The 54,320-nt window shown below is 73.7% G+C and carries 63 protein-coding genes (1 of these 63 running past the window's edge); 24 read left to right on the top strand and 39 right to left on the bottom strand.

Going from position 1 to position 54,320, the window contains the following annotated elements; all coding sequences use genetic code 11:
- Positions 1-96: 96 nt before the first annotated feature.
- The 12 genes from ACFPK1_RS29120 to ACFPK1_RS29175 all read right to left on the bottom strand — a co-directional run bounded on the left by ACFPK1_RS29120 (position 97) and on the right by ACFPK1_RS29175 (position 10,664).
- Positions 97-720 carry a hypothetical protein gene (locus tag ACFPK1_RS29120; protein WP_378024446.1) on the bottom strand — a complete coding sequence of 208 codons (624 nt, stop codon included), beginning with the start codon at positions 718-720 and terminating at the stop codon, positions 97-99.
- Between the two features lie 71 nt (positions 721-791).
- Positions 792-1,835, bottom strand: a complete 1,044-nt coding sequence (locus ACFPK1_RS29125) for a lysophospholipid acyltransferase family protein (RefSeq protein WP_378024447.1) — start codon at positions 1,833-1,835, stop codon at positions 792-794.
- Positions 1,836-1,891: 56 nt separating this feature from the next.
- Positions 1,892-2,944 (bottom strand): NAD-dependent epimerase/dehydratase family protein, encoded by a 1,053-nt coding sequence (locus tag ACFPK1_RS29130; protein ID WP_378024448.1) that lies wholly within the window; start codon positions 2,942-2,944, stop codon positions 1,892-1,894.
- A gap of 66 nt (positions 2,945-3,010) precedes the next feature.
- Positions 3,011-3,112, bottom strand: a complete 102-nt coding sequence (locus ACFPK1_RS29135; protein WP_010241351.1) for a 30S ribosomal protein bS22 — start codon at positions 3,110-3,112, stop codon at positions 3,011-3,013.
- A 124-nt stretch (positions 3,113-3,236) separates the two neighbouring features.
- Entirely contained in the window at positions 3,237-3,410 is a 174-nt protein-coding gene (locus ACFPK1_RS29140; RefSeq protein ID WP_274234950.1) for a helix-turn-helix domain-containing protein, read from the bottom strand.
- A gap of 286 nt (positions 3,411-3,696) precedes the next feature.
- On the bottom strand, positions 3,697-4,560 hold the full coding sequence (gene proC / locus ACFPK1_RS29145) for a pyrroline-5-carboxylate reductase (protein WP_378024449.1): 864 nt from the start codon (positions 4,558-4,560) through the stop codon (positions 3,697-3,699).
- Between the two features lie 25 nt (positions 4,561-4,585).
- Positions 4,586-5,338 (bottom strand): sugar phosphate isomerase/epimerase family protein, encoded by a 753-nt coding sequence (locus tag ACFPK1_RS29150; RefSeq protein ID WP_378024450.1) that lies wholly within the window; start codon positions 5,336-5,338, stop codon positions 4,586-4,588.
- A gap of 75 nt (positions 5,339-5,413) precedes the next feature.
- On the bottom strand, positions 5,414-6,766 hold the full coding sequence (locus ACFPK1_RS29155) for a hypothetical protein (RefSeq protein WP_378024451.1): 1,353 nt from the start codon (positions 6,764-6,766) through the stop codon (positions 5,414-5,416).
- A gap of 5 nt (positions 6,767-6,771) precedes the next feature.
- Positions 6,772-7,764 (bottom strand): Ppx/GppA phosphatase family protein, encoded by a 993-nt coding sequence (locus ACFPK1_RS29160; protein ID WP_378024452.1) that lies wholly within the window; start codon positions 7,762-7,764, stop codon positions 6,772-6,774.
- 22 nt (positions 7,765-7,786) lie between these two features.
- Positions 7,787-8,512 carry a response regulator gene (locus ACFPK1_RS29165; protein WP_378024453.1) on the bottom strand — a complete coding sequence of 242 codons (726 nt, stop codon included), beginning with the start codon at positions 8,510-8,512 and terminating at the stop codon, positions 7,787-7,789.
- Positions 8,509-9,780: a sensor histidine kinase gene (locus tag ACFPK1_RS29170; protein ID WP_378024454.1), complete on the bottom strand. Its 1,272-nt coding sequence runs from the start codon at positions 9,778-9,780 to the stop codon at positions 8,509-8,511. The genes ACFPK1_RS29165 and ACFPK1_RS29170 overlap by 4 nt, the downstream gene beginning before the upstream one ends.
- A 113-nt stretch (positions 9,781-9,893) precedes the next feature.
- Complete coding sequence (locus ACFPK1_RS29175) at positions 9,894-10,664, bottom strand: phosphoglyceromutase (protein ID WP_378024455.1); 771 nt, start codon at positions 10,662-10,664, stop codon at positions 9,894-9,896.
- Between the two features lie 185 nt (positions 10,665-10,849).
- Here ACFPK1_RS29175 and ACFPK1_RS29180 point away from each other — a divergent pair, with 185 nt between their 5' ends.
- From ACFPK1_RS29180 to ACFPK1_RS29205, 6 genes are all read left to right on the top strand, one after another.
- Positions 10,850-11,194, top strand: a complete 345-nt coding sequence (locus ACFPK1_RS29180; protein ID WP_378024456.1) for a hypothetical protein — start codon at positions 10,850-10,852, stop codon at positions 11,192-11,194.
- A gap of 6 nt (positions 11,195-11,200) precedes the next feature.
- Positions 11,201-12,490: a cupin domain-containing protein gene (locus tag ACFPK1_RS29185; RefSeq protein ID WP_378024457.1), complete on the top strand. Its 1,290-nt coding sequence runs from the start codon at positions 11,201-11,203 to the stop codon at positions 12,488-12,490.
- Between the two features lie 66 nt (positions 12,491-12,556).
- The gene (locus ACFPK1_RS29190; RefSeq protein ID WP_378024458.1) at positions 12,557-13,525 is read left to right on the top strand and encodes a sucrase ferredoxin; all 969 of its coding nucleotides are present in this window, start codon (positions 12,557-12,559) and stop codon (positions 13,523-13,525) included.
- A 106-nt stretch (positions 13,526-13,631) separates the two neighbouring features.
- Positions 13,632-13,901 carry a GlsB/YeaQ/YmgE family stress response membrane protein gene (locus ACFPK1_RS29195; protein WP_378024459.1) on the top strand — a complete coding sequence of 90 codons (270 nt, stop codon included), beginning with the start codon at positions 13,632-13,634 and terminating at the stop codon, positions 13,899-13,901.
- A 37-nt stretch (positions 13,902-13,938) separates the two neighbouring features.
- On the top strand, positions 13,939-14,418 hold the full coding sequence (locus tag ACFPK1_RS29200) for a MarR family winged helix-turn-helix transcriptional regulator (protein ID WP_378024460.1): 480 nt from the start codon (positions 13,939-13,941) through the stop codon (positions 14,416-14,418).
- A gap of 25 nt (positions 14,419-14,443) precedes the next feature.
- On the top strand, positions 14,444-14,881 hold the full coding sequence (locus tag ACFPK1_RS29205) for an OsmC family peroxiredoxin (RefSeq protein ID WP_378024461.1): 438 nt from the start codon (positions 14,444-14,446) through the stop codon (positions 14,879-14,881).
- Between the two features lie 39 nt (positions 14,882-14,920).
- Here ACFPK1_RS29205 and ACFPK1_RS29210 read toward each other — a convergent pair whose 3' ends face one another.
- The 6 genes from ACFPK1_RS29210 to ACFPK1_RS29235 all read right to left on the bottom strand — a co-directional run bounded on the left by ACFPK1_RS29210 (position 14,921) and on the right by ACFPK1_RS29235 (position 19,731).
- On the bottom strand, positions 14,921-15,325 hold the full coding sequence (locus tag ACFPK1_RS29210) for a hypothetical protein (protein ID WP_378024462.1): 405 nt from the start codon (positions 15,323-15,325) through the stop codon (positions 14,921-14,923).
- Positions 15,326-15,793: 468 nt separating this feature from the next.
- A complete protein-coding gene (locus ACFPK1_RS29215) occupies positions 15,794-16,774 on the bottom strand; it encodes a helix-turn-helix transcriptional regulator (protein WP_378024463.1) in 981 nt (326 codons plus the stop codon).
- A gap of 128 nt (positions 16,775-16,902) precedes the next feature.
- A complete protein-coding gene (locus ACFPK1_RS29220; RefSeq protein WP_378024464.1) occupies positions 16,903-17,637 on the bottom strand; it encodes a GAF and ANTAR domain-containing protein in 735 nt (244 codons plus the stop codon).
- A 139-nt stretch (positions 17,638-17,776) separates the two neighbouring features.
- Positions 17,777-17,962 (bottom strand): hypothetical protein, encoded by a 186-nt coding sequence (locus ACFPK1_RS29225; protein WP_378024465.1) that lies wholly within the window; start codon positions 17,960-17,962, stop codon positions 17,777-17,779.
- Positions 17,963-18,099: 137 nt separating this feature from the next.
- The gene (locus tag ACFPK1_RS29230; RefSeq protein ID WP_378024466.1) at positions 18,100-18,624 is read right to left on the bottom strand and encodes an ester cyclase; all 525 of its coding nucleotides are present in this window, start codon (positions 18,622-18,624) and stop codon (positions 18,100-18,102) included.
- A 168-nt stretch (positions 18,625-18,792) separates the two neighbouring features.
- A complete protein-coding gene (locus tag ACFPK1_RS29235) occupies positions 18,793-19,731 on the bottom strand; it encodes a GAF and ANTAR domain-containing protein (protein ID WP_378024467.1) in 939 nt (312 codons plus the stop codon).
- 195 nt (positions 19,732-19,926) lie between these two features.
- On the opposite strand from ACFPK1_RS29235, the gene ACFPK1_RS29240 reads away from it, so the two are divergent.
- Together ACFPK1_RS29240 and ACFPK1_RS29245 are read left to right on the top strand one after the other, a co-directional pair.
- Complete coding sequence (locus ACFPK1_RS29240) at positions 19,927-20,331, top strand: hypothetical protein (RefSeq protein WP_378024468.1); 405 nt, start codon at positions 19,927-19,929, stop codon at positions 20,329-20,331.
- A 221-nt stretch (positions 20,332-20,552) separates the two neighbouring features.
- Positions 20,553-20,921, top strand: a complete 369-nt coding sequence (locus ACFPK1_RS29245) for a hypothetical protein (protein WP_378024469.1) — start codon at positions 20,553-20,555, stop codon at positions 20,919-20,921.
- A 94-nt stretch (positions 20,922-21,015) separates the two neighbouring features.
- Here ACFPK1_RS29245 and ACFPK1_RS29250 read toward each other — a convergent pair whose 3' ends face one another.
- Positions 21,016-21,315: a hypothetical protein gene (locus ACFPK1_RS29250; RefSeq protein WP_378024470.1), complete on the bottom strand. Its 300-nt coding sequence runs from the start codon at positions 21,313-21,315 to the stop codon at positions 21,016-21,018.
- A gap of 60 nt (positions 21,316-21,375) precedes the next feature.
- Positions 21,376-22,002 carry a helix-turn-helix transcriptional regulator gene (locus tag ACFPK1_RS29255; protein ID WP_378024471.1) on the bottom strand — a complete coding sequence of 209 codons (627 nt, stop codon included), beginning with the start codon at positions 22,000-22,002 and terminating at the stop codon, positions 21,376-21,378.
- Between the two features lie 683 nt (positions 22,003-22,685).
- On the opposite strand from ACFPK1_RS29255, the gene ACFPK1_RS29260 reads away from it, so the two are divergent.
- Positions 22,686-23,963: a hypothetical protein gene (locus tag ACFPK1_RS29260; protein WP_378024472.1), complete on the top strand. Its 1,278-nt coding sequence runs from the start codon at positions 22,686-22,688 to the stop codon at positions 23,961-23,963.
- 2 nt (positions 23,964-23,965) lie between these two features.
- Here the strand turns inward: ACFPK1_RS29260 and ACFPK1_RS29265 are convergent, their stop codons facing one another.
- From ACFPK1_RS29265 to ACFPK1_RS29285, 5 genes are all read right to left on the bottom strand, one after another.
- Positions 23,966-24,532 (bottom strand): hypothetical protein, encoded by a 567-nt coding sequence (locus ACFPK1_RS29265; RefSeq protein WP_378024473.1) that lies wholly within the window; start codon positions 24,530-24,532, stop codon positions 23,966-23,968.
- Positions 24,533-24,767: 235 nt separating this feature from the next.
- Complete coding sequence (locus tag ACFPK1_RS29270; RefSeq protein WP_378024474.1) at positions 24,768-25,445, bottom strand: hypothetical protein; 678 nt, start codon at positions 25,443-25,445, stop codon at positions 24,768-24,770.
- 74 nt (positions 25,446-25,519) lie between these two features.
- Positions 25,520-25,999, bottom strand: coding sequence for an NUDIX domain-containing protein (locus ACFPK1_RS29275; protein WP_378024475.1), 480 nt, complete (start codon positions 25,997-25,999; stop codon positions 25,520-25,522).
- A 33-nt stretch (positions 26,000-26,032) separates the two neighbouring features.
- A complete protein-coding gene (locus ACFPK1_RS29280) occupies positions 26,033-26,806 on the bottom strand; it encodes a hypothetical protein (protein WP_378024476.1) in 774 nt (257 codons plus the stop codon).
- Complete coding sequence (locus ACFPK1_RS29285; protein WP_378024477.1) at positions 26,725-27,249, bottom strand: helix-turn-helix domain-containing protein; 525 nt, start codon at positions 27,247-27,249, stop codon at positions 26,725-26,727. Before ACFPK1_RS29285 ends, ACFPK1_RS29280 begins: the two co-directional genes overlap by 82 nt.
- 134 nt (positions 27,250-27,383) lie before the next feature.
- On the opposite strand from ACFPK1_RS29285, the gene ACFPK1_RS29290 reads away from it, so the two are divergent.
- The 7 genes from ACFPK1_RS29290 to ACFPK1_RS29320 are packed head-to-tail and all read left to right on the top strand — an operon-like array spanning position 27,384 to position 31,494.
- The gene (locus tag ACFPK1_RS29290; RefSeq protein WP_378024478.1) at positions 27,384-27,794 is read left to right on the top strand and encodes a hypothetical protein; all 411 of its coding nucleotides are present in this window, start codon (positions 27,384-27,386) and stop codon (positions 27,792-27,794) included.
- Positions 27,794-28,069, top strand: a complete 276-nt coding sequence (locus ACFPK1_RS29295) for a hypothetical protein (protein ID WP_378024479.1) — start codon at positions 27,794-27,796, stop codon at positions 28,067-28,069. The genes ACFPK1_RS29290 and ACFPK1_RS29295 overlap by 1 nt, the downstream gene beginning before the upstream one ends.
- Positions 28,066-29,316: a hypothetical protein gene (locus ACFPK1_RS29300; RefSeq protein WP_378024480.1), complete on the top strand. Its 1,251-nt coding sequence runs from the start codon at positions 28,066-28,068 to the stop codon at positions 29,314-29,316. Before ACFPK1_RS29295 ends, ACFPK1_RS29300 begins: the two co-directional genes overlap by 4 nt.
- Positions 29,313-29,543 (top strand): hypothetical protein, encoded by a 231-nt coding sequence (locus tag ACFPK1_RS29305; protein WP_378024481.1) that lies wholly within the window; start codon positions 29,313-29,315, stop codon positions 29,541-29,543. The genes ACFPK1_RS29300 and ACFPK1_RS29305 overlap by 4 nt, the downstream gene beginning before the upstream one ends.
- Positions 29,540-29,887, top strand: coding sequence for a hypothetical protein (locus ACFPK1_RS29310; protein WP_378024482.1), 348 nt, complete (start codon positions 29,540-29,542; stop codon positions 29,885-29,887). Before ACFPK1_RS29305 ends, ACFPK1_RS29310 begins: the two co-directional genes overlap by 4 nt.
- Before the next feature lie 3 nt (positions 29,888-29,890).
- Entirely contained in the window at positions 29,891-30,106 is a 216-nt protein-coding gene (locus ACFPK1_RS29315; protein ID WP_378024483.1) for a helix-turn-helix transcriptional regulator, read from the top strand.
- Positions 30,103-31,494, top strand: a complete 1,392-nt coding sequence (locus tag ACFPK1_RS29320) for a tyrosine-type recombinase/integrase (protein WP_378024484.1) — start codon at positions 30,103-30,105, stop codon at positions 31,492-31,494. The genes ACFPK1_RS29315 and ACFPK1_RS29320 overlap by 4 nt, the downstream gene beginning before the upstream one ends.
- Positions 31,495-31,635: 141 nt before the next feature.
- Here the strand turns inward: ACFPK1_RS29320 and ACFPK1_RS29325 are convergent, their stop codons facing one another.
- The 3 genes from ACFPK1_RS29325 to mshA all read right to left on the bottom strand — a co-directional run bounded on the left by ACFPK1_RS29325 (position 31,636) and on the right by mshA (position 35,327).
- Positions 31,636-33,225, bottom strand: a complete 1,590-nt coding sequence (locus tag ACFPK1_RS29325) for an AMP-binding protein (protein ID WP_378024485.1) — start codon at positions 33,223-33,225, stop codon at positions 31,636-31,638.
- A 300-nt stretch (positions 33,226-33,525) separates the two neighbouring features.
- Entirely contained in the window at positions 33,526-34,038 is a 513-nt protein-coding gene (locus ACFPK1_RS29330; protein WP_378024486.1) for a type III secretion system chaperone family protein, read from the bottom strand.
- Complete coding sequence (gene mshA / locus ACFPK1_RS29335) at positions 34,035-35,327, bottom strand: D-inositol-3-phosphate glycosyltransferase (protein ID WP_378024487.1); 1,293 nt, start codon at positions 35,325-35,327, stop codon at positions 34,035-34,037. Before mshA ends, ACFPK1_RS29330 begins: the two co-directional genes overlap by 4 nt.
- A 138-nt stretch (positions 35,328-35,465) precedes the next feature.
- Here mshA and ACFPK1_RS29340 point away from each other — a divergent pair, with 138 nt between their 5' ends.
- Positions 35,466-36,260, top strand: coding sequence for an SDR family NAD(P)-dependent oxidoreductase (locus ACFPK1_RS29340; protein ID WP_378024488.1), 795 nt, complete (start codon positions 35,466-35,468; stop codon positions 36,258-36,260).
- Here the strand turns inward: ACFPK1_RS29340 and ACFPK1_RS29345 are convergent.
- From ACFPK1_RS29345 to ACFPK1_RS29355, 3 genes are all read right to left on the bottom strand, one after another.
- Positions 36,249-37,394, bottom strand: coding sequence for a L,D-transpeptidase (locus ACFPK1_RS29345; protein ID WP_378024489.1), 1,146 nt, complete (start codon positions 37,392-37,394; stop codon positions 36,249-36,251). The genes ACFPK1_RS29340 and ACFPK1_RS29345 overlap by 12 nt on opposite strands.
- Positions 37,395-37,462: 68 nt before the next feature.
- A complete protein-coding gene (locus tag ACFPK1_RS29350; RefSeq protein WP_378024490.1) occupies positions 37,463-38,629 on the bottom strand; it encodes a L,D-transpeptidase in 1,167 nt (388 codons plus the stop codon).
- Positions 38,630-38,778: 149 nt separating this feature from the next.
- The gene (locus ACFPK1_RS29355) at positions 38,779-39,885 is read right to left on the bottom strand and encodes a UDP-N-acetylmuramate dehydrogenase (protein WP_378024491.1); all 1,107 of its coding nucleotides are present in this window, start codon (positions 39,883-39,885) and stop codon (positions 38,779-38,781) included.
- A 25-nt stretch (positions 39,886-39,910) separates the two neighbouring features.
- On the opposite strand from ACFPK1_RS29355, the gene ACFPK1_RS29360 reads away from it, so the two are divergent.
- The 3 genes from ACFPK1_RS29360 to ACFPK1_RS29370 all read left to right on the top strand — a co-directional run bounded on the left by ACFPK1_RS29360 (position 39,911) and on the right by ACFPK1_RS29370 (position 43,011).
- Entirely contained in the window at positions 39,911-40,411 is a 501-nt protein-coding gene (locus ACFPK1_RS29360) for a DUF2505 domain-containing protein (protein WP_378024492.1), read from the top strand.
- A 3-nt stretch (positions 40,412-40,414) separates the two neighbouring features.
- A complete protein-coding gene (gene purU, locus ACFPK1_RS29365) occupies positions 40,415-41,308 on the top strand; it encodes a formyltetrahydrofolate deformylase (RefSeq protein ID WP_378024493.1) in 894 nt (297 codons plus the stop codon).
- 107 nt (positions 41,309-41,415) lie between these two features.
- Positions 41,416-43,011: a hypothetical protein gene (locus ACFPK1_RS29370; protein WP_378024494.1), complete on the top strand. Its 1,596-nt coding sequence runs from the start codon at positions 41,416-41,418 to the stop codon at positions 43,009-43,011.
- Position 43,012: 1 nt separating this feature from the next.
- On the opposite strand, the gene ACFPK1_RS29375 is transcribed toward ACFPK1_RS29370, so the two are convergent.
- From ACFPK1_RS29375 to ACFPK1_RS29390, 4 genes are all read right to left on the bottom strand, one after another.
- Complete coding sequence (locus ACFPK1_RS29375; protein WP_378024495.1) at positions 43,013-43,579, bottom strand: YbaK/EbsC family protein; 567 nt, start codon at positions 43,577-43,579, stop codon at positions 43,013-43,015.
- Positions 43,576-43,875 carry a DUF2516 family protein gene (locus ACFPK1_RS29380; protein WP_378024496.1) on the bottom strand — a complete coding sequence of 100 codons (300 nt, stop codon included), beginning with the start codon at positions 43,873-43,875 and terminating at the stop codon, positions 43,576-43,578. The genes ACFPK1_RS29375 and ACFPK1_RS29380 overlap by 4 nt, the downstream gene beginning before the upstream one ends.
- A gap of 142 nt (positions 43,876-44,017) precedes the next feature.
- Entirely contained in the window at positions 44,018-44,743 is a 726-nt protein-coding gene (locus ACFPK1_RS29385) for a hypothetical protein (protein WP_378024497.1), read from the bottom strand.
- Positions 44,706-45,215: a helix-turn-helix domain-containing protein gene (locus ACFPK1_RS29390; protein ID WP_378024498.1), complete on the bottom strand. Its 510-nt coding sequence runs from the start codon at positions 45,213-45,215 to the stop codon at positions 44,706-44,708. The genes ACFPK1_RS29385 and ACFPK1_RS29390 overlap by 38 nt, the downstream gene beginning before the upstream one ends.
- A 131-nt stretch (positions 45,216-45,346) precedes the next feature.
- Here ACFPK1_RS29390 and ACFPK1_RS29395 point away from each other — a divergent pair, with 131 nt between their 5' ends.
- Entirely contained in the window at positions 45,347-45,760 is a 414-nt protein-coding gene (locus ACFPK1_RS29395; RefSeq protein ID WP_378024499.1) for a fluoride efflux transporter FluC, read from the top strand.
- Positions 45,757-46,119: a fluoride efflux transporter FluC gene (locus tag ACFPK1_RS29400; RefSeq protein ID WP_378024500.1), complete on the top strand. Its 363-nt coding sequence runs from the start codon at positions 45,757-45,759 to the stop codon at positions 46,117-46,119. The genes ACFPK1_RS29395 and ACFPK1_RS29400 overlap by 4 nt, the downstream gene beginning before the upstream one ends.
- Here the strand turns inward: ACFPK1_RS29400 and ACFPK1_RS29405 are convergent.
- A complete protein-coding gene (locus ACFPK1_RS29405; RefSeq protein WP_378024501.1) occupies positions 46,116-47,507 on the bottom strand; it encodes a DUF445 domain-containing protein in 1,392 nt (463 codons plus the stop codon). The genes ACFPK1_RS29400 and ACFPK1_RS29405 overlap by 4 nt on opposite strands.
- Before the next feature lie 455 nt (positions 47,508-47,962).
- Between ACFPK1_RS29405 and ACFPK1_RS29410 the strand changes: the two genes are divergently transcribed.
- Together ACFPK1_RS29410 and ACFPK1_RS29415 are read left to right on the top strand one after the other, a co-directional pair.
- Positions 47,963-48,541 (top strand): TetR/AcrR family transcriptional regulator, encoded by a 579-nt coding sequence (locus ACFPK1_RS29410; protein WP_378024502.1) that lies wholly within the window; start codon positions 47,963-47,965, stop codon positions 48,539-48,541.
- A complete protein-coding gene (locus ACFPK1_RS29415) occupies positions 48,529-49,683 on the top strand; it encodes an FAD-dependent monooxygenase (RefSeq protein WP_378024503.1) in 1,155 nt (384 codons plus the stop codon). The genes ACFPK1_RS29410 and ACFPK1_RS29415 overlap by 13 nt, the downstream gene beginning before the upstream one ends.
- Positions 49,684-49,691: 8 nt before the next feature.
- Here the strand turns inward: ACFPK1_RS29415 and asnB are convergent, their stop codons facing one another.
- The 3 genes from asnB to ACFPK1_RS29430 form a co-directional block, all read right to left on the bottom strand.
- Positions 49,692-51,548: an asparagine synthase (glutamine-hydrolyzing) gene (gene asnB, locus ACFPK1_RS29420; RefSeq protein ID WP_378024504.1), complete on the bottom strand. Its 1,857-nt coding sequence runs from the start codon at positions 51,546-51,548 to the stop codon at positions 49,692-49,694.
- A 61-nt stretch (positions 51,549-51,609) separates the two neighbouring features.
- Complete coding sequence (locus ACFPK1_RS29425; RefSeq protein ID WP_378024554.1) at positions 51,610-53,052, bottom strand: ATP-binding protein; 1,443 nt, start codon at positions 53,050-53,052, stop codon at positions 51,610-51,612.
- A 65-nt stretch (positions 53,053-53,117) separates the two neighbouring features.
- Positions 53,118-54,320 carry the 3' portion of an NAD(P)/FAD-dependent oxidoreductase gene (locus tag ACFPK1_RS29430; protein WP_378024505.1) on the bottom strand. 462 nt of this gene lie beyond the right edge of the window, so the window shows 1,203 of its 1,665 coding nt (coding positions 463-1,665); the start codon falls outside the window, past its right edge; its stop codon occupies positions 53,118-53,120.

Raw genomic sequence — 54,320 nt, forward strand, 5'->3', positions numbered from 1 at the left:
GGCAGCACCGTGCTCGGCTGGAAACAAGCCCTCGGCGCTCTCGCCCTGGCCTACCCCGACCGCATCGGCCCCTACCTCAGCTGACCGACCCATAGATCAACTTACACAGACAACTTGACAGGCCCACTCGGTGCGCCGCGCCCGCACCCGCCGCTGACGCCGGGCGTTGTCGTAGAGCCGCGCCGCCCACTGCGGGTCGATCGCGGTGGCGAGCTGCTGGATCCGCTCGATCAACCCCGACAGCGTGAGCCGCGGCGCCTCGGGCAGCACCCGCACGATGACCCGGCGGGCGTGCCCGGCCGACAGCGACGCCGTCCAGGTGACACAGATCCGGACCCGGTCGGTGTCGATCTGCCCGGCGTCCCACGCCGCCCACAACTCCGGGATCGCCGCGATCGCGGTCTCGGCCTGCCCCAACAGCTTCGACACCCGGGTGCGGGACTCGGCGAGCACCACCCGCAGCTCATCGGTGCAGAACTCGCCGTAGCCCTCGCGGCGCCCACCCGGGCGGTCCGGGTCGGCCAGCGCCGCCTCCCGCGCCACCAGCGCGAACCGCGCCTCGTGGTGCGAGAGCTGACGGCGCCACGCCGCCGTGAGCACCACCGTGTCGTGCGGGGACACCGCCCGTGGGTCGACCTGCTCCAACAGCGCGCCCAGCGCCGCGCCGGGAGGGGCCGCGGCCAGCCCCTCCGGCAACGATGCGAACAGCTGTTCGAACACGACACCAGGCTAGCGCCGACCCCCGACAACGAGGGCCCGAACGACAGCCTGAGGGCCGGAACAACGCCCGGCTACCCCAGGAATGCGTTCCGCCGGCCCGCGAGCAGGCGGTACAGCGTCTGCTGGATGTTCTCGCGCACCTGGTCGGTCAGGTTGAACACCAGCATCGGGTCGTCGGCGGCACCGGGCTCGTAGGCGTCGGTGTGGATGGGCTCGCCGAACTCGATGTACCACTTCGACGGCAGCGGCACGAGGCCCAGCGGCCCGAGCAGCGGCCAGGTGGGCGTGACCGGGAAGTACGGGACGCCGAGCAGGCGGGCCAGGGGCCCGATGTCGGCGATCTTCGGGTACGTCTCCTCCGCGCCCACGATGGAGCACGGGATGATCGGCACCCCGGAGCGCAGCGCGGCCGAGACGAACCCGCCGCGCCCGAAGCGCTGGAGCTTGTACCGGTCGGCGAAGTCCTTGCCGATGCCCTTGAACCCCTCGGGCCAGACACCGACGAGCTCCCCGGCGGACAGCAGCGCCTCCGCGTCGGCGTTGCAGGCCAGCGTGTGCCCGGCCTTGCGCGCCGCGGCGCCGACGCCGGGCAGGCCGAACACGAGGTCGGCCGCGAGCATGCGCAGGTAGCGGGGGACGGCGAGGTCGTCGTGCGCCGCCACCGTCGTCATGAGGGCGTCGAGGGGCAGCGTCCCGGAGTGGTTGGCCACCAGCAGCGCGCCGCCGGAGAGCGGCACGTTCTCGGTGCCGATCGTCTCCACGCGGAACCAGTGCTCGTAGAGCGGGCGCAGCAGCGGCATCACCACGTTCTCGGTGAGGTCGCGGTCGAAGCCGAACTCGTCGACGGTGTAGCGGCCGGTGAGGCGGCGCTGCAGGAAGTCGCCGACCTCGGCGACCCGCGCCTCGAGGTCGGTCGGGCCCTCGGGGGTCGGCAGGGCGGCGACCTCGCCGCCCTCGACGGCGTCCACGACCTCGGGATCCGGCCCGCGCACGGCCTCGGTGCGCTCCTGCAGGGATCCGACACCCGGACGGCTCGCCCGCCGCGGCGCGGGCCGCGTGCGGGGTCGGGGGCGTCCGCCGTCGGAGCGCAGCGGGATCACCCGGGCCTCGGGCATGACGTCACCTCTGGTGGAGCGAGGAGCGGACGGTCGGTCGGGGTCGAGCGGGCCGGTCACGTGCCGGAGGGCAGGGCCCGGGCCACGGCGAGCGCCGCGTCCTGGGCCCGGCCGAAGGTCGCCGGGTCGATCACCGGGCGCAGGTTGCGCCCGGCCACGAAGTCGTCGAACGCCTGGACCGTGGTCCACCGGGGCGTGAAGCCGAACTCGTTCTGCAGCTTCGTCGTGTCGACGACCCGGCCGAAGTTGAGCAGGCGCAGCTGCTCGGGCGAGAAGTCGACGAGCCGGGCTCGCCGTGTGAACCGCCCGATGAGCGGCACGGCCGGCTGCGGGACCGGCAGCGAGATGCGGCCCGCCCGCCGGATGGCCTGGGACAGCATCAGCACCCCGGCCGCGCCGACGTTGAACACCCCGGGCAGGTCCTCGGCGGCCGCCCGCTCGAGCACCGCGACGGCGTCCTCCTCGTGCAGCAGCTGCACGCGGGCGTCGTACCCCAGCACCACCGGGACGACCGGCAGCGAGAAGTACCGCACGAACGACGTGTCGATCCGCGGGCCGATCAGGTTGACGAAGCGCAGCGTCGTCACCGGGATGTCGGGCCGGCGCCGGGAGAAGCTCCGGACGTAGCCCTCGATCTCGACGGCGTCCTTGGCGTACCCGCCGGGCGGGATCGCCTTCGGCTCGGTGGTCTCGGTGAACGTCGCCGGGTCACGCTTGCTGGCGCCGTAGACCGCGCTGGTCGACTTCACCACCAGGCGGCGCACCGTGTCGGAGCGCTGGCAGGCCGCGAGCAGCTGCATCGTCCCGATGACGTTCATCTCCATCATCATCGAGCGGCCCCCGGACTGACCGGGGTTGCCCGAGAGCGACGCGTGGACGACGGTGTCGACCTTCGCCGTGGAGATGACCTTGCCGATCAGCGGGTTCCGGATGTCCACCCGCACGAACTCGGCGCGTCCCATCCGCCGCCGCATCTCGCGCGACGGCGGCGTCGTGTCGACCCCGAGGACGCGCTCGATCGACGGGTCCGCGGCGAGCCGCGCCGCCAGGTGGCCGCCCAGGAAGCGGCTGACCCCGGTGACGAGGACGACGGACGGCGCCTCCGACATGGGCTGGCATCTCCTGCGGTCTCGCGGACGGGCGGGCCCTCCCGGCTCGGGGCCGGGACCCCGGCCCTACTTGCCGAGCTTGCGACGCTGCACGCGGGTCTTGCGGAGCAGCTTACGGTGCTTCTTCTTCGACATCCGCTTGCGACGCTTCTTGATGACCGAACCCATAGGAAACCTCTCGTGAGCAGCAGGCGACCGACCGGTCGCAGACACACCACCGTACCGGCCGTCTCCACGACGACCGGTGGTGGAGGGGTGCGGCGATCGTCTCGCCGGACCCGTGGAGCGGGGGTCAGCCGGCGTCGAAGTACGAGCCGCGCAGGTACTCGTGGACCGCGTCCTCGGGCACCCGGAAACTGCGGCCCACCCGGACCGCGGGCAGCTCGCCGTTGTGCACCAGCCGGTACACGGTCATCTTCGACACCCGCATGGCGGCGGCGACCTCGGCGACGGTCAGGAACTGCACCCTCGCCAAGTTGTCCCCGTCCGCCCGTCGCGGGCCGGGGCCCGTCGTGTTGTTGGGCATGGGTCACGCCTTCCGAGCACAGGCCGTGCCGCCGGGCTTCCCCTCCCGGCGGTTCGACACGCCGTGCTGTGCGGGTGAGGGTAGCGGGACGCGTGTGACGTCTGGTTCGAGTACACCCGCTCGTGCGGCAGCCGCGCAGGCAGACGCGTCAAGCGTCCACGCCGGGACCGCCCGACACGATCTCGTCACGACGAACGGGACCTCCCGCCCGCCCGGCGCGATCAGCTCACCCGTACTGGCGCCCGAGCGCCACGGAGCGGTCGCGGGCGGCCGTGACGGCCCGCGCGAGGGCGGCGCGCACCCCGTCGGCCTCGAGCGAGCCCAGCGCGGCCGCCGTGGTGCCGCCGGGCGAGGTCACGGCCTCGCGCAGCAGGCCCGGGTGCGGCACGGTGCCGTCAGCGCCCTCGCGGCCGTCGCTGCCCGGGGTGGTCAGCAGCCCGCCCGCGCCCTCGACGGTGGTCGTGACGAGCTCGGTCGCGACCGGGCGCGGCAGGCCGAGCGCCACACCGGCGTCGATCATGGCCTCGGCCAGCAGGAACACGTAGGCGGGCCCGGAGCCCGAGAGCGCGGTCGCGAGGTCCTGCTGGCTCTCGGGCACGCGCACGGTGCGCCCGACCGCGGAGAGCAGCTCCTCCGCGGCCGCCAGCTCCGTCTCCCCCGCCGCGGCGCCGGGCGAGAGCACGCACATCGCGCGGCCGACGAGCATCGGCGTGTTCGGCATGACCCGCACGACCGCGGTGTCCGCGGGCAGGCGGGCCTCGATCGCCGCCGTGGGGATGCCCGCCGCCAGCGAGATCACCGCCGGGCGGTCCTGTCCCGGCGCGCGCCCGGCGAGGACGTCGCGGACCTCGTCGAGCGCGGCGGGCACGTCGCCGGGCTTGACCGCCACGACGAGCACGTCGGCGCGGCGCGCGGCCTCCGGCGCGCCGACCGCGACGATCCCGTGGCGGTCGGTGAGCTCCACGGCGCGCGCGGCGACCGCCTCGACGACGAGCAGTGACCCGGGCGCGCGGCCGGCGGCCACCAGCCCGCCCAGCAGGGCCTCGCCGATCTTCCCGCCGCCGAGGACGGCCACCGTGGGGGTGCTCATGGTGGCGATCCTCCCGCGGGGCGGCTCAGACCGGGGAGCGGGGCAGGTCGGTGCCCAGGTGCAGCCGTGCGAAGAGCAGGGACTCGGCGAGCATGTCGAGCCGCTCGTTGCGCGAGCGCGCCCGGCGGGTGCTGATCTCGACGACCACGGTGCCCTCGAACCCCGACGCCCCGAGGCGCCGGCACACCTCGGCGCACGGCTGCGTGCCGCGGCCGGGGACGAGGTGCTCGTCGCGCTCGAGCCCGGTGCCGTCGGCGAGGTGGAGGTGCACGAGACGGTCACCCATGCGGTCGAGCAGCGCGAGCGCGTCGTCGGCGGCGGTCGCGGTGTGGGAGAGGTCGAGCGTGTACCACCGCGCGCCGGGCTTCGTGGGGTCGTGGCCGGGCGTGTAGCTCGACCAGCGCAGGCGCCCGCGGCGCAGCGGGAACATGTTCTCCATCGCGATGCGCACGCCGTGGGCCCGCTCGAGCTCGTCGACCTGGCGCGCCAGCCCGAGGGCGTAGCGCCGCTGCCAGCGGAACGGCGGGTGCAGCACGACGGTGGGCGCACCGAGGCTCGCGGCGAGCACGGCGCTGCGGCGCAGCCGCTCGGCGGGGTCCGGCGTCCACACCCGCTGGGTGATGGCGAGGCACGGGGCGTGCACCGCGAGCACCGGCATCCCGGTGCGCTCCGAGGCGCGGGCGACCGTCGCGAGGCGCTGGCTGTCCGGCTCGGTCCACACCATGAGCTCGACGCCGTCGTAGCCCAGCTCGGCGGCGACCTCGAACGCGGAGTCCATGTCCTCGGGGAACACGGACGCGGTCGACAGCGCGACCGGCGGGCCCCCACGGGGCGACGAGCGGGAGACCACGGATCAGCGGCTCAGCAGCACGATCGCGGCCGGCGACACCGTGACGACCAGCCCGACGACCACCGCGAGCACCGTGGTCTGCAGGTCGTCGGAGCGGCGCAGCGCGCGCACCCCGAACACGAGGCCGGTCGTGGCCGCGGCGGCGAGCACCAGCGCGACGACCGGCTGCTCCTGCCACAGGTACGAGAAGACGGTCCACAGCACGGCACCGAGCAGCGCGCCGAGCACCAGCTGGACGATCATCACCGCCCAGTCGCGCGCCGAGCTGCGGGGGGCCTCCCGCTCGTCGTCCTCGAGGTCGTCGTACTCGTCCTCGTCGAGATCGTCGGAGAACCGCGTGCGCCCGGGCGCGCGACCGAGACCCGCGGGGGCGTCGTCGGGCTCGTCGTCGAAGCGGTCGTCGAAGCGGTCGTCCTCGTCCGGGAGGTCGTCGTGGAGGTCGTCGTCGAGGTCGGGGCGCGCCATCGCGGAGGCCGCGGTGGGCGGGCCGGCGCGGTCGTCGTCCGGGCCGCCGCCCCGCTGCGGCGGGGCACCGGGCACCACGGCAGGCGACATGGCGGGCGACACGGCGGTCGACGGGCCGCCGTCGCCCGCGCGCGCGGCGGGCACGCCGGGGCCGGACACCGGGCGCGGGCCCTGCGGAGCCTGGGGGCCCGGCGGACGCGGCGGGACGCCGAAGGCCTGCGTGCCCGTCGCCGGCGGGGCGGGCGGTGGCGCCGGCTGGGCCGGCGGCGGGCCGGGTGGCGGCATCGCGGGGCGGGACGGTGCCGGCGGGCCCGACGGGGCCGGCGGTGCCGACGGGGCGCCGGCCCACGGGTCCCGCGGCGCGTACTCGGTGCCGCCCCGCCCGTCGCCGCCGAAGCCCTGGCCGCCGAAGCCCGCGGCGCCGTAGCCCTGACCACCGCCGTAGCCCTGGCCGTCGTACGGGGAGTTGTTGTAGCCCTGACCGTCGTAGCCGCTGCCGTAGCCGGCGCCGTAGGGGTCGTGGCCGGTGTCCTGGCCGGTGTCGTAGCCGTAGCCGCCGGTCCGTGCGCCCCGGTCGTACCCGCCGGTGTCGTAGCCGCCGGTGTAGCCGTTGCCGTACCCGCCGGCGTCGTACCCACCGGACTCGTACCCACCGGTGTCGTAGCCGCCGGTGTCGTAGCCGCTGTCACGGGACGTGTCGTGGCCACCGGTCGCGGGCGGAGCGGGGTCGGGCGACCGGTACCAGCCGCCGGCGGGCTCCGGCGGCGCGCCGCCGCTCTCCTCGGGCTCGGGGCGGCGACGGCGGGGCTGCTGGGACTCCGCGCTGTAGGCCGCCAGCAGCTCGGCCACGCTGCGCTGGGTACCTGGTCGGGGCCCGTCGTCCCTGTTCACGACACCTACCGTGCCTCGTGCAGTGTCGGCCGTCCAGTCGCCAGGGGCCCGCCGACCGACAGCATCCCACCGCCCGGCTGTAGCTGGTCGAGACGACCGAGGATGATCCCCTCGCGCAGCGCCCAGGGGCACACCTCGACCTCTTCCAGGCCCAGGGCGGTCATGGCCTCGTGGGCGACGACCGCGCCGGCGACGAGCTGGTGGCTGCGGCTGGCGGACACGCCCTCGAGCTCCGCGAGGTCCGCCGAGCTCATCCGGGAGATGAACGCCACGACCTGGCGCAGCCCCGCGGCGCTCAGCCGGCGGCGCACCCGGGGGCCGGCGCTGCGCGGCGCGGCACCGGTGAGGCGGGCCAGCGAGCGGAACGTCTTCGAGGTCACCACCGCGCGGTCGGGCGGGCCCTCGCCGAGCAGCGTGTGCGCGGCCGGGGCGAGCACCTCGTGGGCGTACTCGGTGAGCGCCTTGAGCTCGTTGCGCTGCGGCGGGTCGGCGGTGAACCAGTCGCGGGTGAGCCGCCCCGCGCCCAGCGGCACCGAGATCGCGTGCACCGGCGCCTCGTCGCGTCCCACCGCCATCTCCAGGGAGCCGCCGCCGATGTCGAGCACCAGCAGGTGGCCCGCCGACCAGCCCAGCCAGCGGCGCACGGCGAGGAACGTCAGCGCCGCCTCGTCCGGGCCCGACAGCACCTGCAGGTCGACGCCGGCCTCCTCGCGCACCCGCTCGAGCACGGCGGGCGAGTTGGACGCGTCGCGCACCGCGGAGGTCGCGAACGCGAGCAGGTCCTCGCAGCCCAGCTCGACGGCCTGGCGCCGCGCGTCGGCCGTCGCCGCCACCAGCGCGTCGGCCCCCGCGTCCTCGAGCCGGCCGTCGGTGAGGTGCTCGGCGAGACGCAGCGCGGTCTTCGTGGAGTGGGTCGGCGTCGGGTGGCCGCCGCTGTGGGCGTCGACCACCAGCAAGTGGACGGTGTTCGACCCCACGTCCAGCACCCCGAGTCGCACGCCCCGATCCTAACGGTGGGGCTCAGGCGTCCAGCTTGTAGCCCAGTCCCCGCACCGTGACCAGGTGCCGCGGCGCCGACGGCTCGGGCTCGAGCTTGGCCCGCAGCCGCTTCACGTGGACGTCGAGTGTCTTGGTGTCGCCGACGTAGTCCGCGCCCCAGACCCGGTCGATGAGCTGGGCGCGGGTGAGCACCCGGCCGACGTTGCGCAGGAGGTACTCGAGGAGGTCGAACTCCTTGAGCGGCAGCGGGACCTCGACCCCGCGCCCCTCGGAGTCGCCCGTCTCCACCGTCACCACGTGGCGGTCGACGTCCATGCGGATCGGGCCGGCCTCGAGGAGCTGGCGCTCGCCGCCGTTCCCGGGCGCCGCGCCCTCGCCCTCGCCGTCCTGGCCCCGGCGCAGCACCGCCCGCACCCGCGCGATGAGCTCGCGGGCCGAGTAGGGCTTGGTGACGTAGTCGTCGGCGCCCAGCTCGAGGCCCACGACCTTGTCGATCTCCGCGTCGCGGGCCGTCACCATGATCACGGGCACCGAGGAGCGCTGGCGCAGCGCCTTGCAGACGTCGGTGCCGCTCATCCCGGGCAGCATGAGGTCGAGCAGGACGATGTCCGCGCCGTGGCGCTCGAAGTCGTCGAGGGCGGCCGCGCCGGTGCCCGCGACCGAGGTCTCGAAGCCCTCCTTGCGCAGCAGGTAGGCCAGCGGGTCGGCGAAGGACTCCTCGTCCTCGACGATGAGCACGCGCGTCATGGAGTACCTCCGGTGGCGGACGGGGCCGGGTCCGGTCCGGACCCCGCCGTGGTGAGGGCCAGGTCGGCGTCGAGATCGTCGGCGTCGAGGTCGTCGTCGGCGTCGTCGGGCGGGGCGGCCGGCACCCGGAGCGTGAAGGTCGACCCCACGCCGGGCTGGCTCCACAGCCGCACCTCACCGCCGTGGTTGGCGGCGACGTGCTTGACGATGGCGAGCCCGAGCCCGGTGCCGCCGGTGGCGCGCGAGCGGGCCGGGTCGACGCGGAAGAAGCGCTCGAACACGCGCTGCTGGTGCTCCGGGGCGATGCCGATGCCGCGGTCGGTCACCGAGATCTCGATGCGGTCGCCCTGCCGGCGGCGGCGCACCGACACCGACGCGCCCTCGGGCGAGTAGGCCACGGCGTTCTCGAGCAGGTTGGACAGCGCGGTGACGAGCAGGGTGCGGTCGCCCGCGACCTCGAGGCCGCTCGGCGCGTCGAGCAGGAACCGGTCCCGCGGGTCCGGCGCCTCCTCGGTGCCCGCGGCGCTCGCCGCCTCGGCGGGCACGCGCACGCGCTTGAGCGCCTCGGTGAGCACCTCGTCGACGTCGACCCGCACGAGCTCGGGCAGCTTCTCCGCGCCCTGCAGGCGGGACAGCGCGATCAGCTCGGTGACGAGGGCGCCGAGGCGGTGGGACTCGTTGAGGATCCGGGTGGCGAAGTGGGCGACCTCGTCGGGATCGTCGGCGTCGAGCACCGCCTCGGCGAGCACGGCGAGCGCGCCCACCGGCGTCTTGAGCTCGTGGCCGACGTTGGCGACGAAGTCGCGGCGCACGGCCTCCAGCCGGACCGCGGCGGAGGTGTCGGTGGCGTCGACCACCGCGAAGCCGTCCCCGAGCGGCCGGACCTGCGCGATGATCGTCTGCGGCGTCGAGCCCGGCGGGTGGGTCGCCGGCGAGAGGTCGACCTCGGCCGGCTCGGCGCCGGTGGCGACGCGCTCGGCGGCCGCCGCCACCCGCGGGTCGGGGCGGCCGTCCACCACGGCGCCGAGGCTCTCGGCGCGCTCGTTGGCGAGCACCACATCACCGAAGCGGTTGATGACGGCGATGCCCGACTGGGAGCGGCGCACCAGCCGCGCCAGCAGCTCGGCCACCGTCGGGCCGCGCGTGCCGCGGGCGCGTTCGCGCTCCGGCTCGTCGCGCTTCCAGCGCACGGCGGCGGCCCCGGCGACGGCGCCGATCGCCGCGGCCGCGAGGGCCACGACGACGGCCACCAGCACGGGGACGGTCACATCTGTCGATGGTAGGGGCGTCGGGGCCCTGTCCGTGCGCAGCTCGTGACCTGTCCGACGCCTCCGGGGGACAGGGTTGGCCCGGCGTTCGTCCCCCGTTCACGTCCGGCGCGTCAGCGCCCCTGGTTCGCCACCGCCGCGATGGCGTCCTGCGCCGCGTCCGGGTCGAGGTAGGTGCCGCCGGGGTTGGTGGGGCGCAGGTCGCCGTCCGCGCCGTCCTCGAGGTCGTAGCGCAGCGGGATCCCGGTCGGGATGTTCAGCCCCGGGATCGTCTGCTCGTCGATGCCGTCGAGGTGCTTGACCAGCGCGCGCAGCGAGTTGCCGTGCGCGCCGACGAGCACGGTCCGCCCGGCGCGCAGGTCCGGGACGATCGCGTCGTGCCAGTAGGGCAGCATCCGCTCGAGCACGTCGGCGAGGCACTCGGTGCGCGGCAGGGCGTCGCCGAGGTCGGCGTAGCGCGGGTCGCCGGTCTGGGCGTACTCGTCGTCGGGGTCGATCGGTGGCGGCGGGGTGTCGTACGAGCGGCGCCAGATCTGGAACTGCTCCTCGCCGTACTCCTCCAGCGTCTGCTTCTTGTCCTTGCCCTGGAGCGCGCCGTAGTGCCGCTCGTTCAGCCGCCAGTCACGGCGCACCGGGATCCAGCCGCGGTCGGCGACGTCGAGCGCGATGTTCACGGTGTTGATGGCGCGGCGCAGCAGGGAGGTGTGCACGACGTCGGGCAGCAGATCGGCCTCGGCCATCAGCTCCCCGCCGCGGCGGGCCTCCTGCTCGCCCGTCGCCGAGAGCGCGACGTCCACCCAGCCGGTGAAGAGGTTCTTCTCGTTCCAGTCGCTCTGGCCGTGACGCAGCAGCACGAGCGTGCCGACGGTTCCCTCCGAGGTCATGGCGAGAGACCATGCCAGCGGCTCGGCGACGGCACCACGCCACCGGGGGCCCGCGCGCGTGAGATCACGCCGGGCCGGGTACGGCTGGCGTCGTCGGAGCAGTCTGCTCGCGACCCCCCATCACCGGGTGGCCCGCACTCCTCGCGGGGCCTCCCGGATCGACGACGATCACCAGGGAGAACCACGTGAACGACGACGACATCACCCACGGCCCGGCCGACGGCGGAGCCGCCGGTGGCGGTGCGGACGGCGGCGCCGACGGTGGCGCCGACGGCGGTGCGGGTCACGGCCCGGCCGACGGCGGAGCGGCCGGTGGCGGCGCCGACGGCGGCGCTGACGGTGGCGCGGACGGTGGCGCCGACGGCGGTGCGGGTCACGGCCCGGCCGACGGCGGAGCGGCCGGTGGCGGCGCCGACGGCGGTGCCGACGGCGGCGCGGACGGTGGCGCCGACGGCGGTGCCGGCCACGGCCCGGCCGACGGTGGCGCCCGCGGCGGCGGCTCCGACGGCGGCGCCGACGGTGGGGCCTGAGGCTCCGTGACGACCACGTCAGTTCCCGGCGCCGGGCGGTCGGAGGACCGCCCGGCGCTGCGGCGCGTCGTCGCGGGTGACCTCGACGAATTCGCCGCGGCCGCCTGGGGTCGCGAGGCCCGCCTCTCGCGCGCCGCGGACCTGGCCAAGCACGCCCCCGACGGGGACACCCCGGCGGCGTTCGGCGACCTGTTCGACCTGGGCGCCGTCGACGAGCTGCTCTCCCGGCGCGGCCTGCGCACCCCGTTCCTGCGGATCGCCAAGCAGGGCACGGTGGTCGACTCCCGGCACTTCACCGGCGAGGGCGGGGTCGGCGCGGAGGTGGCCGACCAGGTGCAGGACGACCGCGTCGCCGCGCTGTTCGCCGAGGGCCACACCGTGGTGCTGCAGGGCGTGCACCGCACCTGGGCGCCGGTCGCCGACCTCGTGACCGCCCTCGCGGCCGAGCTCGGGCACCCCGCCCAGACCAACGCCTACGTCACGCCGGCGTCGTCGCAGGGCTTCTCCGCCCACTACGACGTCCACGACGTCTTCGTCCTGCAGGTCGCGGGCACCAAGCGCTGGCACGTGCACGCGCCGGTGCACGCCGACCCCTTGCGCTCCCAGCCGTGGAACGACCGCGCCGACGCCGTGGCCGCCCGGGCCGCCGAGGAACCGCTGATCGACGAGGTTCTCGAACCCGGCGACGCCCTCTACCTCCCGCGCGGCTACCTGCACTCGGCGACCGCGCAGGGCGAGGTCAGCGCGCACCTGACCGTCGGCGTCCACGTCCTGACCCGCTGGGCGGTCGTGGACGCGCTGGTCAACGCGCTGACGAGCGACCCCGAGCTGCGCGCCTCGCTGCCGCTGGGCATCGACGCGTCCGACCCCGCGCAGCTCGCCCCGCACGTCGAGGCCGTCGCCGCACGGCTGGCCGAGACCCTCGCCGAGCCCGACACCGGCCGCGCCGACCGCGTAGCCCGCCGGCTGCGCCGACGCGCGTGGACGGGCAACCGCCCGGAGGCGATCGCCCCGTTGGTCCAGGCCGCCGCGGCGACCTCCGCCGGCGCGACGACCACCGTGCGGCTCCGGCACGGCCTGCACCACCGGCTGCGAGAGCAGGCCGGCGCCGACGACGCCGTCGTCCTCGAGCTCGCCGACCGGACCCTCACCCTCCCCGCCGGCACCCGCGACGCCTGCGCGCGGTTGCTCGACGGGCGCCCGGCGACCGCCGGGGAGCTGCCCGGGCTCGCGCCCGAGGACGGCGCGGTCGTCGTCCGGCGGCTGCTCAAGGAGGGCGTGCTGGTGCCGGAGTGAGGTCACCCTCACCTCGGTCCGCCGCCACGGGTGTCCCCCGGCGCCCGGGCCGGGTATGACTTGGGGATGACCTCCACCGCGTCGGACGGGGCCGGCACGACGGGGACCTTCCGCTGCTCGGACGCCGCCCGTGACCGTGACGACCCGTTCGTCGCGACCGCCCCGCCCGCGCGGTGCTGGCTGCTCGTCGAGCACCCGGGGCCGTGGGGCCACCAGGCGCTCGGCGACGCCGGCTTCGCCCCCGAGGTCGTCGACGCGATCGGCGCCTTCTGCCGGGCCCGCGGCGGGCGCTTCCAGCTCATCCGCCGCCCGCGGCTGCGCGGCGAGCCCCTCGCCGACCGCGGGCGCTTCGCGGTCGTTGACACCACGCCGGGCGCCGAGTCGGTGCGCTGGGGGCGTGTCGACTCCCCCGACGACCTGCCGGCCGCGCTGGCCGACGTCGAGGCGGTCACCACGCCGTCGTCCGAGCCGATCTACCTCGTGTGCGCGCACGGCCGCCACGACGCGTGCTGCGCGATGCGCGGGCGTCCGGTGGCCGCGGAGCTCGGCACCGCCCACCCCGAGCGCACCTGGGAGACCACCCACACCGGCGGCGACCGTTTCGCCGCCAACGTCGTCCTGCTCCCCCACGGCCTGGTGCTCGGCCGCGTGCCCGCCACCGAGGCGGTCGCGGTGGTCGAGCGCTACGCCGCGGGCGAGGTCGACACGGTGTGGGTGCGCGGGCGCTCCTTCCTCACCCCGCCCGCCCAGGCGGCCCAGCACCACGCGCGCCTGGCCCTCCAGGAGCCGCGGGTCGACGCGCTGCGCGTGCTCGACGTCAAGGCGGGCGACGACGGCGCCACGACGGTCCGGCTGGACGGCGGCCCCGAGCGCGGCGCGGTCCGGGTGGTGGTGCGCGAGCGGTGGGTCGCCTCCCCCACGCCGCTGACCTGCTCCGCCGGGCGCGCGGCGTCCATGCGCGTGTTCGACCTGGTGGATCTCGAGCCCGAGATCGGCACACCGGCCGGCGTGTCGGTCACCGGCGCCGTGGGGTGACGTGCAGGCGAACGCAGGAAAAGGCCGTCGAGACACTGGTTGAGCCCGTCGGAACGCGGGAACGTGGCCGCTGCACGGCACGTACCCCTGGAACGGAGCGGGACCCATGATCCTCACCATCCTCGGCTGGATCGTCTTCGGACTGATCGTCGGCTTCATCGCGCGGGCTCTGGTCCCCGGCAAGGACAACATCGGCATCCTGGCGACGATCGGGCTCGGCATCCTCGGCTCCGTCGTCGGCGGCCTGGTGTTCTCGCTGTTCAGCGGCCGCATCGAGCTCTCCAACCCGCTGGGTTGGATCGGCTCGATCATCTTCGCGATCATCCTGCTGGTCATCTACAACAAGGTGTCCGGGCGCAAGCGGGTCGGCCGATAAATTGTGCACGATGTAGTCGTGCGCTAGGTTCGTGGCGATGAGCACCGACGAGGGCGCCCGGGACGACCTGCTGCTGTCCGAGCAGGCGTGCTTCGCGCTCTACTCGGCGTCCCGCGCGGTCACCGACGTCTACCGGCCCCTGCTCGCCGAGCTGGGGCTGACCTATCCGCAGTACCTCGTCCTCCTGACCCTCTGGGAGTCCGAGCCGCGGACGGTCCGGGACGTCGGTGCCGCGCTGGCGCTCGACTACGGCACCGTCTCGCCGCTGCTCAAGCGGCTGGAGGGCACCGGCTTCGTCGAGCGGCGCCGGGAGGCCCGCGACGAGCGGACCGTCACCGTGCACCTGACCGACGCCGGGCGCGCGCTGCGCGACCGCGTCGCCCACGTGCCCGCGACGATCGGCTGCGCGCTCGGTCTCGACGACCGCGCGCGTCACGAGCTCATCGTGCTCCTCCGGACGCTCACCGCCTCGACGATCGCCTTCCGCGGCGTCGACGGCGAGTCGTCCGCCAGCTGACCGAACCGCACCACAGGAGGCGACGATGCCGAGCCGCGACGCGACCACCCACTGGGAAGGCGGCCTGCAGGACGGGAAGGGTCACGTGACCCTGGACTCGTCGAACGCGGGCCAGTTCAACGTCTCGTTCCCCACCCGCGCCGAGGACCCCAACGGCCAGACCAGCCCCGAGGAGCTCATCGCCGCGGCGCACTCCTCGTGCCTGGCCATGAACCTCTCCGGCGTGCTCGGGAGCGAGAACCTCACCGCGAAGTCGATCGACGTCAGCGCCGAGGTGACGCTCTCGCCGGCCACGGGCGGCGGGTTCGAGATCAGCGGCATCGCGGTGACGCTGCGCGCCGACGTCGACGGCGTGGACGAGGCGAAGTTCCAGGAGCTGGCCTCGACCGCCGAGAAGACCTGCCCCGTCTCCAAGGCGCTGGCGGGCACGACGATCACGCTCGACGCCTCCCTCGGGAGCTGACACCGCACCCCGGCCGGCCCGCGCGGGCCGGCCGGGCGGTCAGTCGCCGTCCACGACGGGCAGGGGCTGCGTGCCGCCGCGGCGCTCACCCGGCTCGTGCGCGGGCTCGTACTCGGGCTCGGGCTCGGGCTGCCACAGCGCCAGGCCCGCCGTGACGACGGCCGCGAAGACCAGTCCGACACCCAGGTAGACCAGCGCGGACTCGACGCCGGGGCCGCCCGCCACGAGGTGGGTCAGGCCGGCCTGGCCGGTCCACGCGAGCAGGAAGCGACGGAGGCCCACGGCGCCCTCGCGCACGGCGAGCAGCAGCACCGCCTGCACCGCCGTCAGCGCGACGGTGATCCCACCCGGCCCCGCCAGGAGCATCGTGGCGGCGATCCCGGCGGCGGCGAGGGCCGCCACCACGGTCGCGGCGGCGGTGGCGGGCGTCCGCAGGAGCTCCACGACCCCACCGTACGAGCGCGGCGAGGCCCCGTCGGCCACGCGGGGGGAGGGCGGCCGACGGGGCCCGGGCATCGACCGCCACCGGCCGCGCCGGCTGCGAGACAGGCTCGCCGCCGGTGCCGACGGTCCTCCTTCCCCACGTCCTCGTCAAGCGAGCAACACATGCGCTATACGTCCAGTGGATCGTGCGAACGATCTACTGCGCGTAGTCGGCGCCCGAACGAGCCGTCCGTGGAGCGTGCCTCGCGCGCGATCGCGGCGAGGTGTTCGACGTCCTGCTCGCCCAGCCACTCCGAGAGCGACGTGGCCGTCTCGGGAGGGTCGTCGGCGAGGGCGTCCATGAGGTCGTGATCGCGCCACATCGGGTCCCCAGCGGAAGTGCGGTGACGATGGGCGGCTCGTGGCTGAACCGGTCGTGTCCGTCGGTGTCGATGGTGCACCACGGGACGAGGCGACGAGAAGCCCTGCTCAGCACCGGAGGGTGTCGCTCGGAGAGCGGCCATAGGCCCGCCGGTAGTCGACCGAGAACCGCCCCGCGTTGGCGAAGCCCCACCGCACGGCGATGCTCCCCACCGTGTCGCCCCGCGTGGGGTCGCCGGCCTGCAGGTCGTGGTGCGCGCGCTCCATGCGCACCCGCCGCAGGTAGTCGAGCGGGGACTGCTCGCGGTGGCGACGGAACGCCGCCTGCAGCCCGCGCGCACCCATCCGGGCCGCCTCCGCCACCTGCACGATCGTGACGTCCTCGTGGGCGTGGGCATCCATGAAGTCCATGGCCCGGCGGACCGTGGCGGGCTCCGCCGCGGTCCGGGCGCTCGCCGCCGGCCGGTCGAGCGTGCTGTTGGGGAACACGAACAGCGCCCCGGCGGCCAACTGGCGCAGGGCCTCGCCGCGGACCAGCGGCGACGCCATCAGCTCGTCGTTCGCGAGCATCGCCCGCTCGACGTGGTCGACCAGGTTCGTCCAGTAGCGGGCCAGCTGCGCGGAGCGCGGGGTCATGCTCCCGAACCGGACGCCCGGCGCGTCGGGGCCCGGCGGGTCCGAGCCCGGGACGCCGACACCGACGCGGGCGACCGCGTCGAGCTCGAGCGTCGTGATGCGCAGGCCGACGCGCTCCCAGCCGGCGGTGTGCGGCGACGACGACCAGTGCGGCGCGAGCATCAGCCGGTCCGCGACGTCGTGGCCGTCGTCGGCGATCCACATGCCGCCGTCGGTCACCTCGAGGACGATCAGTTGCCCCGGCGGGTCGACCTCGGCGCGGAAGCGTCCGGTGTGCCGCATGCGGCTCACACCCAACGGCCCGGCGAACGCCGCCGAGAGGTCGAACGCGAAGCCGTCCCGGGCGACCGGCTCGTGGCGGAAGCTGGCGTACGCAGCCTGGTGTGCCGCCGCCTCCTCGGGGTCGTCCGTGGTGACGTGGTGGCGGAGCACGGCGGACGTGGCCTCGGTCATCGCCCCCGGAAGGTAATCCGATCGGCGCCATCTGGGTATCCGTGGCGCGAACGCGGAGACCCCTCACCGAACAACTTCCCCCGTTCGGCCGCCGAGAGTGGTCAGCGGGCTCTCACCACCCGTGGTCGTCAGCCGTGGCGCTCGGCGTGCCGCTCGGCACGACTCTTGCGCGCCTCGCCCTGCAACCAGCGCGAGACCTCCACGAGCTTCATGTTCGTGTCCTGGGACGACCGCGCGAGCATGTGGAACGCCTCGTCGTCGTCGACGGTGAAGCGCTCCATGAGGATGCCCTTGGCCTGGCCGATGACGTCGCGGCTCGCCACGGCGTGGTTGAGCTGGTCGACGTTCTCGCCGCTGTAGAGCAGCACCGCGGCCTGGGCCCCGAAGAGGCCCGCGACCAGCTGGTCGTCGGGGCCGAAGACGTGCGGGTCGGCGGCGTAGAGGTTCAGCGCTGCGCGGGACGTGCGCGTCATCGGGATGCTGGTGGAGAGCATCGAGCGGTAGCCGGACTCGACGGCCCGGGGCGCGAACCGCGGCCATCGCGCGGCGTCGGCGCCGTCCAGGTCGTCGGCGAGGACGAGGCCGTCGCGGGGAGGCTCCTCGATCGCGGTGATGCACGGGCCTTCGCGCAGGTCGGCCTGCAGCTGGTCGAGCGCGGTCACGGCCGGGGTCGTCGGGTGGCGGGAGTGCACCTCCCCGTGCTCGGCCAGGGAGATGCCACCGGCGTCGGCACCGGGCACCGTGTCCACGGCCGCTTCCACGACCCGCGAGAGCGCGTCCCGGAGATCGCGGAGGCACGGGCGCGCGGCGAGCTCCCGGGCCGCGGTGCGCAGGGAGACGATGAGCGCTTCGTTGGTGGTCACGGCCCCCTCCGCCGGCGACGATGGGCGCGCACAGCGGGGAGACGGTGTCCGGGGGCGGGCACTCCGCCGAGCGATTGCGAGGGCGCGGCCGCCTGCTCGACCGCTGCTCGTCGAGGGTATTCCTGTTTCGCTTGCTGTCTCAATGACTGCCGCGCGGTGAGCGCTTCAGGCGGCGGCGCAGGAGCCGTTCGACCGCGGGATCGACGTCCACCCGCTCGAGCCCGATCCGGGCGAGGTCCTCGTGGAGCTCGATCTCGCCGGCCAGTGCGGCGAGCACGTCGGCGGTGGTCGCCGTGCCCTCGCGGAGACCTCGGGGGTGCGTCACAGGCGTCTCGCGATCACTGGGCGCTCACTCGGGAGGAGTCGGCACCTTGCGTGGACCGGCCTCGCGATGGTGCCAGGACGGCCCAGGACGCGGGAACAGGCGGCTCCTGTGGCTCACGTCTCCACGGCGGGCGGTGCTCAGACCTTCGCCGCCCGCTGCGCCTGCCGCCGCGCCCGGACCATCTTGACGATGTAGGCGGGCGTCGGCGGGAGCCAGCCGAGCTGTCGGCACATCGCGAGGTCGTCCCGGTTCGCCCAGTGCTCGGCGATCTTGCCTCCCTCCATGCGGAACCAGTGCGTCTGCGTGACCGAGAACGTCCGGCCTCGCGACGGGAAGACCGCGGCGACCTCCCCACCGGGCTTGAAGGCCGTGGCGGTCCCGGTCTGCTGCCCGCTCATGGTCGCGTGGAGGACGACCAGGTCACCGTCCTGCACCACGGCGTGGACGTCCCATCGCATGTCGGAGTAGGCGGCGCGCAGGCGTGACGCGCTGCGGTGCAGGCCCTCGGGGCCACGCAGCGGAGGATGCTCGTGGTCCTCCCGGTCGAGCGCGTCCGCCGTGTACACCTCGGCGAAGTCCTCCACCGTGCCCGCGTTCATGATCTCCATGGCCCGGAGGCACGTGGCCTTGTCGTCGGTGGGGTCCACGCTCGTGGCACTCATCCGGGTCTCCCGCGTCTCAACGAGAAGGCCAGGGTGCACCAGCTCCGATCAGCGGAGAAGCATCCCGGCGGCATCCGGCCGGCACCACTTCGGCGGGTGGCCGACGCGCCACGGACCGTCAGCCACGCGTGGTGGTCGTGGCCGCGGGCCCGCTGCCGCGGGCCGCGGCTAGGGCGACCCGTCCCGGCGCTCGATCGCGTCACGCACGACCCACCGGGCGACCTCGTTCAGCTTGATGTTGGTCTGCTGGGAGGACTCCACCAACATCGCGAACGCCTGCTCGGAGTCCGTCCCGAACCGCTCGACCAGGATGCCCTTCGCCTGCCCGATCAGGTCGCGGTTCTGCAGCCCGACGTTGAGTTGGTCGATGCGGCCGGCGCCCTGGAGGACCAGTGCCGCCTGCGAGGCGAACAGTGCCGCCACATCGAGGGCGTGGTCGTCGAAGGAACCGGCGGTGTCGCTGCAGAAGGTGAGCGCGCCGGCCATGGCGCTCTGGAACAGCGGGAAGGACACCATCGGCCGCACGCCTCGCTCCACGGCCGCCGGGGCGAACCGCGGCCACACGTCGTCCGCGTCCGCCATGTCCGGCACCAGCGTCCGGGTCCCACGCCGGATCGCGTCGACACAGGGCCCCTCGCCCAGCTCGTCCTGCAGGCGGTCGAGGTCCCGCACGACGTCGTCACTCGGTTCACGCGAGGTGATGCGGCCGTCCCGCTCGGTGAGGGTGACGCCGACGTGGCCGGCCTGCGGGACGGCGTCGAGTGCTCCGCGCACGATCAGCTCCACCGCCTGGTCGAGCCCCCGGTAACCGGCCATCCGTCGTGCCGCGGTGTCCAGCGCCCGGGCGAGCTCGGCGCCGCCGCCGTCCGCGGGGCTCGGATGATCGGGCCGCGACTCCCGCAGCGCCCGCATCCTCGACGCCAGGTGGCGGGCGTGCTCTCGCGTCCGGGCGAGCGCTGCCCTGACCTCGACGGCGCGCCTGCGGGCCAGGTTGGCCTGCGCGCCCCGGATGGCGCGGTTCTCCTCCGCGACGGGCGAGTCCCCCGTCAGGAGGTCCGTGTCGAGCGAGTCCAGGTGCACGTCGAGCTGCCGGAGCAGCTCCACCACGGAGCGGAGGTCCTGAGCTGCATCGCTGTCCGGGTCCGGCGAACTCGCCTCCAGCCCGTTCCCCATGGCCCCATCATCGAGGCGGCACCCCGCCTCCACAAACCGGGCCCCGGGACACGCTGGTGATCGTGGCGGGACCGGGGCAGCAGAGGCGTGCCTGGCGCCGGTGCGCCGCGGTGGCCCAGACTCGGCACCGTGGGTCAGGACATCCCGTGGGAGCCGGACGGCGCCGGCTCCGCGGGCCGCGAGGACGCCGGGACGTGCGGGTTCCCCCGCGACCCTCTGGCACTCGTGTGCGAGCACGTCAACTTCGCGGACTCTCTCGTGCGGGACGCCCACCGGTTGCGGGGTCGTGTCCTCGACGTGCTCACCGACATCGGCATCAGCCGGGAGCAGATGGCCGAGAGACTCGAGCGCTCTGCGGCGGCCCTCGGTCCCGGCGTTCCCAAGGAGCGGCTACGCGTCGCGGCGGCGCGAGCACGAACCAATCTCGACGGCGCGCGACGACGGTGGCGGGCGCTCGCGGCCATCGACGTCGCCCGCCCCGGACTCGGCGGGCCGGGGCGGGCGCTGCTCGTCGATGCCTCCGGCTCCGGCTGAACCGTGCCGGCGCGCCTACGCGGGCGCCTGCTCGCGAGCGCGGAGGTCCTTGCGCAGGACCTCACATTGTCGCCTTCAACAGCCCCATCACCTGCACGAACAGGTTGCCGGCCACTCCCACGCCGTGCCCGTGTTCCGTGGTGGTTCCGTGAATCGCCCCGTACGGCCCAGCGAGGGCTAGGTATCGCGCGCGTTGGATGTCGCGATGCAAACTTGGCTCCATGGACGGCCACATGCCGTGGGAGCTGGACAGCACCGGCTCCGCGGGCATCGACGAAGCCTGGTCCGGCGGTACCGCTACCGACCCGCTGGAGGAGGCGTGCGGGGACCTCAACTTCGCGAACTCGCTCTTGCGTGACGCGCACCGGCTGCGGGCCCGGGTGCTCGATGTGCTCGTCGACGTCAGTCTCGGCCGGGAGCAGGCGGCAGCGAGGCTGGAACGCACCGCGAGAGACCTCGGGCCCGGTGCGGCGCACGACCGGCTCCGATCCGCGGCCGCACGGGCACGGGTCAACCTCGGCGCCACTGAACGTCGGTGGCGGCGACACGCGGCCATGGAGATCGAGGAGCCATTCTTGCCGGGTCGCTAGCAAGCACCCGCAATCGGCCGTCTCGAACGGGGCCAGCGTCGCCGCCGGGAAGGGTGTTACCCGACCTGCTGGCCTGTCCGTCAGCACCGGTAGGTCAGCTCCGCAGGTCCCACTGTTCGCGCAGTCGCTTGCCTTCGGAGCGCTCTTTGTCCGCGAACTCTCGGGCACGCCTCGCGTCGGCCCGGTGTCCAGAAGCGTCCTGCGCGTCGGCGGCGTCGGCCTGCTCATGCTTGCGGTCGGCGACGTCATCGAAGGTGTCCGCGACCCGCTCCGCGGTCGAACTGAGCTGCTGGGCCACGTCCCGCGCGTGTCGCTGGGCTTCGCTGGCCCGCTCGTGTGCGGCCTCGGCGCTCGCCTGGGCGTGGCGGCGTTTGCTGCCTGCAGCCTCACCCATCGATGTGTCTCCCGGGTCTCCGGCGGTGCCCTTGGTCTCGACGGCCGGCGCACGTGTTGGTCAGCGGTGGAGTGTGTAGCTCGGGCTGCACCCGAAGATCTTCCGGTACTCGACGGAGAAACGGCCGGCGTTGGTGAAGCCCCGTCGTGCGGCGATCTCGGAGACGGTGTCGCCCTTGGTCCGGTCGCCGGCCACCAGGTCGACGTGGGCGTTGTTCATCCGCACCGAGCGCAGGAACGCCATCGGTGTCTGCCCGCGGGATTTCTGGAACGCGCTCTGCAGCCCTCGCGGCCCCACTCGCGCCGCACGGGCGATGTTCTCGATCCCGATGTCGCTGTCTGCGTTGGCCGCGATGTACGCCATCGCCCGGCGCACGTGGGCTGGTTCGTCGGCCGGCTTCAGGCGAACGGTCGAGTCGCCGCAGCGCGCGACGAGCCACGAGGCGTACTCATCGACGCCTGCTTCGCTGGTGGAAGCCAGCTCTTCCAGCATCGTGATCGCCCGTTCGACGGTCAGCTGGTAGCGCTCGACGAGCACGCCCGTGGCGAGATCGATGGGGTTCACTGCGACGGTCATCGCGGTCTCCTCGGGCTGCCCGACCAGCTTGTTCGAGCGTTCGTGACCGGTGCTCTGGCCATTGAGTTGACCTCGCTCTTGACTTTCGCACACAGCAGCCTGCGAGCGCACGGTTCATGTCCTCGGCTCATGAAACCCGGCTTCGGGGTCTCTCCCTCGGCGGCGCGGGCTCTGCCCTGCCGGGGCGCTCGTGCGGGTGCAAGCGCCCCTGCCGTCGATGGCCGGCTGTGTGGCCTGGTGGCGCTTGCGGCTGTGCGGGCGGTCTGGCAGCCCTCGGGCGCGTCGTCGTGGGTGAGGCCCTGCCCCGACCACCATCTCTGCCCCGAGCTCGTCGCACGGGTGGGCTCTCCTGAGGTTGGTGCCCTGGTCCAGGGCGGAGCGCCTGGCCGCCGGAGGCCGAGCCTCGTGCTGCTCCTGGTGCCCGCCGTGGTCCAGGTCGTCGCTGTCGTCGTGGTGGTGGCCTGGCCCGCCCGGGTCCGCCGCCCCGCCCCCGACGCAGTCATAGGGGGTGCGGGGAGGCGTGGCCCGGCAGGGCCGGGGCACGCCGGCGCGCCAGCTCCGGGCATGACCGTGGGTGGTGCCCGGTGAGCGGGCGGGTTCTCGGTAAAGGGGTAACAGCTCTTCGACCCGGACGGCGCCGCCGCGAGGACCACACCCGCGACCGTCGTGGCCCGGGGCGTGCTGGTGGTGCGGGCAAGGGTGACGCGTCCGTCGAGACGAAGCGTCAAGAGCGCTCTCAGGCCCGTCGCCGGGACCGCTGGGCCCGCCGTCGCCAGCTGCGGCCGATCTCGCAGTTGAAGCGGGTCCAGCAGTGCGGCCACAAGATCGGCGGCCCCGAAAGCGGCCCAACGCTGGGGGTGATCACCAACAAGGACGGCACCCGCTCGGCCGCGTACGGCGGGCTCAAGCACTGCGGGTCGGTGTGGACCTGCCCGGTGTGCGCGGTCAAGGTCGCCACCCGCCGCGCCGACGACCTCGCCGCGGTGATGCGCGCGGTCCACGAGCAGGGCGGGTCGGCGTTCATGCTCACGCTGACGATGCGTCACTCGCGCGGCGACCGCCTCGGGCTCTCCACGGCCGACCGCCGGCGGCGGGACCTGCTCGAGGAGCGCCGCGCGGACCGTGAGGTGGCGGAGGCCAACGGGTGGGACGTCGACGAGCGCGCCGCCGAGGCCGAGGAGATCGAACTCGTCGGGATCAAGGCCAATGAAGGCTGCTGGGACGTCCTCGGCTACGCCTGGGCTGCGGTCACCTCCGGCTCGACGTGGGTCAAGGACTCCGCCCTGTTCGGCGGACTGCTCGGTTGGGCGCGGGTCGTGGAGGTCACCGACGGCGCCAACGGCTGGCACGTCCACGTCCACGCCCTGCTGTGCTTCGCCGACGACGTGTCCGCCGAGCTCGTCGCCGCCGGCGTCGGCGCGCGCATGTTCGGGCGCTGGCGCCGCGCCCTGGAGCGCAAGGGCTTCGACGCCTCCGACGGACACGGCTGGGACCTGCGCAAGACCCAGCTCGGCGAGGGCGACCTGGCCGACTACTTCACCAAGATGGCCCACGAAGTCACCGGCGCCGCCAGCAAGCAGGGCCGCAGCCAGGGCGGCCGCACCCCGATGCAGCTCCTCGCCGACGCCGTCGACACCTACGAGGAGACCGCGCTGGCGCGCTGGTGGGAATGGGAAGAAGCCTCCGACGGCCGCCGCCAGCTCACGTCGTCACGTGGCCAGCGCGACCTGCGTACCCTCGCCGGGCTCGGTCGCGAAGCCAGCGACGAGGAGATCGCAGAAGAGGAACAGGAAACAGACGTTCGGGTTCGTTTGACGCCTGATAGTTGGGACTGGCTGATCGCTCAACACCGCGAAGTTGACCTTCTTAATATTGCGGAGCGCGGTGGCCTCTCTTCTGCTTGCCAGTGGCTCAAGGAGCGGGGCCTTGAATACGGGCTTGCGCAAGCGGCTCCGAGCCAGGACTTGATCGATCCCAGTGGTCGGACAGGCTGGTCGCTGCGGCTTGGATTGTTGCCTCCGGCCCCTCCCCGCCCGACGACGGTTCGTGAGCTCGCGGCGCGAAGCCGATGATCTTAGCTTCCCGCTCTCGGCAGCTCCGCGTCATAGCTTGCGGACAGCGCCGTCCGCATCGCTTCCACCATTTCCTTCCGCTTGATCTTCATCAGGTCGCCGGCTGACGCCATCTCGTCAACTTGCGGCTCCTTCTTCGCCAGCAGTGTGGCGATGTACATGACAACCTGCAGCGCGCTGTGGGTTGCGTCGCTGACGGACTTCGGGCCGATAATCTCCACCTCAGCAAGTGTCGTTCCGGCCTCGTTGATGCTTCCAACTGCCTCTACAGCTTCGTCGCCCCGACTAGACAGTAAACCGTGGTCCATCTTCGTCCTAGCCAGGTTGTTCTGCCTATACGCCTCGTCGAGAGCACGAAGCATCTTGGCGTATGTCGCCCGCCTTTCGTCACGAAGCGCAGAAGCTCGATCCTCTCCAGCCTCTCGGCGCCACTTCTGCTGCGCTTCAATGATGGCCTTATCTCGATCTTCGACTGCCCATTTCCTCTGACGGATGTTATTCAGAAATGTGATCCCACCACCCAGCACCACTCCGAGCAGGGTACCGATCAACGTGATCCATGGGCTCATAGCCCAAATGATAATCGCCGACCGCTCATGATGTGGCGACCGAGCGCGACCTCAAGACTAGCTCCGCAATGAAGGGGCGCGAGCTTGTCAGCCGCACTCCGGCGACTGCCCGACCGTGTCCGCCATGGGATCGGTAGGCCGACAGCATCTCGCCCGGTGGCTGACATCCTCGTCGCAACGGCGGTGGAACCCTTGTCCATCGGGTTGGCCTACCGAGTCCAACTGCCCGACGAGGCTAGGCGCGCAGTAGGTCCTTCCCGAAGTCGTTCAGAGACTCGGTGACTTCGTAGGCAATCTGCCTAACGGAGGCAGCTACAGCGCTGCCTTCAAAGTCGCCCTCCCGCCCAGAGAGCGAGTCTGAGAACTCGAATCCTAGAGCGTTCTTGCGCGCAAGGTTCTCGTAATCAGAGTCGAGGACAGGATCAACGTGCGCGCCGCCCTCCTTGTTCGCGAGAACGAGAACGTACTTTCTTCTCGTCCAGAAGGTGCCGTCTTGAAGTTTTGTTACGTTGTCGCCCCACCACTTCCCGAACTTAACCGCAGGCCGAATGCGAGATGGTGGAAGGTCGCCGAGCGGTGGGACATATCTTCCACCTTGACCGGCCGTCATCTGCATCATCACGAGACCAGGCGTAGGCGCGAGATTGGTCGGGATGATGCCCTCAGAGGTATCGTAGAGGTAGAGGTCCTCCTTAACACCGAGCTGACTGAGCAGTGACTTTGACTTCTCGGTGTCATGCAGGAGCACTCTGATAGTCACAGCCAGTCGTTTTGCCTCGGCCTCGAAGCCCTCATCGAACGCTGCCGAGGAAGCCTTCAAGAAGTCGACGGACTCCTGCAGGTTCTCGAGCAGTTCTGGTCGGCGACGCCTGGCTTCCCGGGCTTCGGCTTTCTTGCGAGACGCGCGTCCCACTAGCCCCCCTTTATCGTGAAGCAATCTTGCGAAGCAACGGGAATCTCGTGCCCCGCGCGGCGCTCCATCAAGCGTCAGCGAAGAACGCGCCCTCCGAAGGTTGGGACGCCATGCTCGAGATACAACCCAGGATCCTGACTTTGCGCAGTAACCGCATGAATGCGCCGCTCGAGTCGCTCGACAAGATAGCGATGGAGTTCTGTAGGAGCGACCCACTCCCAAGCATCGAGCTCCCGCCCATCGAGGCGTATCTTGTGCTCATCGGAGCCGAGCGCACCGCAGTCGAAGATGAAGAGCAGCTTGTCGCCTTCACGTTCGTGGGGTGCCCAATCTACGGCCGACAACCGGGTTGGCACTCGGTCAATACCAAGTTCCTCGAGAACTTCGCGGCGGCACGCACTGGCCGGAGACTCACCGCGCTCGACGTAGCCGCCGGGGATATCCCAGGTGTCCTTGTAGGTCGGGTGGACAAGCAGCACTCGCCCCTCGGCGTCAACGAAGAGCGCGCCGGCGGCTACCCGGGGTGTGGCGAAGCTGTCCTCTGGCGACGACATGACGCCGAGGGTACGGGCCCAGGCTGGGCCGGTTCAGGCGGCGAGCCGGAGGCGGTGGGCGAGGGCGCCGAGCTCGGTGCTCACGGTGCCGCGAGGGTTCTTCATCCAGGACAGGACGAGCTGCCGACTGATGAAGTGGTGACGTACCTGCTCGGGGGCCAGGCGCTCGGCGCCGAGCACCGTCGCCAGCGCCTCGTCGCGACGGTTGGAGGTAGAGAGCGCGCGGGCCGTCTCGAGGGCGTGGCGTACACGGCGCTCGGTGGGCAGCGCTGAGGTGTCGATCTGTGGCCCGAGGTCGATCGCGACCTGGACGTCTCCCAGCTCCATCGCGGTGGCCACGCGGTGAATCGCGACGTTGGTGGGACCAAAGGCAGTCCAGAGGTGGTTGCCATCGGCGCCGACATAGCCGGCTGCGTGCTGAGCCTGCTCGAGGAAGTCGCGCGTGAGGCCGCGGTCCTCCATGCGTGACGAGGCCATCGCGCCGGCGAGGAACAACGACCCGTAGACCGACCACAGGCCGGCGTCGGCGGAGCCGAGGGAGTCGCTGAGGTAGTCCGAGCCGTCGGCCGTGAGCTGGGCTGCGGCGTCGTACCGGCCGGTCGCGAGCAGGGAGTGGACGACCGAGCGGAACAGCGACCCCATCACGGTGACGTCGCCGGCGCGCTGGGCCGCGGCCAGGCCCCGGTCGGCGGCCATCCACGCCAGGTCGCACTCGCCCAGCTTGGTCAGGGTCGACGCCGAGACCTGGTACGACAGGGCCAGCAGCGCGTGCGCACGCTCGAGCTGGGGCCACTCGTGGGTGTCCACGGCCAGCAGCGCGTCTGCCAGCAATAGGTCCGCGCGGTGACGAAGCCGAAACGAGCGGCCTGGTAGGCGTCGAACACGTCGGCCACGTCGCGCTCGAGGTGCGCGATCGCCGGCGCCTCCGCGGTGCTCCCGGTGCGGCGCAGGATCGGGTTCAGCTGGCGGTAGTCCATCAGCGCCGTACGCAGCGCGGTGACGGTTGCGGTGCCGCTGTCGGCGGTCCAGTCCAGGAAGGTTGGTTCGCCGAGCAGATCGCCCAGGGAGACGTCGAGGACGTCAGCGAACTTGCGGATCACCGAAAGCCGGTCCAGCTCGGCCCGGTTGTTCTCGATCTTGCTCAGCCAGTCCTCGGTGCGCCCGACGAGACCGGCGACGACTTCCTGAGAGAGTCCGCGGCGCCGGCGATAGAACGCGACCCGCTCGCCGATGGTCAGTGACTCGGTCATCCCGCGCATGGCAAGACCGTCCTCTCGCCCAGCTCGACGACCCCGGAATTTTCTTCCGGGTCGAACGCTCGGACCGCCCTGACGGTAGAGGCACACCCCGACACGCGGGTGCCGATTCCGCCAGGAGAACCCCGATGTACGAGCTGAACGCGCCCATCAACGAAGCCAGGATGAAGGCGATCGCTACCGGCCACAGCCAGACCCTCGAGCGCTGGGAGGACGGCCCCAACGGGCGCCGGTCCAGCGGACAGCCGTTGATCGACGAGGCCACCGGCGCGCCGGTGCGCATCTACGACTGCCTGTTCGACACCGGCCGCGACGGGCGCCCCGAACTGCACGGCGTCCGCATCGTCAGCCACGAGGCACCCGAGCTGCCGCCTTACAGCGAAGTCACCTTCGACGACCTCTCCGCCCGCGTGCGGCCCGCGCGCAACGGCGCCAAGGGCATCGAGGTGTCCTTCTCCGCCACCGCCATCCGCCCCGCCGTCACTGGCGGTGTCCGCCCGGCCCGCAAGACCGGCGGCGACGAGACGGCGGCCGCCTGATGGCCGCCCCCACCCGTCCCCGCGCCCGCGTGCAGGTCCGCACCGCCGCGCTGCTCGACGAGCTGGTCCTGACCTGCCGCGCGGCCGGCTGCGTCGAGCAGTGGAGCCCCGCGCCCATCGGCGACGACTCCGGTGACGGGGTCGTCCAGCTCTCCCTCGAGCGCTGCCCGGCCTGCGGCTCGTCGACCTGGGAGGTCACCCAGGTCCAGGTCGCCGCCTCCCCCTCCCGCGCCCGCCGCCAGCGGGCCCGCACCCACCGGAGCAGCCGGTCATGACCACCAAGACACTCGACCGCACCCGCCCACCCGCCGCCGGCCACCGCCGCCCGCCCGGCTTCATCAGCCGATGGCGCGCCCGCCGCGCCGAACGCGAACAGTGGGCCGCGCACCACCGCCTCGCCCAGGGCATCACCGCCGAGTTCCGCGAAGCCTGCACCGCCCTGCGGCTGTGCCAGTACGTCTCTGTCGCCGCCGGGATCACCGTGCGCACCCCGCGGGTCGGCGCCGTCCACGGCGGGCCTCCCATCACGCTCACCGTCGAGCTGATGGCAGGCCAGGAACCCGCCGACTTCATCAGCAAGGAGAACGGGCCCCGGCTCGCCCACTCCCTGGGCGGACACGGCCTGCGCGTCGAACCGATGCCCGGTCGGTGGGTCCGCCTCGTCGTGCTCAACCACGACCCCCTGCGCGATGGATTCGCTCTGCCAGCTCTGACGGTGGCCTCCGGGTCCGAGCCGGTGATCCTCGGACGGACCGAGGACGGGATCACCCTCGGGCACGCGATCGCCGACGCCAGCCACATCGCCGTCCAGGGCCAGAACGGCTCCGGGAAGTCCGCGTTCACCTACGCGCTGCTCTCCCAGCTCGCCGCCGCCGATGACGTCCTGGTCTGCGGCTCGGACATCACCGGCCTGGTCCTCGGACCGGCCTGGTACGACACCCCGCACGCCGTCCACCAGATGACCAACCTGGACGACCTCGAGGAGCACGCCAACTTCCTCGAGGAACTGGTCCTGGTCATGGAGGCCCGCCTGGGCGAGATTCCACCCCGCCAGGACAAGATCACCCCACGGCCGGACTGCCCGACCCTGCTCGTGGTGCTCGAGGAGTTCCCCGGCCTGCTCCGGGCCGCTGACGCGCGCCCGAAGCCCAAGCGCGGCGAGGGCACCCCGATGGGCGATCGCATACGCAGCTGCGTGCTGCGTCTGCTCTCCGAGGGCCGCAAGGCCGCGATCCGGGTCCTGATGCTGGCCCAGCGGTTCGAGGCCACCGCGGTCGGTGGCGGCTACGCCCGCGACCAGTTCGCCCTGCGGCTCAGCTTCCGGGTGCCAGCGGACTCGCTCGAGATGCTCCACGGCACCGACGCTCGCGCGCTCGGGCCGGAGCACGCCAACGCCGCTCCTGGCATCGCCTACCTGTCCGGGCTCGGCCGCGACTGCGAGCGCATCCGCGTTCCGTACCTGGGTGAGTACGGCGAGTACGTCGACCGCGTCCAGGCCTACGCCCGGAGGGCCGAGCGATGAACCTGCTCGCCTTCGTCGTCATCGCCGGCCTCGTCACCGCCCTGCTGGTCAAGAGCCACAAGGCCGCGCCCGCGCTCGTCTCCGGGGTCGTGACCCTCGTCCTGCTCTTCGCCGCCTTCCCGACCCTCGGCCCCGCGGTGTCCAGCAGCGCCGGCGAGTTTGCCCACCAACTCGGCGCCGCCACCGATCGCGCCGCGGACGTCCCGCAGAACGGAGAACGGCCGTGACCGACCTCGCCCGCCACCTCACCGGCGCGTCGACCAGCGTCGCGCTCGCCATCCACGCCACCCACGGCGCGCCGCTCGCCCTCACGGACGCCTACGACGTCGTCGGCGCCCTCGACGAGCTCCTGCACCGGCTCCCGCAGCTCGTCGGGTTCCTGGTCCGCAGCTCCGAACGAGCCGACCCCGCCGACCACTTCGACGACCGCGGCGCCGACCCGGCCGGCGCCATCACCGACGCCGGCCACGCCCTGGCGCTCGTGGTCGCCGACCTCGACGCCGCCGGCACCCACGCCACCGCCGCCCACAACCACCTCGGCCACCTCGGCCGCCACGTCACGGAGGACTGACCGATGAACCGACCGACCGCGGCGAAGGTCGACCGCGACGAGCTGCTGACCGTGCGCCAGGTCCTCGCCGAGCTGGGCGGGGTCTCCCGCGACACGTTCTACGAGTGGCGGGAGCGCCGGGTGGCGCCGCCGTGCTTCCGCCTCCCCAACGGCCACCTGCGGGTCCGGCGTGGCGACCTGCTCGACTGGCTCGACGCTCACCGGGACGGCGCGGCATGAGCGACGAGAGCACCTTCCAGGTGCAGTTCTGGAAGCTGACCAAGCGCACTGGCCGCAGCCGGCCGTGGGGTGTGCGCTGGCGGACTGCTGGCCGGGAGCACTCCGAGTGGTACGCCACCAAGGCGCTCGCCGAGTCGTTCCGCTCCGAGCTCGTCCGCGCGGGTCGGGCCGGCGAGGCGTTCGACGTCGCCACCGGGCTCCCGCCGTCCCTGACCCGCAAGCGGGGCGTCGGGACGTTCCTCGAGCTGGCCGTGGCCTACGTCGACCACATCTGGCCGACTGCGCCGCCCAACAGCCGGCGCGCGGCGGTGGTCAACTTGGCTGCGATCACGCCGAAGTTCGTCCGCCCGCTCGAGCAGGGTCCTGACGAGACCGACCTCCAACGCCTCGCCAGTACCCACCTTCTGCCGCCGCCGCGCCGTGACGAGGCCCTGAGCCCCGAGGACCGGGCCGCGGTCTCCTGGCTGCGCCGCGCGTCCCGCCCAGTCAGCGACCTCGCCGACTCCCTCGCCCTGGACGCGCTCCTGCACGACCTCGGGACCGCGGCCGACGGGCGAGCCGTCACCTCCTCCACGCTCGACAAGCGCCGCGCCGTCCTGCACCGGGTGGCCGGCTACGCGGTTGACACCGGCGTCCTGGCCGCCAACCCCGTCACGGGCCGACGCACCGGCACGGCTCAGGTCACCGGCGGCGTTGACCCGCGGGTGGTGGTCAATCCTGCCCAGGCGCGTCAGCTTCTTGCGGCCGTCACCTACGTCTCGGGGCGACGGCGCAGCGACCGGGAACGGGGCTGGCGGCTGCGGGCGTTCTTCGCCTGCCTCTACTACGCTGGCCTGCGTCCCGGTGAGGCCCAGCAGCTCCGCGACACCGACGCGAAGCTCCCGGCCGCCGGCTGGGGCGAGCTGGTCCTCTCCGGGTCGCTGACCGGCGTCTCGGGCGAGCACTACAACGACGGCCTGCGCGACCCCGACGCCCGCCCGCTCAAGCGTCGCCGCCGCGAGGCCGTGCGCCGCGTCCCCGCTCCGCCGGCGCTCGTCGCGATCCTGCGCTACCACCTGGATCGCTACGGCGCCGCAGCCGACGGCCGGCTGTTCCCGGCGCTGAGCGGCGGCCGGGTGCGCGAGTCGGTCTACACGCGCATCTGGAAAGAGGCCCGCGAGATCGGCCTGAGCCCGGCGCAGGCGGCCTCACCGCTGGCGGCCCGCCCGTACGACCTCCGGCACGCAGCGCTGTCGTCCTGGCTGAACGCCGGGGTGCCGCCCACGGAGGTCGCCGAGCGGGCCGGCCACTCGGTCAAGGTCCTGCTCTCGGTCTACGCCGCGTGCCTCGACGGCGAGCGCGACGCCTACAACGCCCGCATCCAAGATCTACTCGACGGAGAGGCTTGATCGGCTATGCAAGATCCGTTCCGTGACTGTTCCGTGGAAACCCGGACACAACGCCGCACCGCTACGGAGCCTCACAGAGACTTCACATCGGTCATCCGGCGTCGTCGCAGGTCAGTGGACCGAAACAGCGGGTCAGCGACCCTAGGCCGGGGCCTGCTCCCGGGCGCGGAGGTCCTTGCGCAAGATCTTCCCCGACGCCGACTTCGGGATCTGCTCGATGAACTCCACGACGCGGACCTTCTTGTGCGGGGCGATGCGCTCGGCCACGAAGGACATGACGTCGTCGTCCGAGAGCTGCGCGCCCTGCTGGAGCACGACGAACGCCTTGGGGACCTCCTCGCCCTCGGCGTCCTTGACCCCGATGACCGCCGCGTCGGCGATGCCCTCGTGGGTCAGCAGCAGCGCCTCGAGCTCGGCCGGCGGGACCTGGTAGCCCTTGTACTTGATGAGCTCCTTGACCCGGTCGACGATGGAGAAGACGCCCTCGTCGGTGACGGTGGCGACGTCGCCGGTGTGCAGGAAGCCGTCGGCGTCCAGGGTCGCGGCGGTGGCCTCGGGGTTGTTGAGGTACTCCCGCATGACGTTGGGGCCGCGCACCCACAGCTCGCCGCGCTCGACGCCCTCCTGCCCGGTCTCCGGGTCGACGAGCTTGCACTCGATGTTGGGCAGCGCCACGCCGATCGAGCTGAGGTCCATCTCGGGGCGGTCCTGCGGCATGGCGTGGCTGACCGGGCTCAGCTCGGTCATCCCGTAGCCCTGCAGGACGGTGCAGTTCAGTCGCTTGCCGACGGCGTGCCCGAGGTCGGCGTCGAGGGCGGCGGCACCGGAGAAGACGATGTCGACGCAGTCGATGTCGTACTGGTCGACCATGGGGTGCTTGGCCAGCGCCACGGCGATGGGCGGGGCGATGTAGACGCGGTCGACCCGGTGCTCGGAGATGGTCCGGAGGAAGTCGGCCAGGTCGAACTTCGGCATCGTCACGACGGTCGCCCGCACGTAGATGCCGTGGTTCATCATCACGGTCATGCCGTAGATGTGGAAGAACGGCAGCACGGCCAGGATCTTCGAGTCGGGCCCGGTGCTCGCGTTGACCGCCTGGAACTGGACGAGGTTCGCCACGAGGTTGCGGTGGGTCAGCACCACGCCCTTGGCCCGCCCCGTGGTGCCCGACGAGTAGGGCAGCGCGGCGACGTCGTCGCCCGTGACCGTCACCTGCGGGCGCTCGGCGGTGGTCGCGAGGGCGTCGGCCAGCGTGCTCTCCGGCATCGGCGTGCTGGCGTCGTCGCGGGCGTCGTCGAGGAGGATCGTCTCGGCGACGACGATGCCGTCCTGGCGCAGCGCGGCGCGGGCGCGGTCGAGGAAGGGCGACACCGTCACGAGCAGCTTGGCGCCGGAGTCGCGCAGCTGGAAGGCCAGCTCGTCGGGGGTGTAGAGCGAGTTGATGGTGGTGACCGCCAGCCCCGCGGCGAGGGCCCCGTGGAAGACCACCGGGTAGTACGGGTTGTTCGGCGCGAACAGGGCGATGACGTCGCCGCGGCCGAGGCCGCGCTCGCCTAGCGCCGCCGCGAAGCGGTCGACCGCGGCGGCGAGCTCGCCGAACGTGGTCTGCGCGCCGGACGGCCCGTCGATGATCGCCACTCGCTCGGCCGCGTCGCCCAGGTCGCCGAAGAGGAACTCGGGCAGGCCCACGTCGGGGACGTCGATGTCGTCGTAGGGGCTGCGAACGATCATGCGGGACGGTCTCCTCGTCGGGCGGGCGGCACAAGTCGGGGCAAACCTACCCCGCGGTACGGCGACGCGCCCACTGCTCGCTGTGATCACATGGGCGCCTCAGGAGAGCGGGGTCACCCGTTCGGCCGCATGAGGAATGCTTGTCCTACGCTTTGCGTGGTGGGAGGCTGCGTAACCGGACGCCGATCCAGTTTCGCGATCGGCCCGAGTCGGTCGCCCCTGAGCGGCTCCCTTACGCCCGTCGCCGGCGTCGGATGCCCCCCGTCCCACGCCGGCGGCGTGGCCCATGGGCAGCGCTGGTCAGCGCGTGCCCCGGTCGTCCTCCACCAGGTGCGCGAACGCCGAGAGGTTCGCCAGCGACTCGCCGCGCGACTCGCGCCAGGCCCACTCGCGGCGGATCGAGGTGACGAAGCCGAGCTCGAGCAGCGTGTTGAAGTCGCCGTCCGCGGCCTCGAGCACCTGCCCGAGGATCTTGTCGATCTCCTCGTCCACCACGGCGACCAGCGGCACCCGGCCGACGAGGTGGATGTCGCCCGCGCGGTCGATCGTGTAGTGCACCCCGTAGAGCCGGGCGTTGCGCTGCAGGAGGAAGCGGTAGACCTCCGCGAAGTTCTCGTCGGCGTGGCGGCAGACGAACGCCTCGACCAGCAGCGCGTGCGGCGTGAGCACCAGCCAGCAGTGGGTGGCGAGCTTCTTCGTGCCGGGCAGGGTGACGAACAGCCGCCCGGGCCCGCGCTTCAGGTACGTCAGCTCGCGCTCGTCCAGCGCGGCGACCAGCACCTTCTCCAGCTCGTCGAGATCCGGGGCGCTCACACCGCCACCCCCGCGGCACGGTCGCGGCCCAGGGCGCGCGACGCCTCGGCGTAGGTCGCGAGCAGCGCGTCCGCGGTGCGGTCCCACGAGAACATCGCGGCGTGCTCGACGGCGCCGGCCGCGAGGCGCTGGCGCTCGGCCTGGTCGAGCCCCACCCGCGAGAGCGCGTCCGCCCAGTGGCCGGGGTCGTGGTCGGTGACGAGCAGCCCGGAGCGGTCGTGGGCCACCGCGGTCGGCAGGCCCCCCACGGCGGCCGCGACGACGGGCGTCCCGCACGCCTGGGCCTCGAGCGCGACGAGGCCGAACGACTCGGAGTGGCTGGGGACCGCGACGACGTCGGCGGCCCGGTAGACCGCCGCGAGCTCGTCGCCGCCGCGCGGGGGCAGGAAGCGCACGACGTCGGCGATACCCAGCTCGCGGGCCAGCGACACGAGCGACTCCGGCGCCGCCAGGCCGGTGCCCGAGGGTCCGCCGACGACGAGCACGACCAGCCGGGCGCGCAGTTCCGGGCGGCGGGCGAGCATCGTCGCGGCGGCGCGCAGCAGCACGTCGGGAGCCTTGAGCGGCTGGATGCGCCCGACGAACGCGAGGGTCACGGCGTCGGGCCCGATCCCGAGCGCCGCCCGGGCCTCGTCGCGGTCGCGGGTCGGGGTGAACGTGCGCAGGTCGACGCCCGGGGCGATGGTGCGCACCCGGTCGGGGTCGGCGCCGTAGGCGGAGATGAGGTCGTCCGCCTCGGCCTGCGTGGAGGTGACCAGCCGGTCGGCCTCGGCCACAACCTGCTCCTCGCCGACCACCCGTGACAGCGGCTCGGGGCGGTCGCCGTCCGCGAGCGACGCGTTCTTGACCTTGGCCAACGTGTGCGCGGTGTGCACCAGCGGGACGCCCCACCGGTCGCGGACCAGCCACCCGACCTGCCCGGAGAGCCAGTAGTGGCTGTGCACGACGTCGTACCAGCCCGGCTCGTGGCGGGCCTCGTCGCGCAGCACGCCGGCGGTGAACGCGCACAGCTGGCTGGGCAGGTCCTCCTTGCCCAGACCGCCGTAGGGGCCCGCGGTGACGTGGCGGACGATCACGCCGGGCGCGAGCTCGGCCACCGGCGGCAGGTCGGACGACGTCGCCCGCGTGAAGATCTCGACCTGGACGCCGCGCTGGGCCATCCGCCGGGCGGTCTCGACGACGTAGACGTTCATCCCGCCGGCGTCGCCGGTGCCGGGCTGCGCCAGCGGCGAGGTGTGCAGCGAGATCACCGCGACGCGCCGGGGTCGTCCCGGTTGGTGACGGATCACCCGGTTCTCCGAACGGGCCGTGGATGCCGCTGACTCCACCGATGCCGTCGTCGCCGCCGGGGTCACCCCGCCAGCTTAGGTGGGCGGGCGCCGTCCGGCTTCGTCGAGACACCTCACGGGGGTCCTAGGGTGCGGGGCGTGAGCGCGCCGAACCCCGACAGCACCGACAGCACCGCCCGCCCCCTCGTCGTCGTCACCGGTGCCAGCTCGGGCATCGGCGCGGCCAGCGCGCGGGCCCTCGCCGCCGACGGCTGGCACCCCGTGCTCGGCGCGCGCCGCGTGGAGCGGCTGCTGGAGATCGCCGACGAGGTCGGCGGCACCGCCCTGTCCCTCGACGTCACCGACGCCGACTCCGTCGCCGCGTTCGCCGGCGCGGTCCGCGAGCTCGTCGACGGCGGGCAGCCGCTGCGCGGGCTGGTCAACAACGCCGGCGGCGCCCAGGGCACCGAGAAGGTCATCGAGGCCGACGAGGACAAGTGGCGCTGGATGTGGGAGTCGAACGTGCTCGGCACCCTGCGCGTCACCAAGGCGCTGCTGCCGCTGCTCATCGCCTCCGGCGACGGCCACGTCGTCACGATCACCTCGATCGCCGGGCTCGAGGTCTACGACGGCGGCTCGGGCTACACCGCGGCGAAGCACGCCGAGGGCGCGCTGCACCGCACGCTGCGCGGCGAGCTGCTCGGCGAGCCCGTGCGCGTCACCGAGATCGCGCCGGGCGCGGTGGAGACCGAGTTCGCGCTGGTGCGCTTCGACGGCGACGAGGCCCGGGCCGCCAAGGTCTACGAGGGGATCACTCCGCTCGTGGCCGACGACGTCGCCGAGGTCGTCGCGTTCGCGATGAGCCGCCCGTCGCACGTCAACCTGGACACCATCGTGCTCAAGCCCCGCGACCAGGCGACCGGTATGCGGTTCCACCGCCGGTCACAGGGCTGACATGCCCTGCCACTCGGTCCACGGGATCGCCCAGTCGTAGATGTCGCCGTCGCGCTCGGAGTAGTCGACGCCGGAACCGGTGACCTCCACCGGGTCGCCGTACATCGCGGAGTCGTAGTAGGCCTTCGCGTCGGCCTCGGACAGGTTGATGCAGCCGTGGGTGACGTTGCTGGAGCCCTGCGCGCCCGCCGACGCCGGGTTGGCGTGGATGAACTCGCCGTTGTTGCTGATGCGCACCGCCCAGCGCTCGACGAGGTCGTAGCCGTACTGGGCGCTGGTCATCCGCTTGTTGGTGAACTTCTCGGACACCACGTGGATCCCCGAGCGCGTGGTGCGGTTCGGGTCGGAGTCGAGGCCGTAGCTCGCGGGCACGTCCATCACCTGCCGGCCGTCGCGCTCGACGACCATCCGGAAGCTGTTCACGTCGGCCCGCACGATCTGGGCGCGCCCGATGCGGAACGACGTCGTGAGGTCCTCGCGCCCCCAGGCACCGCCGCCGAACGGGACGCCGAGCAGGTCGGCCCGGACGTCGACCTGCGTGCCGGAGCGCCAGTACTCCTTCGGCCGCCAGTGCACCCGCGAGCCGCCGTCCTGGTCGGGCAGCCACGCCCAGGAGCCCTCGGTGGGCACCGACGTGCGCACCTGCAGCGCCCGCTCCACCGCCGCCTTGTCCTCCACGGGCGCGGAGAACTGCAGCGTGATCGGCGCGCCGACCCCCACCTCGCGGCCGTCGCCGATGTTCAGCGTCGCCCGCACGGTCTCGGCCGGCGCGACCGTGGTGAAGGAGCCGGTGACCGGTGAGGAGCGCCCGTCGGGGGCCGTCGCGGTGCCGCCCCAGGTGTAGGTCGCGCCGTAGGCCAGCGGCCCCGCGGGCGTCCAGCGCTTGCGGTCGGGCGAGAGGGTGCCGGCGACGGGCCCGCCGGGCGAGGCCGTGAGCGTCACGTCGGTGAACGTGCCCTCGGTGGTGGCCGCGACGCCGGCGCGCGGCGCCACGTCGGTGGCGTTCGCCGCGGGCGCGACGTCGACCCGCACGGGCGGGGGCGGCGCGGCGGGGGCCGACGGGGCGCCCGACCCGCAGGCGGCCAGCACCACCAGCAGCAGCGCGCCCAGCACCCCGCCCAGCACCCGACCCATGCGTCCCCCGTTCGCGCGACCGTCCGGCCCCAGCGTGCCACCGGGGGCCGACGGGCGTCAGGCGCGCCTCAGGACAGCGCCGACATCTCCCGCCACTGCTCCCAGCCGATGGCCCAGTCGTAGACGTCGCCGTCGGCGGCCGAGAGCGCGACCGGGGAGTTCGTGACCTCGACCGGGTCGCCGTAGAGCGCGGTGTCGTAGTAGGCCCGCGCGTCGGCGGTGGAGAGGTTCACGCAGCCGTGGGTGACGTTGCTCGAGCCCTGCGCGCCGGCCGACGCCGGGTTGGCGTGGATGAACTCGCCGTTGTTGCTCATCCGCACCGCCCAGTGCTCGACGAGGTCGTAGCCGTACTGGGCGCTGGTCATCCGCTTGTTGTCGAACTTCTCGGTGACGACGTGGACGCCCGAGCGCGTGATGCGGTTCGGGTCGCTGCCCAGCCCGTAGCTGGCGGGCACGTCCATCACCTGCTGCCCGTCGCGGATGACGACCATGCGGTGGCTCGTGACGTCGGCACGGACGATCTGCGAGCGCCCGACGGTCAGGTGGCTGGTGAGGTCCTCGCGGCCGTAGGCGCCGTCGCCCAGGGCCACCCCGTACAGGTCCGCGGAGACGTCGACGACCGTGCCGGGCTGCCAGTAGTCCTTCGGGCGCCAGTGCACGCGCGAGCCCAGCGCGTCGTCGGGCAGCCAGGCCCAGGAGCCCTCGGTGGGCACGCTCGTGCGGATCGACAGGGCGCGCTCGGCCGCGGCCTTGTCGGACACGGGCCCGTCGAACTGGATGATGACCGGCGCCGCGACGCCGACCGTCGCGTCGTCGGGCTGGGCGAACTGGGCCCGCACCACCCGCTCCGGGGCGACCGTCGTGAAGCCGCCCGCGACCGGCGTCACGGCCCCGTCGGCGCCCACCGCCGTGCCGGACCACGTGTAGGGCTTGCCGTAGCCCAGCGCCTCGGTCGCCGCCCAGCGGTGCCCGTCGGGGCTCGTCGCGCCCGCGATCGCGCGGCCGTCGGCGCCGGTGAGCGCGACGTCGCGCAGGGTCGCGCCGGGGGCCGAGACGCTGATCTCGCCGCCCGGGTCGACGTCGGTGCGCCCCGGCACGGCGGTCGTCGTCACGGTCGGCGGCTCGGCCGACGCGCTCGTGCCCGATGACCGGGGCGTCGCCCCCGCCGCCGCGCACCCGACGACGACCGCGGCGACGGCGACCAGCGCCGCCACCACCGCCAGCACTCCCTGCACACGACCCCGCACCCGTGGAGCCCCTTCCTGATCGATCCCGAACCGCACGACGCGGCCGGCCCGGGTCCGGTTGTCAGGGGCGCGGAGGGCTCACACGGGTGGCCCAGCGATCGTGAGCGGGGTCTCGGGACGAACACCCCACGCGGTACCTAGAGAGCGCAGGAGACCAGGACGGGCTCAGGACGCAGCACGAGGCCGAAGGCGTCGTCGACGTGGTCGCGGACGTCGCGGGCGAGGGCGAGCAGGTCGTCGGTCGTCCCCCCGCCGCGATGGGTCAGCGCGAGCGTGTGCTTGGTCGAGACGCGGACCGGGGAGTGCTCGCCGGGGTGGCCGCGCGGGATGCCGGCGCGCTCGATCAGGGCCGCGGCGGAGAGCTTGACCCGCCCGTCGGGCTGCGGCCACGCCGTGATCGGGGCCTGCCCGCGCTCCTCGGCGCGGGCCGCCACCCGCGCGGCGGTGTCCGGGTCGACCACGGGGTTCATGAAGAACGACCCGGCGCTGCGGGAGTCGGCGTCGTCCGGGTCGATGACCATGCCCTTGCCGCGCCGCAGCCCCAGCACCGCCTCGCGCGCCGCGGCGACCGGCACCCGCGCGCCCGGCTCGACGTCCAGCGCGCGGGCGAGCTCGCCGTAGCGGATCGGCGCCGAGAGCCCGTCGGTGGTGAGGCGGAAGCGCACGCCGAGCACGATCTCGCCGTCGGTGTTGCGGTCGCCCTTGAGCCTGCTGGTGCGATAGCCCAGGTCGAGGTCGGCGGCCGCCACCGGTCCGCGCCGCCCGGTGCGCCGCGCGTAGAGGTCGGCGCCGACGAGCAGGTCGGCGACCTCCACGCCGTACGCGCCGACGTTCTGCACCGGGGTCGCGCCGGTCCGCCCGGGGATGCCCGAGAGGCACTCCAGCCCGCCGAGCCCCGCCGCGACGGTGTCCGCGACCAGCGCGTCCCAGTCGTGGCCGGCCTCGACGTGGAGCACCACCGCGTCCTCGTCGCGCGCCACGACGTGGTGGCCGCGGTGGTCGAGGAGCAGGGCCGTCCCGGGCCATCCGGCGTCGCCCACGACGAGGTTGGACCCGCCGCCCACCAGCAGCAGCGGCTCGCCCGCCCCGTCGGCGGCGCGGGCGCGCTCGACGACCTCGTCGGCGGTGGTGGCCCGCACGAGCCGGCGGGCGGGGCCGCCGAGCCCGAGGGTGGTGTGGGGAGCGAGCAGGGCCGTGTCGAGCGTCGTGCCGGGTGTCGCAGCTGCCGTCGGACCAGGTGTCACGCCGTCCGACGGTAACCTCCCGCCCGTGTCACGCCGCATCACCCACCGCGCCACCTGGGACGCACCCGCCGAGGAGGTGTACGCGGAGCTGGTCGACGCCGACCACCTGCGCGAGCGCCTCGCCGAGCTCGGCGGCAACGACCCGGCGCTGCTCGAGCACGCCGTCGACGACTCCGGGGCACGCCTGCGCCTGCGCCACTCGGTGCCCGTCGAGTTCCTGCCCTCGGTGGTCCGCCGCTTCACCGGCGACGACCTCGTGCTCGACCGCCACGAGACCTGGACGCCGCGCAGCGGAGGTGGCTACGACGGCACCTTCGAGGTGACCGTCCGGGGCCTGCCCGGGACGATGTCGGGCACCCAGCGCCTCTCGGACAACGGGGGCGGCGCGGTCACCGAGGTCGACGGGCAGGCGACGGTCAGCGTGCCGATGGTCGGCGGCAAGATCGAGGGCGTGGTCGTCGAGCAGGTCGGCAACCTGCTCGACGCCGAGGACGCCTTCACCCGCCGGCGCCTCGCGCGGGGCTGAGGCGTGCGCCGGCTGGTCATCACGCTGAGCTGCCCGGACCGCACCGGGATCGTCGCGGCCATCACCGGCCGGCTCGCCGGCATCGGCGCCTCGATCACCGAGGCCGCCTACCACGCCGACACCGCCGCGGGCTGGTTCTCCACGCGCCAGGTCGTCGACGGCGAGTCCGTGCCCGGCGGCGCCGACATGCTGCGCGCGGTGATCGGCCAGGTGGCCGCCCAGCTCGAGGTCCCCGGCGGCGAGCCCGTCCGCTGGCGGGTCCGCGACACCGCCGAGCCGCCGCGCGTGGTGCTGCTCGTCAGCAAGGAGTCGCACTGCCTGCACGACCTGCTGGGCCGGGTCTGGGGCGGCGAGCTCGACATGGACGTGCGTGCGGTCGTCGGCAACCACGAGGTGCTGCGCCCGGTCGCCGAGGCGCACGGCGTCCCGTTCCACCACGTGCCGTTCCCGTCCCGGGCGCAGGACGACGAGCAGCGCTCGGGCCGGGACGCGGCGTTCGCGCAGGTCGCCGAGATCGTCGACCCCCACGAGCCGGACGCGATCGTGCTCGCCCGCTTCATGCAGGTGCTCACGCCCGCGCTGTGCGACCGCTGGGCGGGCCGGGCGATCAACATCCACCACAGCTTCCTGCCCTCGTTCATGGGCGCGCGGCCCTATCACCAGGCGCACGCCCGCGGCGTGAAGCTCGTCGGCGCGACCTGCCACTACGTCACGCCGGACCTCGACGCCGGGCCGATCATCGAGCAGGACGTCAGCCGCGTGGACCACGCCGACACCCCGGAGGACATGATCCGCCGCGGCCGCGACGTCGAGAAGCTCGTGCTGGCCCGCGGCCTGCGCGCCCACCTCGAGGACCGCGTCCAGGTGCACGCGGGCCGGACGGTCGTGTTCCGCTAGACGCCGCACGCGGAGATCGTCATTTCTGCGCCGGATGTCTCCTCAGGACCCCTCGTCCGGGCTACGGTGCGCGCACAGGCGGGTGCGACGGGGTACGGGGGGCGGCCGTGGCGGGCGACGACGAGAGCCGGCGCGACGACCACCCGGACTCCGGGTCCGACACCGACCCCGACGCTTCGGCGACCGAGGTGCACCGCACCTCCTCCACGGGGAGCGCTCCGGGATCCGACGCCGCCGACGCGGGCGACGGCGCGACCGCCGTGCACCCCACGGCCGCCGCGTCCGCCGCGGGGAACGCGGGCGAGGGCGCGACCGCCGTGCACCCCACGGCCGCGTCGGCGACCCCGCCCGCCGACACCGAGACCGACAGCGAGGCCGACGCCGACGCCGACACCCCGCCCGACGGCATCCCGCAGGCGAGCCGGGAGACGATGGGCGGGGCGGCCGGCACGCAGCGCCACGACGTGCCGCCCGGGCAGACACCGGGCCCCTGGCAGCCCGGCCCGCCCGCGGGCCCGGGCACCCCCGCCGCGCCGTGGGCCGCCGCCGCGGGAGCACCCGGCACCGGCGGGCCCGGCCCCTGGGGCACCGCCGCGTTCCCCGGCCCGGGCGGCCCCGGGTACCCGCCGCCGGGTCAGGGACCCGGCGGCCCCTACGGCTACACCGGCCCGTTCGGCCCGCCCCCGGGCACGGGCGCGCCGGGTGCCGGCGCCCCGGGCCCGCGCCGCAAGGGCCTGCTCATCGGGGTCGCGGTGGCCGTCGTCGTGCTGCTGCTCGCGACCACGGTGGTCCTGCTGGTCACCCGCCGGTCGCCGCCGTCGGAGACGCTGGCGGCGACCGTGGCCGACGTGCGCGGCTGGGAGGGGGCGACCTATCGCGGTCGCCTCCCCGACGCCGGGGGCGCGCCGGCGAACCTGGAGATCACCGTCGACCGCGAGGGCAACGCGGCCGGCACCGTCACCCGGGACGGCGGCGGGCGCGCGGAGTTCGTCCTGGCGGGCCGCGAGCAGGCGATCCGCGGCGACCGCGCCTGGTGGGAGCGCGACGCCCCGCGCCCCGAGCTCGCCGCCCGGCTGACCGACCAGTGGCTCTCCGACGCCTTCACCGTGCTGCCGCGCGGGCTCACGTCGTGGGAGCAGCCGCCGAACGCGCTCGCCGACCGGCTCGCGGCCGCCGACGTGGGCGAGCAGGAGGAGGTCGTCGTGGGCGGCCGGGACGCCCGGGTGCTCACGCCCGGCACCGACGGCCGCCGCGTCACCGTCGTCGACGGCGAGCCCCCGACGCTCGTGGAGGTCGACCTGCCGGGCTTCGGCCAGGGCCGCACCACGCCGGTGACGGTCGACCGGGCGGCCCCGGCGGCACTGGCCACCGTCGCGGACCTGGCCCGCCAGGCGCCGACGATGAAGAGCTACATCGTCGCGATCACCGAGCGCCCGCGTCTCGCGCTGACCGTCGAGGGCGGCGAGAACACCTGCCGGACCCCGACCTGCACGGTCACCGTGCGCCTGGTCAACAGCGGCACCATCGCGACGACGGGCACGATCATCGTCACGCTCAACGACGTCGAGGTCGCCCGGCACCCGTTCAGCTCGGCGCCCGGGTCGAACCTCGCCTTCCCGACCACCGCGAACAACCCCGTCTACGACCAGCCGGGGGCGTCGATCTCCGCGCTCTGGCGGGCGCGCGTGGAGGGCGGCCGCTAGCTCAGCGACCCAGGCGCTCGACGACCTCGGCCGCGGGCAGCTCGCCCAGCACGGCGCCGGGCACGAGGAGCTTGCTCTCGCGCAGCCCGCTGCCGACCACGACGGCGGGCGACGCGAGCACGGCGGCGTCGACGAGCACCGGCCACCCGGCGGGCACGCCGAACGGGGTGATCCCGCCGTAGGCCATGCCGGTGAGCTCGACCGCCTCGTCCATCGGCGCGAACGACGCCTTGCGGACGTCGAGGCGCCGGCGCACGACGGTGTTGACGTCGGCGCGCGTGGTGGCCAGCACGACGCACGCGGCGAAGCGGCGCTCGCCGGAGCGTGCGCCGGCGACGACGACGCAGTTGGCCGAGGCCTCCAGCGGCGAGCCGTAGGCCTCGCAGAACGCGGCGGTGTCGGCGAGCCCGGGGTCGATCGCGGCGACCAGGCAGTCGGCCGCGAGATCGCCGGGCAGGGCACGCAGGGCGTCGGCGACGGGCGCGGCGAGGAGGTCGGGCCGGTCGAGGGCGGGCTCGGGCGCCAGCGAGCCCGCGATCGCGCGGGCCGCGTCGGCGGCCGCCGTCACCAGCGCGGGCCCTGCTGGATCTCGGTGACGCGCGGGCGGACGTCGACGATGTAGATCAGCACCGCGATGATGCCGACGAGCCAGAGGAAGCTGTACGGGCCGCTGGTGGAGATCGCGAGGATCGCGAGGCCGACGCCGGTGATGGCGCACCAGACCGGCTTGGTCAGCTTGTCGGCGGCGGTGAAGGCGTCGGAGCGCTGCATGAGGGCGTGCACGAACGCGTAGAGGCCCACCGGGATCCCCAGCAGCCACAGCACCAGCAGCACGTAGCCGTCGAGGTTGTAGAGGACCGACACGCCACCACGATACGTGCCCTCCTCGGGCCGACGACAGGCACGCGGTCGAGCCCCGACGCACGACGGCCCCGGGACGGCGGAGCGTCCCGGGGCCGTACGGAGCAGTGCTGTCACCGCAGCGTCATGGCGGCGTGAGCGGTGGTCAGCTCTTCGGGGCCTTCTTGGCGTTCGCGGTCGCGGTGGCCGCGGACTTCGGCGCGTTCTTCGGGCCCTGCTTCTTCGGGGCCGTCCGGGCCGCGGCCTTGCGGGTGGCGCTCCGGGTCTCGGAGGCGACCTCGTCGCCGGCCTCCTTGATGTCCTCGGAGAGCTCGGACCCGGCCTCGGCCACGGTCTCGGCGGCCTCGGCGGCGGCGCGTTGGGTGGCGCGGGCGGCACGCTCGCCGACCGAACGGGTCTGCTTGGTGACCTCGGCGAGGACGTCCTCGCCACGCACCCGGACGCCCTCGACGGCGTCCTCGAGGCGACCCTCGATCTCGGTCGAGACCTGGTCGACGGTGTCCAGCGCCTGCTTGACCTGCGGCTGCGCCTTGATGTCCTTGTAGGTCGTCTCGCCGCGCTTGACGAGGTCGGCGTAGACGCTGCGGACGGCGGCGAGGTAGCTGTCCACCAGGCGGCGGAAGTCCTCGGTCGTCAGCTTGGAGCGCAGCTCCTGCAGCTCGGCCGGCAGGTCCTCGACGCGGGCCTGCACCTCGGTGGCGCCGGCCTGCACGCGGGTCACGGCCTCGCGGGCGGTCGCGACGGCGACGTCACCGAGCCCGAGCACCGCGAGCGCCGGGTGGCGCAGCGGGTCGATGGCCTCGGAGACGACCTTGTTGGCCTGGTCGCGGGCCTCACGGACGTCGAACTTGGTCGGGAAGGTGACCGGCATGGTTGTCTCCACTCCTGGGTCGGTGGTCGTTCTCGTTCGTGCTGTCGTCCTCGGGCGCCGCGCTGTGCCCGACGGCGGTCTCGACGGCCGCGGTCACGGCCTGTCCGGCGTCGGCGGCGTTGCCGCGGCGGAAGGACTCGTAGATGTCGGTGAGCACTTGCTTCTGGCGCTCCGACAGGTCCGGGTCCGCCGTCACGGCGTCCAGCACCGGCGAGGACTCCCTGGGTTCGAGAATCCCGGCGCGGACGTACAGCGCCTCGGCGGAGATCCGCAGGCCGGTCGCGATCTGGGCCAGGATCTCGGCGGACGGCTTGCGCAGTCCGCGCTCGATCTGGCTCAGGTAGGGATTGCTGATCCCCGCGACCTTGGCGAGCTGACGGAGGGAGACCTCCGCGCCCTCGCGCTGCCGGCGGATGTAGGCCCCGATGTCCTCGACGGCCTGGCCGATCTTCTCGACCCCGTCGCCTGCCACCGGGAACCACCTCCTCCGATCTCGCTGACATCCACGCTAACACGAGTGCTAGCTCTTGCAAGCACCGTGCTTGCGCTGGTCACGTGGCCTGCCCCACACACGGACGGGCGACGGGGCTACCGTCTGGGCCGGTGAGCGGACCCCCGACGACGGTGCTGCGCGGCCAGGGCCCGGCGGTCGCCGCCGTGGCCGCCGGCGGCATCCTCGGCTCGCTCGCACGCTGGGCGGTGGGGCTGGCCCTGCCGACCGCGCCCGGGGGCTTCCCGTGGGGCACCGTCGGCATCAACGTGCTGGGCAGCCTGCTCATGGGCGTGCTCGTCGTCGTGGTCACCGAGGTGCGCGCGGCCCACCCGCTGGCGCGCCCGTTCCTCGGCACCGGCGTCCTCGGCGGCTTCACGACGTTCTCGACGTTCGCCGTCGACGCCCAGACGCTCCTGCTGGGCGGGCACCGGGCGACGGCGCTGGCGGCCCTCGGCGCCACGATCGTCGGCGCGGTGGGCGCGTGCGCCCTCGCGATGGCCGTGACCCGGCGCGTCACCCGATGACGGTCCTGCTGGTCGCCCTCGGGGCCGCGCTCGGCGCGCCCACCCGCTACCTCACGGACCGCTGGCTGCAGTCCACCCACGGCACCGGCTTCCCGTGGGGGACCTTCTCCGTCAACGTCGTCGCGTCGTTCGTGCTGGGCCTCGTGCTCGGCGGCCCGGCGCCCCACGCGGCGGTGCTCGCGGTGGGCGTGGGCTTCTGCGGGAGCCTCTCGACCTGGTCGACGCTGGCGTACGAGACCGTCCGCCTCGCCGACGAGCGCGCCCGCACGGCGAGCGTCATGAACGTCCTGGTCTCCACGCTCGCCGGCCTCGGCGCCGCGGGCCTGGGCCTCGCCCTCGGCGCCATGCTCTGGGCCTAGATCAGCAGCTCGCCGACCGAGTAGATGACGAGCCCCGCCAGGGCGCCGACGAGCGTGCCGTTGATGCGGATGAACTGCAGGTCGCGGCCGACCTGCAGTTCGACCTTCCGCGAGGTCTCCCACCCGTCCCAGCGCGACACCGTGTCCGAGATCAGCGTCGAGATCTCCTGCGAGTAGTTGCCGACGACGTACGACGCGGCGTCGACGATCCAGCCGTCGATCTTGTCGCGGAGCTCCGCCTCGGTGTCCAGACGCTCACCGAAGCGCTTGATGCCGTCGGTGACGCGCAGCCGCAGCTGCGAGGACGGGTCCTCGGCGGCGTCGAGGAGCATCGCCTTGCCGGTGGCCCACGCCCGCGAGATCAGCGCCTGCACGTCGGGGTGCTCGAGGAGCTGCTGCTTGATCGCCTCGACGCGCTCGCCGGTCTCGGGGTCGTCCTGCAGGTCGGCGGCGAAGGAGACGAGGAAGCGGTCGATGGCCTTGCGCAGCGGGTGCTCCTGGTCGGACTTCACCGCCCAGGCGAACGACAGCGCCTCCGCGTAGAGGCGGTCGGCGATGATCCCGTCGACGAACCGCGGCGACCAGCTCGGCGCCTGCTTGCTCACCAGCGCCATGACGGTCTCGTGGTTGGTGCGCACCCAGTCGTAGGCGCGGTCGCAGATGAGGTCGACCAGCCGGCGGTGGGAGCCGTCGGCGAGCACGCCCGCCAGCAGCCGGCCCAGCGGCGGGCCCCAGGGCTGGGCGACCACGCGCTTCGTCACGGCCTGGTCGACGACCGCCTGGATCTCGTCGTCGCGCAGCACGGTCACGGCGCCCCGCACGACGGTCGCGAGCTCGGCGGTGACCCGCTCGGCGTTGCCCGGCGACGAGAGCCAGCCGCCGAGGCGCAGGGAGATCTGGGCGGCGCGCAGCTTCTCGCCCACGACCCGCGGGGCCAGGAAGTTCTCGCCGACGAACCCGGACAGGCTCGCGCCGAGCTGGTCCTTCTTGCGCGGGATGAGCGCGGTGTGCGGGATCTTGATGCCCAGCGGGTGACGGAAGAGCGCGGTGACCGCGAACCAGTCGGCGAGCCCGCCGACCATCCCGGCCTCGGCGGCGGCGCGCACGTAGCCCGTGAACGCCGGGCCCCCGTTGTTCTCCCAGAGCAGGAACACGATCCACACGACCGCGGCGCCGAGCAGGAAGCCGAGCGCGACGCCCTTCATGCGGCGCAGGCGCGCCCGCTTCTCCGGGTCGTCGACGAACCCGGTGGGCGTCGCGCCGGGCACCTTGCCGGGCCGCGGTGGCGGGTCCTCGTCGGCGGTGCGCACGGCGGGCACCGGCCGGAGGACGGGGTCCGTCGGCGGGTCGAGCTCCGGGGAGCGGTCCGGTCCCTGGGCGGTCTGCACGTCCTCCAGTGTCCCACCGGCGGCGCGCGGCGCCGGGCCACGCGTATCCCCGCGCGGGACCGCACACCGGAGCCGGTGAGACGTGGATCACAACCGATCTGTCCCCCGCTCCGGTGAACCGGGGCACCGTTGGGCGCGAATCGCGGGCAGGACAGCGAGAGTGCGTATCGCCCGGGCGACTTCGCTCGTTGGACTGGTGCCGTTGTCGCCGCTGTTCGCTCCGGAGTCGCCGCAGGTCGTCCCGACCGGCGGTCGCGCCGGGCGACATCGGCGTCGACGGACCACCGACCCCCGAGCCGTCCCCGCGGGGACGACCCGGTCCCCCCTGCGACCGACCGCGCCCGGCCGCAGGGGGTCTCGCGTCCCCCGGTCGCCGTGCTGCCCCACGGTGACCGGGGGGCGCCCCTTCGTCCGCGGATTTGGACGATCGACCAATTTCCTGGTAGGACAGGGGTGTGGGGAACGACCGGGGCCGGAGCACGCGGGACGCGGTGCTCACCGCCGCCGCCGACCTCGTCGGCGAGCTCGGCTGGGGGCGCGTGAGCACCCGCGCGGTGGCCGAGCGGGCGGGCGTGCGCCCCGGACTGGTGCACTACCACTTCGCCTCGCAGCAGGAGCTGCTCGCCGAGGCCGCGACCGGCCGCATCGCGACGCTCGCCCGCCAGGGCCTCGACGCCCTCGAGGACGCGCCGGACCTGCCGGCCGGTCTCGCCCTGCTGCGGGAGTCGGTCGCGCAGGTCGACGCCGCCGACCCGGTGCACCTGCTCATGGCGGAGACCCACCTCGCCGCCTCCCGCGACCCCGCGCTGGCCGCCGCGCTCCGGGCGGTCGTCACGGACTTCCGCACGCGGCTCGCGGGCTGGCTGGTCAGCCGGGGCGTGCCGGGCGGGACCGCCGAGGAGTCGGCGGCCGTGCTCACCGCGGTGCTCGACGGGATCGCCCTGCACCGTGCCCTGGACCCGGAGCTCCCGGTGCGCGCCGTGGACACCGCGCTCACGGCCCTGACGGCGGGGGGACACCCGTGCACGCAGTGATCAGCGGCGCCGGGATCGCCGGGCTCGCGACGGCGACCGCGCTCGGCGGCCTCGGCTGGCGGGTCACGGTGGTCGAGGTCGCGCCCGCGCCCCGTCGCGACGGCTACATGATCGATTTCTTCGGGCCGGGCTGGCCCGCCGCCGAACGCCTCGGGGTGCTGCCCGCGCTGCGCCGCCGTGGCCGGGTCTACCGCTCGGCCCGCTACGTCGATCGCGACGGCCGCACGACCGGACGCCTGCCGCTGGAGGTCCTCGCCGGGATCGCGGGCGGGCGGTGGTTCTCGATCCTGCGCCCGGAGATCGAGGAGGCGCTGCGGGAGGCCCTGCCGCCGTCGGTCGAGGTCCGGTACGGACGCACGATCACGGCCGTGGAGCAGCGGGCGCTCCCCCGCGCCCCGGTCGCGGCGACCCTCGACGACGGCGCGGTGCTCGAGGGCGACCTGCTCGTGGCCGCCGACGGCCTGCACTCCGGGGTGCGCCGGCTCGTGGTCGGCGACGAGGCGTCCCTGCTGCGGCCCCTGGGGTTCCAGACCGCCGCGTTCACCTGTGCAGCCCCGGACCTCGCGCAGCGGCTGGGCGACGAGGTGGTGCTGACCGACGTCGTCGGGGGCCAGGTCGGGCTCTTCGCCGTCGACCGTGAGCGGGTGTCGGCGTTCGTGGTGCGCCGCGGCGGCACCCGGCTCCCCGACGACCCGCACCGCGCCGTCGTCGACGAGCTGCACCGGCACGGCCCGTGGGCCGCCGCGGTGGCCGACCGGGTGCCGGCCCACCCCTACCTCGACGTCGTGGCGCAGTCGGTCGTGCCGCGCTGGGTGCACGGCCGGGTGCTGCTCGCGGGCGATGCCGCGCACGCCGTCTCGCTGCTCGCCGGCCAGGGCGCGTCACTGGCGATCGCCGGCGCGGTCTCCCTCTCCGACGCCGTCGCGGCCCACGACGACCTCGACGCCGCGCTGGACGCGCACGAGCGGGCCTGGCGTCCCGTCGTCGAGCCCGTCCAGCGCTCCGGGCGGCGCGCGGCCGGGACCTTCGTCCCGCGCCACCGCCGCGACCAGTGGGTGCGCCGCACCGTCCTGCGTGCCGCGCGGCTGCCCGTGGTGAGCCGCCGCCTGGCCGGCAACCTCACCGGGGCGGCGACCCACTGACGGTCCCGCTACAGCGCCAGCGTCGGCCGGTAGCGGCGCAACCACGCGTCGATCTGGAGCACCGACTCCAGCTTCGCGCGGTCGGTGTCGATGCTCGGGCCGTCCTGCGGGGCGTCGATCGCGGTCCGCAGCGCGTCGACGTCGACGAGCTCGCGCACGGGGGCGTCGCGGTCGGACACCAGGTCCGCCACCGAGGTCCGCAGCGCCTTCTCGTAGCCCGGGTCCTGCGTCGAGGGGTACGGGCTCTTCACGCGGTCGACGATCGAGGCCGGCAGCAGGTCGCGGGTCGCCGCGCGCAGCAGGCTCTTCTCCCGGCCGTCGAAGGTCTTGAGCGCCCACGGGGTGTTGAAGACGTACTGCACGAGCCGGTGGTCGCAGAACGGGACGCGCACCTCGAGCCCGCTGGCCATGCTCATGCGGTCCTTGCGGTCGAGCAGGATCTGCACGAAGCGCGTGAGGTGCAGGTAGCAGACCTCGCGCATCCGCCGCTCCTGCGCGCTCACCCCGTCGACGTGCGGCACCTCGGCCAGCGCGTCCCGGTACGACGCATCGACGTAGTCCGGCAGGTCGAGGCGCTCGCGCAGGTCCGGGGCGAAGTGCGAGGTCGAGAGGTCCAGCGGCCCGGTGCGCGCCGCGGCCATCCACGGGAACGTGTCGGCGGCGACGGCGTCGGCGTCGTGGAACCAGCGGTAGCCGCCGAACACCTCGTCGGCCGACTCCCCCGACAGCGCCACGGTGGAGCGCCCGCGGATCGCCTTGAACAGCAGGTAGAGCGAGGTGTCCATGTCCCCGATCGACACCGGCACGTCGCGCGCGGCGAGCACCGCGGCGCGGGCGTCGGGGTCGGTGAGGTCGTCGTTGGACAGCGTGATCGCGGAGTGGTCGGCGGCGACGTGCTCGGCGAGCTCGCGGACGTAGGGGCCGTCGGGGGTGTCGCGCATCGGGTCGGCGCTGAAGGAGTCCTCGTAGCCGACGAAGTCGACCGAGAACGAGCGCACCGGGCCGGCGTCCTGCGCGCGCAGCTTCTGCGCCGCGAGCGCGGTGATCGCCGAGGAGTCCAGGCCGCCGGAGAGCAGCGCGCACAGCGGCACGTCGGCGATGAGCTGGCGGTCGACGATGTCGTCGAGCAGCTCGCGGACGTGCGCGACCGTCGCGTCCCGGTCCTCGGTGTGCTCGAGGGCCTCGAGCTGCCAGTAGCGGTGGACGTCGACGCCCTCGCGGCGCACGCGCACCCAGGACCCGGGACGCACCTCGTGCAGGCCGCGATAGATGCCGTGCCCCGGCGTCTTGACGTGCGCGAGGAGCTCGCGCATCCCGTCGAGGTCGAGCACGGCCTCGCTGCGCGGGTGGGCCAGGATCGCCTTGGGCTCCGAGCCGTACAGCACCCCTTCCGGCGTCGGGTACCAGTACAGCGGCTTGACGCCCATGCGGTCGCGGACGAGGAAGAGCTCCTCGCGCCGCGTGTCCCAGATCGCGAACGCGAACATGCCGTTGAGGCGCTCGACGACCTCGCTGCCCCACTCGAGCCAGCCCACGAGCACGACCTCGGTGTCCGACGACGTGCGGAACGCGTGCCCGCGGCCCTCGAGCTCGCGGCGCAGCTCGCGGAAGTTGTAGACCTCGCCGGAGAACACCAGCGTCAGCAGCGTCTCGCCGCCGTGCTCGAGCGTCATCGGCTGCCGCCCGCCGGGCACGTCCACCACCGCGAGGCGGCGGTGCCCCATGGCGGCGCGGGGCCGCTCCCCCTCGGAGAGCCACAGCCCCGCGTCGTCCGGGCCCCGGCAGCTCATCGTCTCGACCATCGGTTCGACCTCGGCGCGGTCCACCCCACGCGCCAGGTCCACGGCTCCCGCGATGCCACACATGGCCACGACCTCCTCGTCGACGGTGACGGACGAGGAGTTCCCCGATAGTTAGCTCGTGTAACTAATCTTCGTCGTCGCCCGGGACGTCCTCGCGGGTCGGGCCCTCGATCGGCAGGCAGACCTCGAAGGTGGTGCCGCCCGGGCCGGTGTGGACGCGGATGTCGCCGTGGTGCTTCTTGACCACGATGCGCCAGGAGATGTCCAGGCCCAGGCCGGTGCCCTCGCCGACGTCCTTGGTGGTGAAGAACGGCTCGAAGATGCGCGGGCGCACGTCGTCGGGGATGCCGGGACCGGTGTCGCCGATCTCGACGATCGCGTTCGTCCCGTCGCGCCGCGTCCGGATGGTCAGCGTGCCGGTGCCGTCGCCGTGGCCGTGCATCGCGCCGATCGCGTTGTCGATGATGTTGGTCCACACCTGGTTGAGCTCGGCGGCGTAGGCCGGGATCTTCGGCAGGTCCGGGTCCAGCTCCTTGACGACCTTGATGCCCTCGAACTTGCGGCTCATCATCACCATCGTCGACTTCAGCAGGTCGCGCAGGTCGACCTCCTGGAACGGCGCGCGGTCGAGCTGCGAGTACTGGCGCGCGGCGCCGACGAGGTTGCCGATGCGCGTGGTCGCGTCGGTGATCTCGCCCATGAGCGTCTCGGTCTCGACGGCGTAGGCGATCCAGCGCACCGCGGCCTCGATGGAGCCCTCCGGCACGGCGCGCTCGACCTTGTCGAGCCACTCGGCGTCCAGCCCGCCGGCGACGAGCACCGGCGCGAGGTCCCAGGCGCCGCCGACGCCGCGGTCCTCGAGCCAGTCGCCCAGGGCGTCCTCGGCGTCCGAGGCCTCCAGCGCCGAGAGGTCCGGGGCCGTCTCGGCGCGGTTGACCGCGTCCTCCTGCAGCTCGACCAGCTGCGCCACCGTCGGCCCGTCGAGCTTGCCGCACGCGAGCAGCCCCAGCTTGTGGCGCATGCCGGCCACGCGGCTGCGCAGTGACTCGGTGGCGCGCGACGCCGCGGCCGCCGGGTTGTTCAGCTCGTGGGTCAGGCCGGCCGACAGCGACCCGAGGGCGAGCAGCCGCTCGCGCTCGCTCTGGATCGTCGACGTGCGGCGCATGCCGACCACGACGCCCTCGAGCAGGTGGATCGGCAGCGGGAACCAGGCGCGCAGGGCCTCGGCCCACTCGGCGGCGGGCAGCGCGAGGAACGTCGCGTCCCGCGTCGCGCGCAGCGTGTGGTTGTAGGTCTGGTCGGCGTCGGGGATGTAGGCCTGGGTCGAGCCGCCGTAGGAGCCGCGCTGGCTCGTGCGCGTGGTCTCGACCTCGTCGCCGCGCATCGTCTGCAGCATCGCCAGCTCGCCGGAGAGCAGCACCCAGAAGCAGCCGGCGGGGTCGCCCTGCCGGCAGACGGTCTCCCCCGCGGAGAACGCGACGACGTCGCCGTGCTCGGCGACCCAGTCGAGCTGGGCGTCGTCGAGCTTCTCGAAGAGGAACAGCTCCCGCAGCTCGTCGCGGGTCATCTTCTCGGGGAGCTGCTCTGTCCCGCCACCCGCGGAGCCCGCGGAGCGGGATCCAGAAGGCTCAGTCATCGGTTCTCCAGCCATCGGTGCACCAGACTCACCGCCATCGCGCCCTCACCGACCGCGGACGCGACGCGCTTGACCGAATCGGCCCGGACATCGCCGACGGCGAAGACCCCGGGCACGGACGTCTCCAGGTGGAACGGATCCCGCTCCGGTTCCCATCCCGCCGGGACACGTCCGTTCTCCTCGCGGGGCAGGTCGGGCCCCGTGAGGACGAATCCGCGATCGTCGCGGGCGACCACGCCGTCCAGCCAGTCGGTGCGCGGGGCGGCGCCGATGAACACGAACAGCCAGGAGGCCTCGACGGTCTCCTCGTCGCCGCTGTTCCTGTCACGCAACGTCAGCTTCTCGAGGTGGTCGGAGCCGGACGCCCCCACGACCTCGGTGCCGGTGCGCACCTCGATGCGCGGGTTGGCCTCGATCTGCTCGATCAGGTAGTGCGACATCGACGCCGTCAGGGACGGGCCGCGCACCAGCATGACGACCTTGCTGGCGTGCCGGGAGAAGTTCATCGCGGCCTGGCCCGCGGAGTTCGCGCCGCCGACGACGTAGACGTCCTGCGCGGCGCACGAGGCCGCCTCGGTGGCCGCGGCGCCGTAGAAGACGCCCTGCCCGGTGTGGTCGGAGAGACCGGGGCAGTCGAGCATCCGGTACGAGACGCCGGTGGCGAGCACGACCGCGTGGGCGGTGATCTCCGAGCCGTCGTCGAAGCGCACGACGCGCGCCCGCCCGCGCGGCTCGAGCGCGGTCACCGTGCGGGTGGTGATCACCTCGGTGCCGAACTTCTCGGCCTGCAGCCGCGCCCGCGTGGTCAGCTGGTCGCCGGAGACGCCGTCGGGGAAGCCGAGGTAGTTCTCGATCCGGCTCGACGTGCCCGCCTGGCCGCCGGTGGCGCGCGACTCGACGAGCACCGTGCGCAGGCCCTCGGAGCCGCCGTACACGCTCGCGCCGAGCCCGCCCGGACCGCCGCCGACCACCACGAGGTCGTAGACCTCCGCCGACGCCGTGGTGGCGAGGCCGGCGGCCTCGGCGACCTGCGCGTCGGTGGGCTGCACCAGCGCGCGCCCGTCATCGGTGATCACGACGGGCAGCAGGTCCGGGTCGGCGCCGGCCGCCTCGAGCAGACGCGCGCCCGCGGGCTCCTCGGCGCGGAAGAAGTCGTAGGACACCTGGTTGCGCGCCGCGAGGTCGCGCAGCTCGTAGGA

This window comes from Actinomycetospora rhizophila, assembly GCF_042657905.1.
GTDB lineage: Bacteria > Actinomycetota > Actinomycetes > Mycobacteriales > Pseudonocardiaceae > Actinomycetospora > Actinomycetospora rhizophila.

Excerpts from the sequence above, each read along its gene's own strand:
- ACFPK1_RS29315 (WP_378024483.1), top strand. The coding sequence starts at position 29,891 with ATGAACCGACCGACCGCGGCGAAGGTCGACCGCGACGAGCTGCTGACC.
- ACFPK1_RS29175 (WP_378024455.1), bottom strand. The coding sequence starts at position 10,664 with ATGACCTCGGAGGGAACCGTCGGCACGCTCGTGCTGCTGCGTCACGGC.
- ACFPK1_RS29290 (WP_378024478.1), top strand. The coding sequence starts at position 27,384 with ATGTACGAGCTGAACGCGCCCATCAACGAAGCCAGGATGAAGGCGATC.
- ACFPK1_RS29150 (WP_378024450.1), bottom strand. The coding sequence starts at position 5,338 with ATGGACTCCGCGTTCGAGGTCGCCGCCGAGCTGGGCTACGACGGCGTC.
- ACFPK1_RS29285 (WP_378024477.1), bottom strand. The coding sequence starts at position 27,249 with ATGACCGAGTCACTGACCATCGGCGAGCGGGTCGCGTTCTATCGCCGG.
- ACFPK1_RS29205 (WP_378024461.1), top strand. The coding sequence starts at position 14,444 with ATGCCGAGCCGCGACGCGACCACCCACTGGGAAGGCGGCCTGCAGGAC.
- ACFPK1_RS29295 (WP_378024479.1), top strand. The coding sequence starts at position 27,794 with ATGGCCGCCCCCACCCGTCCCCGCGCCCGCGTGCAGGTCCGCACCGCC.
- ACFPK1_RS29245 (WP_378024469.1), top strand. The coding sequence starts at position 20,553 with ATGGACGGCCACATGCCGTGGGAGCTGGACAGCACCGGCTCCGCGGGC.
- ACFPK1_RS29230 (WP_378024466.1), bottom strand. The coding sequence starts at position 18,624 with ATGAGTGCCACGAGCGTGGACCCCACCGACGACAAGGCCACGTGCCTC.
- ACFPK1_RS29300 (WP_378024480.1), top strand. The coding sequence starts at position 28,066 with ATGACCACCAAGACACTCGACCGCACCCGCCCACCCGCCGCCGGCCAC.
- ACFPK1_RS29345 (WP_378024489.1), bottom strand. The coding sequence starts at position 37,394 with ATGGGTCGGGTGCTGGGCGGGGTGCTGGGCGCGCTGCTGCTGGTGGTG.
- ACFPK1_RS29425 (WP_378024554.1), bottom strand. The coding sequence starts at position 53,052 with ATGACCCGCGACGAGCTGCGGGAGCTGTTCCTCTTCGAGAAGCTCGAC.
- ACFPK1_RS29130 (WP_378024448.1), bottom strand. The coding sequence starts at position 2,944 with ATGTCGGAGGCGCCGTCCGTCGTCCTCGTCACCGGGGTCAGCCGCTTC.
- ACFPK1_RS29250 (WP_378024470.1), bottom strand. The coding sequence starts at position 21,315 with ATGGGTGAGGCTGCAGGCAGCAAACGCCGCCACGCCCAGGCGAGCGCC.
- ACFPK1_RS29195 (WP_378024459.1), top strand. The coding sequence starts at position 13,632 with ATGATCCTCACCATCCTCGGCTGGATCGTCTTCGGACTGATCGTCGGC.
- ACFPK1_RS29200 (WP_378024460.1), top strand. The coding sequence starts at position 13,939 with ATGAGCACCGACGAGGGCGCCCGGGACGACCTGCTGCTGTCCGAGCAG.
- ACFPK1_RS29165 (WP_378024453.1), bottom strand. The coding sequence starts at position 8,512 with ATGACGCGCGTGCTCATCGTCGAGGACGAGGAGTCCTTCGCCGACCCG.
- ACFPK1_RS29305 (WP_378024481.1), top strand. The coding sequence starts at position 29,313 with ATGAACCTGCTCGCCTTCGTCGTCATCGCCGGCCTCGTCACCGCCCTG.
- ACFPK1_RS29400 (WP_378024500.1), top strand. The coding sequence starts at position 45,757 with ATGACGGTCCTGCTGGTCGCCCTCGGGGCCGCGCTCGGCGCGCCCACC.
- ACFPK1_RS29215 (WP_378024463.1), bottom strand. The coding sequence starts at position 16,774 with ATGACCGAGGCCACGTCCGCCGTGCTCCGCCACCACGTCACCACGGAC.
- ACFPK1_RS29385 (WP_378024497.1), bottom strand. The coding sequence starts at position 44,743 with ATGCCGGTCACCTTCCCGACCAAGTTCGACGTCCGTGAGGCCCGCGAC.
- ACFPK1_RS29190 (WP_378024458.1), top strand. The coding sequence starts at position 12,557 with ATGACCTCCACCGCGTCGGACGGGGCCGGCACGACGGGGACCTTCCGC.
- asnB (WP_378024504.1), bottom strand. The coding sequence starts at position 51,548 with ATGTGTGGCATCGCGGGAGCCGTGGACCTGGCGCGTGGGGTGGACCGC.
- ACFPK1_RS29125 (WP_378024447.1), bottom strand. The coding sequence starts at position 1,835 with ATGCCCGAGGCCCGGGTGATCCCGCTGCGCTCCGACGGCGGACGCCCC.
- ACFPK1_RS29320 (WP_378024484.1), top strand. The coding sequence starts at position 30,103 with ATGAGCGACGAGAGCACCTTCCAGGTGCAGTTCTGGAAGCTGACCAAG.
- ACFPK1_RS29275 (WP_378024475.1), bottom strand. The coding sequence starts at position 25,999 with ATGTCGTCGCCAGAGGACAGCTTCGCCACACCCCGGGTAGCCGCCGGC.
- proC (WP_378024449.1), bottom strand. The coding sequence starts at position 4,560 with ATGAGCACCCCCACGGTGGCCGTCCTCGGCGGCGGGAAGATCGGCGAG.
- ACFPK1_RS29325 (WP_378024485.1), bottom strand. The coding sequence starts at position 33,225 with ATGATCGTTCGCAGCCCCTACGACGACATCGACGTCCCCGACGTGGGC.
- ACFPK1_RS29135 (WP_010241351.1), bottom strand. The coding sequence starts at position 3,112 with ATGGGTTCGGTCATCAAGAAGCGTCGCAAGCGGATGTCGAAGAAGAAG.
- ACFPK1_RS29265 (WP_378024473.1), bottom strand. The coding sequence starts at position 24,532 with ATGAGCCCATGGATCACGTTGATCGGTACCCTGCTCGGAGTGGTGCTG.